Genomic DNA, 57,671 nt, shown 5'->3' with positions numbered 1-57,671 from the left:
ATTTCGATCGGGCCTGTCGTACCGTCGTCGAAAGTTCCTTCCTTCACTTCGTAACGGTCGTTACCGACCTGTATGCTTCCGGTCATATTCTGACCTAAATAGAGCGCCTGCGGTCCTGTCGTTTCCCATTCGGAGTCTTTCCAGTCGGCTTCGGGGTTATAGTAGACGCTGTCGCCGGTCAACTCGCCCTTATAGTCGATCGTGTTCAAGGTGCGGTCCATATAAAAATCGCATTCATCGGTCGCACGCAGCCCTCTTGCCGTCAGGGCATATTGAAGGTTAAGCGTTCTCATCTCGACCGTTCCGGTTTTGGGTTCGAGCACGATTTCCTGGTTTCCGCCAGCCACACCGTTCCCGCGTACTGTCACATCGATATCGCCGAAAAAGATGCTGTCGGGAGATTGTGCGATCTCGCCTTCGCTCTTCAGAGAAACGGCAAAGTCTTCGGCCTTGGTGGCCTCGTTCACGTCCTGATGTCCTTTGAGGTTTCCCCATGCGATCAGGTGCAGTTTCGAACTTTCAGGATAGTTCAACTCAATGGTTTCTTTGCCTCTGATAAAGGCATCGTTGAGATCGCGCGTATCAAGCAGCTTCGAGTTGTTATCGTAGATAAAGAGCTTGGCTTCCGAAACAACGCTCAAAGCCGTGATATCATCACCTTTGTGGTTCACGACCTTTAGTGTCAGCTTATAGCACTCGTCCAAGTCTTCCTTGATACAGCCGGTGGCAAAGACCGTAACTGCGACAAGTGCCAGAAATAAAACCTTTTTTGTCAATATTGATTTCATAACGTTTTGTTTTTTTATTCCCATTCATTTTACCCTATTAATCCAAATCTTCATTTTGCTCGATCACATCCCAGTCAGCCACCATAACAGCCACATCCATACAAGCCTCGCTTGCCGGATCATAGGGCCGGTCGGAACCACTGCTATTAATGGTGAGGGAGATGTTGTAACGGTAGTTGCGTTTGACGTAAGAGTGGTCAGGTGTACCACCTTCAGCATTTGTCATCGTCCCCATTGCATTGACAGGGATCGTATAAAAACGGTTCTCTTCTACTCTGCCGTTATCATCTGTATAAGTGCCCTTCAACACTAACAAAGTACGTTGTCCGGGCTTGACGGCATCAACCATATTTTCATATACGATAAATGATTTGCCACAAGCGAGTTGGCCTGTTTCTGGTTTCCAAGGAGAGGAAGAGGTCACTTTCCGTTTATTAGCGTTAAAGCCTAACAAATCAGCTTTCAATAAACCATCCTCAATCGTCTTGTATTCACCATTCCAATATTCATTTTCATATTGGCCGTACCACCATAAGAAATTACCTTCCGGTGCTCCTTTGCTCTCCACCATCCCCCATTCTTCAGTGGAATTGGCCGCCATCAAAGAATAGCCTTTCACATTTGCCATAAAGACAGAGTCAATGACGAAAGAAGCTTTTCCATTATCAGATTTCACAGAAACTGATTTCAAGTTGATTTGGGCAATGTGGCGTGTCAGTTTAATATTATTTCCGTCCTTTGATACATTCGGCATATGACCGGAGAAATCTTTTATTTCACCAAAAATATTATGCTTTCCCTCATCTAACGTAGCCTCGATTAACCGACTGCTCATAGAGTATCCGTTATTTTCATTCTCATTATCTAATGCCATCTGATATACTAATGCTTCCTTTAATGTGCCAAATTGTTTTTCCCGCGTTCCAACATTTGCTAATACAAGAATTTTGACAGCACCGCTTTGTACATCCAAATCCTCCACTCTATTGGTTGCAACCACTTTATCAATTTGCAAGTTTCCATCAGCATAAAAAACCATCACATGCAAACTATTAATAGCATCTTCCTGATCAATATTTTCCCCCTCTCCTTCACCGGCTTTAGTCAAGCTTTTCCCATCTGCAACAGCAGCCAAAGACAAAGTTGCATCCGGAGTAAAAACCTCCACCTCCGGGACGTTCTCGTCTGATGAACACGCAAATGTCATCCCTACCACTATACTCAAAAGAAAATAACTCTTCAATTTCATAAATATGTATATTTTATTAATTTCTATTTATCCCTTATTTTGATTTATACAATACAAAAGTATTTAGCTTTGCGTGTTTTAAGAATAGGTGTCACTCTCTTTATTAATAGATAAACCTATCACACAGGCGTTTTGATAGGTTTGCATAGGTTTGTGCAACAGATGCCATAAATACCTCCTTTCTATAAACTAAAAATCCCCAGCCTTTAAGGACCGGGGATTTTCTATATTTATAAATGATGATTAGATTTCAACATCTTGACTAACATACCCGAAAGGAACAACCACGCACTGTACATCCAGCGTTGTAGGATCGCCACCACCACCAGGAGTCTGATAGCCCGGTCCTGTAACTGTCAAAGTCAAATCATACTGCAAGTTACGATACAAACCATTGTATTTGCCATCATTTCCTGTTACTCCACGCAGAGTCAAAAGCTCAGAAGCGACATTGCTTTCACCAGCTGACACTTGGAAATTTTCACCTAAAGCGATTGTGTAATAACGATCGCTCTCTGTTTTACGATCAGTATCATTGATTTTATAAGAGAAGTCACCTTTCACAACCAACAGTGTTCTATTGGTTAAATTTGTATTTTCATACACATAAAAACTGTTTACTGTCTCATAAGCATTTGAAGTTGTAACTGTACCAGTGATAGTTGTTTTAATCCAAGACGGAGTCCCATCTGGGACAGTAGGATTATCAACAAGCGTATACTTGTCATCCTTGTTAAGCCAATCAGTCGTATGCTCATAAGCACTATACCATTCATTTTCTACATTTGTAGATCCATATTCTTTCCAGTCCTCACCCATCAAATTAGTTTTCTTATGTCCCTGAAGAATAAAGATTTCTTTAAGATCCAACTGAGGATCTGAATATTTAGGCTTATTTTCATCAGTTGTCACTTTCGCAGAAATTTTATTCAACACAACTTTAGCCACGTTACGATACAATTTCACCGGTTTTTTCAAATCATTGTCAGACAAGCCTTCTACATTTACATAACCAGTAGGCACAGTTGTGAAACCAAATACATTCTTCTTTTCAGCAGCAACAACCACACCAGTATAGATTTTACTGTTCATTGTAAGAGCTTCACCAACTTCCAATTCAGAATCAAACGTTTTATTTAAAGCAGTAAAAACCTCCTCTTTTGTTTCTCCTATCAAATTTGTTGGTACTGTATAATTGGCAATCAAAGCCACCTCTTTAACACCAGCAGTCAATTCAGCATGAGCAACGGCATCACTTCCCCCTTCCACAGCAGGTGTATTTACTTTAGTTCCGACAACTTCCAGTTTGCTATCTGCATTAAAAACCAACATGGATAAAGACGTAATATCACCAGATGCTTTTGTATCAGCTGCTTTGTCAAACTTCACGGTCAAACTTGTCCCACCCTGCGCATCAGGATTACCGTTATCCGGAGTCGGCACATCATCATTCGAACACGAAGCGAACGCACATGCAATCATTGTTGCATACATTAAATTTCTTAGTTTCATATTTTTCAAAATTAAAAAGTTAATAAATTCGTTTATATAATGATCTTTATTTTTCTTACCCTATAGCTTGCTGAGTTGTTCGGAACGATTGTTGTGTTTTATGTTGTCCTATACTTCCCATCGGCTAACTATCTTTACTATATTTATTGATACCATCTATAATATTATCTTTATCTGTCTCATCGTTTCGGGTTATCGTCTTTCGACATTGCAAAGGTGGGAGAAAAAGTAAAGACGCATTAGGGGCGTGACTCTCAAATATAATCGGTAAAACTCTAAGTGACTATTTTGATTTATTTGCACCTATTTTTGAGATATTTTCAGTTTTTATGGTGCTTACATCTTATTATAGAACAAGAATAAGAGAGGAATATAGTACGACTAATTGTCCGGAAGGACGGAATGTCCAGCCTTAAGCTGGAATTCCGTATTGTGAAGGTGTAACTCCGTATTGCTCGGTAAAACGTTTACGGAATGTAGCCGTATCGTTAAATCCCACCATTTCGGCGACTTCCTGTACGGAGTATTGCTGGCTGGCAAGCAGTTCGGCGGCTTTTTTCAGCCTTATGTTGCGTGTCAGTTCAAGGATACTCAGATCTGAGTATTGTTTAATTTTCCTATACAAGGTTGGCAGACTCATATTCAATGAGTCTGCCAGCACTTTTGCCTCAAAAGTAGAGTCATCGAGGTGTTTCTCTATGTTTTTGACAACGGCATCCATGAACGGGTTGGTCGACAGCGTGTTTTCTTCATTGTGCGAAGCAGCAGAAGAATTAGAGAAGTAACGTTTCATATCGTCGCGCTTCTTCATCAGGCTGTTGATCTTGCTCCGCAGGATTTCCACGTCGAAAGGTTTCGTGATGTAATCGTCAGCACCCGCTTCGATACCGGTAATCACATCTTCGCTCTCGACTTTGGCTGTCAACATCACGACAGGCGTCTGCGCCATCTTGGGATCGTTCTTGATCTCACGGCAGGTCTCGTAGCCGTCTTTCACCGGCATCATGACATCACAAAGGATCAGGTCCGGCTCTTCTTTCAAAGCGACGTTTATCCCATCCTGGCCATTGCGGGCTTCCAATATCTGGTATTCCTTATTAAAGACATGCTTCAGGAACCAACGTATCTGGTCGCTGTCGTCGATCACAAGGAGTTTCTTTCCGGTTTCCTTCTTTTGCGGAATCACATGGATCAGTTCGGCGATCTCTTCTTTCTGGCGGGCATTCAGTTTGACCAGGTCGGATTCGGGTTCCACAAACTCGACACGACGGTCCAACAGATGCTGCTTGCCAAGCGGGATCATGATTATGTAGGAAGTGCCGTTCTTGTCCGACTCGCTTCGGTACATACCGCCTATCGCATCAGCCATCTCCATGATCTGCTTCAAGCCGCGGCGTGTACTTTCGTCTTCATCTAACCCCTCGTCTGTCACAACCAGTGTGCTGTAGGCTTTTCCGTTTTCATTTACAACAGATATATCGAGTGTCACTTTCCCATAAACAAACGTATTTTTGAAGGCATTCGACAGTAACATACGCAGAGCGAACTCCATCTTGCGGCGGTCCATCCAGACCCAAAGGGCGGGCGTCTGCGTGTTGATACGGAAATCGATGTTGTTCATGGCTACCCAATCAACAAAGATATCGCAGATCTGGCGGGCAATCTCGACCATATCGTAACGGGCGATGCGCAAATAATTGGCGACATCGTTCGAACGGTGCGTACCGATCAACTGGTCCGCCAAGTCCTGCATGGCAAGTGTATTACGATAAGCGGAAAGCAACTGGGTAGACATATCTTTCTCCGGATCGTCGTTCTGCACCACCAAGGCAAGAGAACCCAACACTAAGGAAAGCGGGGTGCGCATTTCGTGGATCGTCTCGATAAAGAAGTTGTCGTTGATGCTTTCAGCGTCTTTCAGGCGTTTTTCCGCTTCGGCAAGCTTGTCGGCAGCCTCACGCTGGATCATGTCGTTTTCCTTAATCTTGGTTACGATGAGCTGCTCCAACTCTTTCTTGTTATTGTTTAATGTAGAGATCACCAACTCCAGTTCGTTATTCTTCCGGACCAAATCACTATTGGCTTTCGCCAAATCGTCATTCTGCTCCCGTAAAACCCGGTATCTTTCTTCCTGTTGCTCGATTTGCCCTTCCAACGACTTATTCCGAGAATCAAGTTCTTCATTGCGGGTATTCACTTCTTCGTTTCGGGAGCTGATTTCTTTATTCAAACTTTCAAGTGCGGCGTTTTCCTTGATGATCCGATCCGAGCGATCATTCATATTGGAATGTAATTTTCTCACATAAAGAAACAGGGGGACAAATAAAAGCAGTAGAGCAACCACCACAATCAATGTCTCACTTCCGAATAGTTGTCCGTTTTCATTGGCAGCCAAGATTAATGAAGTACTGAAAAAAACACCTGTCAATACTCCACTCACCCTCTTGAACAGAGATTTTTTCTTCATATTTATATGCATTTATTATATATCCTTCTATAAATCAAAACTCATCGTCAGCATTGCACGACAAAGATGGCAAAAATATTTTTCTTACGAGATATTTAACACCAACTATTTTTCAAAAAATATCATGATAATCATATATTTTTAAACATACAAAATCGTTACAAAAACATGACAGCATCCAAATTTCATCCGATAGACGCAATTAAAAATAGGGCATCAAAAAACTCTTCCCCATCAGAACATGACACGAATACCTACACATTGACACGTTTAACATCTTTTACGCACGTATTATTGTAGAACAGAAAAAGACATTTTATTTTTGTACAAAAATAATGGACAGAGATTCAGACGAGGCTTATCGGTTCCAAATTAAGGTATTATAGAATGCAGCTTGTTTCATAGCAAACAATCATTACAATACTCATAGTATCGGAAACTTTTCAAAACAAGCTTCTCTAAATGAGTTGTCCATCAATAAAATATTTCATTTGATTTATTTTACCCTCAATTTTTTATATGCATAGGCGTACATCCGGATTGTTCCGCGTGTGCGCCACTTTTTTTGCCTGTTTTATGCACGTACATATTTTATACACGACATAGAAGGGGCATTATATTATGAATATTCAGAAAACCTATCAACATAGGCAATCACCAACTTCAAGGGAGAACCAATAGTTTCACCTATCTCAGCTGATACATTTACCAGCGAAATGGTAAATCTAAAAACAAAATCCGAGTCATGACAGAATCAACCACATTCATGACACTTTTACCTGCCTCTAGAAAAGTGGTAGACCTTTCAATAACGAATGATAATTAATACCTTTACCATGCAAAAATGAGACAAACAACCCTCATAAAGAGATATTCTCCAACCATTTTGATTCGTTTAACATATTTTACATACAGAATTATTGTATTATTCGAAAACCAATGATACATTTGCACTATCGAAAAAAAAGAACCGAAGGTTTTGATGAGGGTCTTAACCTTACAAATGTTCTTTCGGAGTATAGGGTTTTAATTAGCATATAAAAAAATTAGGGTCATGAAAAAGGGTAAAATTTTCACAAATTGTTTGTTTTCTATTTGGACATTGTCCGTTATTCTATCTTTCGCAAGTTGCTCTTCCGATGGTGATTCCATTTCAATCATAGATGAAAGAGTTCCACTGGAAACAGAAGCACCTTTTTCCGTAATCTTGAAAGCATACTCCGAGAATTCGGACATCACTGCCAAAGGGGACGTAAAAAGCACTACACTGTATGTTTTCGATGAAAATAACGATTTCTACAAACAAATCACAGTGGACAATGATTATCTTTTATAGGTTAAGCCGGTCGAAATAAACTGTCCGGGATCCGACAAGATCACCGTCATCGCTTGGGCAGGCCTTTCAAGCAATAGCGAAGAAATCAGCAATATGAACCAGGCAAACGTCATCTCAGACCTGCAAGTGAGCCTAAAACACAATAATGGCGTTGCAAACAATCTGCCGGGAGACTTGTTTTATGGACAAATCGTTCTACATCGTTCTTCTACAAAAGCAACTTCGCAGGAATTAAAGATCGAACGCAAGGTGTCTTCCATGTCGATCTTGACAAAAGGTGCTTTAAAGGTATTTGACTCCAAAGAAAGCAATTATTATTACAAAATCAAAAGAACTAAAAGCTCATTCAACTGCAATGGTGAATTGACAGGCAATGATATCGGATATATTATTCCAGCTACTTTAAATGATAATGGCAACCTAACCACAGGTACATTCTCCATTTTACCGGCTGATAATATGACTATAGAGCTTTACAGAGATGACGTTTTAGTTCTTTCTTCCGAAAATGTCAAAAATTCAGAAAACGTGGCTGCAAACGAAGGAGAACAAACAAGTATCATTTTTGACCTTTCCCGCAACAATATCAATATTAGCATTTCAGAATGGGGTACTGTTATTCAGTATGTTACAGTCGGATAATTCGACCCTCAATTTTTTATATGCAATAGGTGCACATTCGGATTATTCCGAGTGTGCACCACTTTTTATAAATATGCGATCCTCCGTGATAGGAATACCAGCCAATATGATACAAATACAATCGTTAATAAATATTTCATCTGATTACAAGCATTTTACATTATCACGAATGATATGGGTACAATGCCCGTATGATATTTTTGCCACGCATATAAACACTATTGATAGCGTAACTTTGTAGCAAGAAATAACACAATACAATTTGTGAAATTTTACCCTATACTCTGTTTGCACGAATCCCTTAATTCTGCAAGCAAACCTAATTAATATAACCGTGAGGTTACATAATTATCATAAAAGTCCAGGCTCTCTGCTTCTTTTTGACAAGAACAGAAAACCTGGACTTTTTTCTCGTTTTTGATTACTAAATAAAACGGAAAAAGACTTCGTAAATGTTTAGTTTACGAAGTCTTTTTCCGTGTAGCGAGACCCGGGATTGAACCGGGGACCTCATGATTATGAATCATGCGCTCTAACCAGCTGAGCTATCTCGCCATCAAATGTCACCATTTCCTTGATTGACGCTGCAAAAGTAGAGCTTATTTTTATATTGTGCAACACTTTCATGAAAAAAAATTCAATTATTTTGAAAGCTTCCTGTTAAGATCTTAATTCAGAGTTGTTTTTTTGGCGAACAGATTTGGCAAATATCAATTCTTTTATTATCTTGCTGCGCAATAAACACGATGAAAGATGAAAAAAGAGAAATTTCATATCGAATACATTTTCGATAAAGTTTCACGACGAAGCTTATGGAATCACCTCACAACTCCTCCAGGACTATCCGCCTGGTTCGCCGATGATGTTATTATCAATGGTAACATATATGTTTTTAAATGGAACAAAGCCGAACAGGAAGCGGAAGTGCTGTCTATAAAACCGGAAATGAGCATCCGTTACCGTTGGATGGATGAAGAGGATGAAAATGCCTATTTCGAATTCCAGATCCACAGCCATGAATTAACAGGATCGACTTCTTTACAAATAACGGATTTTGCCGAACAAGATGAAAAAAAGGATTCTATCGATTTATGGGACACGCAAGTAGAAGAACTGAAACGTACACTCGGTATTTAGCTTGTTTTAGTGATTTCTGTTAGCGATCATATCGTTTTTTCACTACTTTTGCGCCGTCAACCGGATAAGCAATGTTGAAAATAAAACGATTATATACATTTATGCTGCAGACTTTCCTGCCGTTGTTCTTGATGACCTTCGGCATCTGTCTGTTTATTGTGCTTATGCAGTTCCTGTGGAGGTACATTGACGACATGGTCGGGAAAGGTTTGGGGATTCCTGTTTTGGCGGAAATGTTTATGTATGCCGCCCTATTTCTCGTACCGATGGCACTACCACTGGCTATTTTGCTTGCCTCGCTTATGACTTTCGGGAATCTTGGCGAACGATTGGAATTACTGGCTATGAAATCAGCGGGTGTCTCCCTTGTCCATATCATGCGCCCGCTAATCATCACCATCAGTATTATAAGTATCGGGGCTTTCTTCTTCCAGAACTATGCCATGCCTGTGGTACAAGTCAAACTTTACACGCTACTTTGGTCTATGCGGCAGAAATCGCCGGAGCTAGATATTCCTGAAGGGGTTTTTTACAGCGAAATCACTGGATTTAATGTATATGTGAAGCATAAGGATACTGAAACGGGGCTCCTTCGCGATATGATGATCTATGATTATTCTGAAGGATTCAACAAAGTAAGCGTGATGGTCGCAGATTCGGGACGCCTGAAGACATCGGCAGACAAAATGTTCTTAGTCCTTTCCCTATTTAATGGAGAATCCTTTAGAAGCCTGGACAAGCAACCGAGTACCGCAGGTACAAAAAGCTCCGTTCCTTACCAAAGGGAGACATTCAAAAGCCGGGATATCCTAATCGAATTTGATGCCAACTTTTCACGGACGGACGAATCATTCATGCAAAACCAGTTTATGGGTAAAAACATGCATGATTTACAAATCTTCATCGATTCTGTTTCCGTACGCTTAGACAGCATACAAAACGTCAACGCCAAAAATGTTTACGAAACCTCATACAAAAAGACACTAAAGAAGCCGCAAGACATAAAGCAGAATAACGTAAAGGATGATTCGAATAGTGAAAAATCAGATACAAAAACGACACTAGAGACGCCCAAAACGGACGAGCCGGTAATTGTCATGAACTTTGACAGTCTCTATCAGGCAGAAAATCCCGGAAAGAAGGCAACTATCCTGACACGTGCGAAATCGAGCATAGAAAATATGAAGGCTGATTACTTCTTCAAAGCAGCCACTATCGGAGACGAAGCTTACAGGGTACGCCGCCACTTGACGGAATGGCACAAGAAGTTCACTTTGTCTTTCGCCTGCATGGTCTTTTTCTTTATCGGCGCACCGTTGGGAGCCATCATTCGTAAAGGCGGATTGGGGATGCCGGTCGTCATTTCGGTCATACTGTTTATTTTCTATTACATCATTGACAATATCGGTTTCAAAATGGCGCGCGACGGCGTATGGGAAGCATGGCAAGGGATGTGGCTAAGTTCCGCAATTTTGGCTCCGTTAGGTATCTTCCTGACTTATAAAGCGGTCAACGACTCCGTCATCCTGAATGCCGACACATACCTGAATGCCTTAAAAAACCTGTTCGGAAAACGTTCGGGCAGAAAAGTTGAAATGAAAGAGGTGATCATGTTCAATCCGGATTACGGGCAAATCATTCTCCGCCTGAAACAGTTGGCAGAAGAAAGCAATGCCTACTTAGCCGCCCATAAACGATGGACAAACTATTTTCTCTTCTGGAAACAGGGAGGTCGTGACCATACGGCCGAACAATTAGCAGTAAAAATGGACGGGATCATCGAAGAATTGTCTAATTCGGACCAAAACTTGGTTCTGAACAAACTGATGGACTATCCGGTCATCAACGGTTACAACCAGACAAATGCAAAAATAAATGGAAAAGCCGGGCTGGCAATCAGCCTCTTTTTCCCGATCGGATTCCCGGTTTATCTGCTTGCCACGTATCAGCGTAAACTTTTACGGCACGATATCAAGATGGTACAAAAGACAAGCTATGAACTGATTGATATAATTGAAAAATTACCTGTATCTTTGTAAAATAAGAAATATAAGTAAAATAATATATGAGCGAAATCAAATTAAACACCATTGAAGAAGCTATTGAAGACTTCCGAGAAGGAAAATTCTTAATCGTAGTCGATGATGAAGATCGCGAAAATGAAGGTGATTTTATTATTGCCGCCGAAAAGATAACTCCTGAAAAAGTAAACTTCATGTTGAAAAACGGTCGTGGCGTATTGTGCGCACCGATCACGGAAGAACGTTGTCAGGAATTAGAACTGGACATGCAGGTTGCAAATAATACCTCTTTACTAGGAACTCCTTTCACGATAACAGTTGATAAATTAGGAGGTGGCTGTACAACCGGCGTTTCGATGTTTGATCGTGCAGAAACTATTCTGGCGCTTGCCGATCCGAAAACCAAACCGTCCGACCTGGGCCGTCCGGGACATATCAACCCGCTTCGTGCCCGTTCACGTGGTGTGTTGCGCCGTGCCGGACATACCGAAGCAGCTGTTGATCTGGCACGCCTTGCCGGTTTATACCCGGCTGGCGCACTGATCGAAATCATCAATGAAGACGGGACCATGGCTCGCCTGCCCCAACTGATCGAGGTCGCCAAGAAGTTCGATATCAAAATCATCTGTATCAAAGATCTGATTTCATATCGTTTGAAAACAGAATCGATCGTAGAAAATGGCGTCGAAGTTGATCTGCCCACCCAGTATGGCCACTTCCGCTTGATCCCTTTCCGCCAAAAAAGCAACGGACTGGAACATATTGCCCTGATAAAAGGTAGGTTCGAACCAGACGAACCGATCTTGGTCCGTGTACATTCTTCTTGTGCAACCGGTGATATCTTCGGCTCCATGCGCTGCGAATGTGGCGAGCAGTTGCACAAAGCAATGCAACGTATCGAGCAAGAAGGCAAAGGAGTAATCATTTACCTGAACCAAGAAGGACGCGGCATCGGACTGATGGAAAAGATGAAAGCCTATAAACTTCAAGAAGACGGTTTGGACACTGTCGATGCAAATTTGCATCTCGGACATCAGGCAGACGAACGCGATTACGGCGTCGGTGCCCAGATCCTGCGCCATTTGGGAGTCACCAAGATGCGCCTGATGACCAACAACCCCGTCAAGCGTGTCGGACTGGAAGCATACGGGCTGACAGTCGTAGAAAACGTTCCTATCGAAGTCGCTCCGAATCCTTACAACGAATTCTACATGAAAACGAAAAAGGAACGTATGGGACACGTCTTGCACAATATCAAATAATTCATAATTGCATAATAACACTATCATGACACAAGTATCAGCACGTTTAGCAAGTTTGTCGCCATCCGCAACATTGGCGATGTCCCAGAAGAGCAGTGAATTAAAGGCTCAGGGAGTTGATGTTATCAACTTAAGTGTCGGAGAACCCGACTTCAATACTCCCGAACCTATTAAGGATGCTGCCAAAAAAGCTATCGACGAAAACTATTCTCGTTATTCTCCCGTCGCTGGTTATCCGGCCTTGCGTAACGCCATCGTTGCCAAGCTGAAAAACGAAAACGGATTGGAATACACAGCCAACCAGATTTCTTGCGCAAATGGTGCCAAACAATCCGTTTGTAATACAATCATGGTATTGGTAAATCCGGGTGACGAAGTGATTATCCCGGCTCCGTTCTGGGTCAGCTATCCGGAAATGGTAAAATTGGCCGAAGGTACACCAGTAATCGTTGCGGCCGGTATCGAACAGGATTTCAAAATCACTCCGGCACAGTTGGAAACGGCTATCACACCGAAGACAAAGGCGTTGATCCTCTGCTCCCCGTCTAACCCTACAGGCTCGGTCTATAGTGCAGAAGAATTGGCAGGCTTGGCCGAAGTCCTGAAAAAACATCCGGAAATCATCGTGATTGCAGACGAGATCTACGAACATATCAACTATATCGGCAAACATAACAGCATCGCACAGATGGACGGAATGAAAGACCGTACTGTCATTGTCAACGGTGTTTCCAAAGCCTATGCCATGACCGGATGGCGTATCGGTTTCATTGCCGGACCGGAATGGATCGTAAAGGCAGTAAACAAATTGCAGGGACAATATACTTCCGGACCATGCTCCGTATCCCAGAAAGCGGCAGAAGCTGCTTACACAGGTTCACAAGCACCGGTCGAAGAAATGCGCCAGGCATTCGAACGCCGCCGCAACTTGATTGTCGGCTTAGCGAAAGAGATTCCGGGATTCGAAGTAAATCAGCCGGAAGGAGCTTTCTACCTGTTCCCCAAATGTAGCTATTACTTTGGCAAAACCAACGGTACACGCACGATCGAGAATGCAGATGATCTAGCCATGTACTTGTTAGAAGTCGCCCATGTAGCTTGCGTTGGCGGAACATCTTTCGGTGCCCCCGAATGCATCCGCATGAGTTACGCTACCAGCGATGAAAACATCGTGGAAGCTATCAAACGTATCAAAGAGGCTTTGGCTGCTTTAAAATAAACCTACGGATATAAACGGATTTCACAATTGTGAAATCCGTTTATAAAAACAGAAAAGGAGATGTTTTCAAAAAACATCTCCTTTTTTATTTCAAACTGCCGTAGCAAAATTATTCGGAACGCAAAGTAAAGCGTTTGAATGCCAAGATCTGCAATTCAGGATCAGCTTCCTTCATTGTTTCTTTTACAGTCTTCTTGCCATCCATGATATCTTCCTGGTTCAGCAAGCAAACTTCCTTCAAGAATTTGCCAAGACGCCCCTTAGCGATGTTCTCGATCATCTGCTGAGGCAAGTTTGCTGCTTTTTCAGCAGAAACAGTAGCAATGATTTCTTTTGCTTTGGCAACATCTTCAGCCGTGATCCAGCCCTTAGCCATGTTGCTTTCCATATGGTCTTCGCTGTCAACGTGTGTCGGGTTGATTCCAGCTTTCTTCAGGGCAGCTTCAACAGCTTTCTGTACCTGTTCAGCTTTAGTCTTCTCGATAGCCACTTGGATTTCCTGTTCTTTTACAGATTCAGGAACACCGGCTTCATCGATAGCGATCGGGTTCATGGCTGCGATCTGCATAGCGATGTTGTGAGCAGCTTCTTCAGATTCCTTATTAAACGCAGCGATCGTACACAACTGATTCTTACCCATGTGGTTATAAACAGTGGTATAAGCGCCTTCCACTACGTTATAGCCGTCCAATTCCATCTTTTCGCCCGTGATACCGCTACGGTCGGTAACAGCATCCTGTACAGTGCCTTTACCCATCGGCAAAGCCTTCACTTCGTCCAGAGTCTTGCACTTGTTAGCCACAGCAGCATCCAAGATAGCCTGAGTCAGTGCGATGAAATCTTCATTCTTAGCCACAAAGTCTGTTTCGCACTTCAAAGCGATGATAGCAGCGAATTCGCCATCTTTCTTTGCCAATACGCAACCTTCAGCAGCTTCACGGTCAGAACGCTTAGCAGCAATAGCCTGTCCTTTTTTACGGATAATTTCCATTGCCTTTTCGATATCACCATCAGATTCGGTCAAAGCCTTCTTGCAGTCCATCATACCAGCTCCACTCATTTTGCGCAGCTTGGTAATATCAGCCATAGTTACAGCCATAATCTTATTTTCTTATTTATTAAATATTTACTTTATTAATTGACAATTGACAATTGACAATTGACAATTGACAATTCAAGTCAAAAGCCAATTGCCCATCGTTTCATTTTATGTTTCTCTTAATTTTCAATTGTCAATTGAATTACTCTTCGTCCTTAGCGAATTTATCAGCAACGTTAGCATTCAGAGCTTCGTCGTCTTCCTTCTTAGTACGTTCTTTCTTTACAGCAGCTTTAGCTTTGCGTTCTCTTTTAGGAGCTTCGCCTTCACCGGCAGCTTCTGTATCGATCTTTTCAGCTTTACGTTCCTGCAAGCCTTCGTTCATTGCTTCACAGATAGCTCCCAAGATAACTTCTACAGATTTTGTAGCGTCATCGTTAGCCGGAATCACGTAGTCGATATTGTTCGGGTCGGAGTTTGTATCAACCATACCGAATACAGGAATACCCAAGCGGTTAGCTTCACGAACTGCGATATGCTCTTTCATTACGTCAACGACGAACAAAGCTGACGGAAGACGAGTCAGGTCCACGATAGAACCTAAGGTCTTTTCCAACTTAGCACGCTGGCGAGTGATCTGAAGTTTTTCTCTCTTAGAAAGATTATCAAATGTACCATCTTTTGTCATCTTATCGATAGTAGCCATCTTCTTGATAGCTTTACGGATAGTCGGGAAGTTGGTCAACATACCACCCGGCCAGCGTTCGATAACGTAAGGCATACCTACAGAAGAAGCCTTATCAGCGACAACCTGTTTAGCTTGTTTTTTAGTAGCAACGAAAAGTACTTTCTTACCTTGTTTTGCAAGGTTCTTCATTACTTCTGCTGCTTCGTCTACTTTAGCAACTGTTTTATATAAGTCAATGATATGAATACCATTACGCTCCATGAAGATATAAGGAGCCATTGCAGGGTTCCACTTTCTTTTTAAGTGTCCGAAGTGTACGCCAGCTTCTAATAACTGATCAAAATTAACTCTTGACATTGTTTTTTTCTTAAAATCGTTTACTTTCTTTTGTTTAACTCAATCATCAGGTAGTCCTCCTGTATGTCAGCATATAAAAAGAATCCTGATAATTTAGATACTAAACGCTTTGCTATACTTGTAAGGGACTCACAAATAAGATTAACGTTTACTGAACTGGAATCTCTTACGAGCTTTAGGACGTCCCGGTTTCTTACGTTCAACAGCACGCGGGTCACGAGTAACGAAACCTTCTGCACGAAGAGCGGATTTGTCTTCCGGATTGATCTTAACCAGTGCGCGAGCGATAGCCAAGCGAGCTGCCTCAGACTGTCCTTTGAAGCCACCTCCATCGAGGTTGATCTTGATATCATATTGTTCTGCAACGTTCAGCTTTGCGAGCGGCTGCTTAACAATGAACTGAAGGATTGTAGAAGGAAAGTAATTAGCCAGATCACGTTTGTTGATAGTAATCTTTCCTGTACCTTCGCTTACGAATACGCGAGCAACTGCTGCCTTACGTCTTCCTATTGCATTTACTACTTCCATTGTGATTATTTATATGAGTTTATATCGATTAATTTAGGCTGCTGAGCTTCGTGTTTGTGCTCTGTTCCTGCATATACATACAGATTGTTCAACAGTTTAGCACCCAGACGATTCTTCGGAAGCATACCTTTTACTACTTTACGGAACAGACGGTCGTCACCTTTAGCCTGTAAGTCAGCCGGCGTATAAGCGATCTGTCCACCGGGATATCCGGTATATCTCAAATAAATACGATCGTTCCACTTATTACCTGTCAGAACGATTTTGTCTGCATTGATGATAATTACGTTATCACCACAATCAACGTGCGGAGTAAAATTGGGTTTGTACTTACCACGCAAAAGCTTCGCTACCTTTGCGCAAAGGCGTCCCAAAGTCTGTCCTTCGGCGTCAACAATGACCCACTCTTTGTTTACAGTTGCTTTGTTTGCAGAAATGGTCTTAAAACTTAAAGTATCCACTTGCTTAAAAAATTAATAAATTAATAACTCTAAAAAACAAGAATCCAATCCTCGCATGCGCTGTCACCACGGACACTTGACATAACAACGTGCTAAAAATTAAACTCTTAGTACAATTTTGATAATATTCGGCTTGCAAAGGTACGGTTTTTCTGCAAAACACAAAACTTTTCGTAGAAAGAATTTACACAAGTAGGTCAAATTCAGGAAAAAGATGCTATAGACCGGACATAAAAAGCATCTAATATTTTACATCAAGAAATATATCCTTTCTCCGTCTAAATGACAAAGAAGGATCATCTCGTTTTCGGTATGCCGAAGTAATAAATATTTACCGGAACATATACCCCAACGACAACGTCACGTTGTTCTGATAGAGGGAAGATTCGCCTTCGCGTTCTATAGCGCGACGATCCAGTGTGCCGCAAAGGGCGCTGACGGAAAAGAAGTAGCGACTGTAATCCACACGCAAGCCGACATTGACACCCAGATCAAATGTTTTGAGATCAGCCTCCTTGGTCTGGCCGAAATGGATATCGACGTTCTGGTTTTCAGTTTTCATCTTTCCAAAAAGAGAGAAGTCGAGAGCCGGACCGGCATAAACGCCCAACTGCACATCATTTATAATAAAGGTATAAGCCAAGTTCACCGGAACCTGGATAGAATAGTAACTGCATTTATTGAAAGAATTCTTTGCCCCTTCCACCTGCGGATTAGAGTAGAAAGAACCACCTTGGTTCACAAACGCCAGTTCGGGACGCAAAGACAAGCCCTTATATAAATGTATATCGGCAAGTCCGGCCAAGCTGAAACCGAAACGGGCACCTGCATTGTATGTCCCTTCAACTTTTTGCACCAGAGAAGAATAAGCACCACCCGCACGCACGCCGAAAGTAACTTGACCGACAGCCGGCATAATCATCAACATTGCCCAAAAGGCGATAAATATAATTTTTCTCATATTGCTAATCTCTGAGTTATTAAAAGCAAAGATAGAGTTTTTCAACCGGATTATTGCAGCCGATAGAATAAAATTATAAAATAACCCGTATCTTTATAGGCCGAAATAAAAAAGATTAAGAACCCATATGGAACCGTTTATACATCTGCACGTACATACCCAGTATTCACTGCTGGACGGACAAGCATCGATCGACGCTTTGATTGACAAAGCGCAAAAGGATGGTATGCCGGCGATTGCCGTCACTGACCATGGTGTGATGTTCGGAATAAAAGAGTTCTTCAACAAGGTATCCAAAAAAAACGGCAAGCCGTTAGGAGCCATCAAGGACTATGAAAAAGAGCTGAAAGAGCTGAAAAGTAAAACGGAACTGACCGCCGAAGAGCAAGCCCGCCTTGAAGAAATACCTGCAAAGATCGAAGAAGAGAAGAAAAAAATATTCAAACCGATCTTCGGTTGCGAGTGCTATTGTGCCCGTAACGGACGGCATAGCAAGCTTGCTTCACAGAACGACCGAAGCGGATGGCACTTGATCGTGCTGGCTAAAAACCTGAACGGTTACAAAAATTTGATCAAGATGGTTTCCTTATCCTGGACGGAAGGATTTTACGGACGTCCGCGCATCGACAAGGAGTTGTTGGAAAAATATCATGAAGACCTGATCATTTGCTCTGCCTGTATCGGTGGGGAAATTCCGCAGCATATCCTGAACGGACGGATGGACAAGGCCGAAGAATCGGTTCTTTGGTTCAAGAACCTGTTCGGAGAAGATTACTATCTGGAAATACAGCGGCACGAGACACATGACCCGAACGCCGCACAAGATGTATACCCCCACCAAGTTACGGCAAACAAGGCGATTCTGGAACTGGCACGTAAACACAATATCAAGGTTATCGCGACCAACGACGTTCATTTCGTCAATGCGGAAGATGCGGAAGCTCACGACCGCCTAATCTGCCTTAGTACGGGTAAAGATTTGGATGACCCGAACCGTATGCGCTACACCAAACAGGAATGGATGAAGACGACAGCAGAGATGAATACCATCTTTTCTGATATTCCTGAAGCCCTCAGCAACACACTGGAAATAGCCGACAAGGTGGAATTCTACTCCATCGACCACGGTCCTATCATGCCGACCTTCGCCATCCCGGAAGATTTCGGGACGGAAGAAGAATATCGCCAGAAATTCACCGAACAGGACTTATTCGACGAATTCACCCGCGATGAAAACGGAAACGTTGTCCTGAGTGAAGAGGCCGCACACGACAAAATAAAAAAATTAGGCGGTTACGAAAAACTATACCGCATCAAACTGGAAGCCGACTACCTGAAAAAGATCACATACGACGGGGCAAAGATTTGCTACGGAGATGATCTGAACGACGAAGTCAAGGAGCGGCTGAACTTCGAGTTGCACATCATGAAGACGATGGGGTTCCCCGGTTACTTCTTGATCGTGCAAGACTTCATCCGGGCCGCCCGCGAAGAACTGGGCGTTTCGGTCGGTCCCGGCCGTGGATCGGCAGCTGGTTCGGCTGTTGCCTACTGTCTGGGGATCACCCGCATCGACCCGATCAAATATGACTTGCTGTTCGAACGTTTCCTGAATCCGGACCGTATTTCCCTCCCCGATATCGATACCGACTTCGACGATGACGGCCGCGGGGAAGTACTCCGTTGGGTAACGGAAAAATACGGGGCCGAACGTGTGGCGCATATCATCACGTATGGTACGATGGCGACCAAATCGGCCATCAAGGATGTCGCACGTGTACAGAAGCTTCCGCTTGCCGAATCGAACCGCCTCGCCAAACTCGTTCCGGACAAGATTCCGGATATGAAGAAGTTCAAGCTGAAGGATGCGATCAATTATGTGCCGGAGCTGAAAGAAGCGGCTACCGGAAACGACCCGCTGGCACGCGACACCTTGAAATATGCCCAAATGCTGGAAGGTAACGTGCGCAACACAGGTGTACATGCCTGCGGCGTCATTATCGGACGTTACGATATATCGGATGTCGTACCTGTCAGTACGGCCAAGGACAAAGATACCGGTGAAGAGATGCTCGTCACCCAATATGAAGGTTCGGTGATCGAAGAGACCGGTTTGATCAAGATGGACTTCTTAGGACTGAAAACACTGTCCATCATCAAGGAAGCAATTGAAAACATCCGGCTGACGACCGGCCATGACCTGGATATCGACCATATCAGTCTGGAAGATCCGGCAACTTACAAACTGTATTGCGACGGGAAAACCACAGGTACCTTCCAGTTTGAATCCGCTGGTATGCAGAAGTACCTGAAAGAACTGCAACCGTCTAAATTCGAAGACTTGATCGCGATGAACGCCCTGTATCGTCCGGGACCTATGGATTATATTCCTTCCTTTATCGCCCGTAAACAGGGAAAAGAAGAAATCAAGTACGATATTCCCGTCATGGAGCGGTATCTGAAAGACACATATGGCATCACCGTCTACCAAGAGCAGGTCATGCTTCTGTCACGTCTGTTAGCGAACTTCACCCGTGGCGAGAGTGACGCCCTCCGTAAGGCAATGGGTAAGAAGCTGATCGAAAAGATGAACCACCTGAAATCCAAATTCATGGCGGGTGGAAAGACGAATGGTTACAAGGAAGAAACTTTGCAGAAGATATGGTCCGACTGGGAAAAATTCGCCTCATACGCCTTCAACAAGAGCCATGCCACCTGCTACTCATGGGTAGCCTATCAGACAGCTTTTTTGAAAGCGAACTACCCGTCCGAGTATATGGCTGCCGTCTTGAGCCGAAGTTTATCGAATATTGTGGATATCACGAAATTCATGGACGAATGTAAGGCGATGGGCATTCAGGTGCTCGGACCGGACGTGAACGAGTCGATCCTGAAGTTCAGTGTGGACAAGAATAAGAACATCCGCTTCGGTCTGGGTGCTGTGAAGGGTGTCGGCGAAGCCGCCGTGCAGAATATCATTGAAGAACGGAGGAAAAACGGTCCGTACAAAGATATCTTTGATTTTGTGGAACGTGTCAACCTGACTGCCTGCAACAAGAAAAACATCGAATCGCTGGCATTAGCCGGTGCTTTTGACAATTTCGGCATCCAGCGGGAACAGTTCTTTGCCGAAACCGGAAAAGGAGAAATATTCCTTGAAACACTGGTTCGCTATGGCAATAAGTTCCAGACAGACAAGAGCACGGCTACCAATTCCCTGTTCGGAGGAGATGCTTTTATCGCCATCGCCAAACCAGAGATTCCCAAATGTGAACGTTGGAGCGACCTCGAACGCCTAAATAAAGAAAAAGAACTGGTCGGTATCTATCTTTCCGCCCATCCGTTGGATGAATACCGTATTATACTGACATATGTATGTAATACCGGCATGGCGGAAATAAACGACAAGGAAAACCTGGTAGGCAAAGACTTGCTGTTCGGCGGTATCGTTACGGACTTTCGCGAAGGGATGACCAAAAAAGGGAATCCTTACGGCATTATCAAGATAGAAGATTTTACCGGTAGCGGCGAAATAGCATTGTTCGGTAAAGATTACGTCGATTACAGCAAATTCGGCAAGCGCGGCATGTACCTGCTGATCAAGGCGCGTGTGGAAGACCGCTACAATTCAGGTCGCCTTAGCTTATCTATCGGAGCCATCCAATTGCTGCAGGAAGAGAAAGACCGCCTGATCGAAAAGATCAGTATCACGGTCCCGATCCACGATTTGGACGAACCGACCATAAACGAACTGTCGACCTTGATTAAAAACAATCCGGGTCAGAGCCTGTTATATTTCAAGGTGGTTGACGGCGAACATAATGTCATACAGAATTTTTTCTCACAAAACATACGGCTTAATGTCACACGCAACCTAGTCGAATTCTTGCAAACGAACGAGAATATGGATTTTAAAATTAACGGGTAGTATTTGTATGGTATAAAAGAATTTGTACTTTTGCACAAAATTCGAATATATAATTCATAATTAAAGATATGGCACTACAAATTACAGATGCAAATTTTGAAGAGTTGGTAAACTCTGGTAAGCCTATGGTCCTTGACTTCTGGGCTGAATGGTGTGGTCCTTGCCGCATGGTTGGTCCGATCATCGATGAACTGGCTACCGAATATGAAGGCCGTGTTACTATCGGCAAAATGGATGTAGACAACAACAACGACGTGGTTGCACAATTTGGCATCCGTAATATTCCGACCGTTCTTTTCTTCAAAGACGGCAAGGTAGTAGATAAACAGGTAGGTGCTGCTCCTAAAACTACATTCGTATCTAAAATAGAAGCTCTTTTATAATTTAATAGCGCGAAGCATTTCGCGTTTTCCTGGGGGGCCGGGTATTCTTTCGACAGAATATCCGGCTTCTTTCATCATACGTCTGACGACACCTTTCGCACAATAGGTTGTCAAAACACCGCCTCCGGTCATGCGGGCATACAGTCGGTTGAAGATTTCCTGATTCCACATCTCCGGCTGCTTATCGGGAGCGAACGCATCAAAATAGACCAGGTCGATCCGATCCGGCAAAGCACACGTATTACTGTCTCCTTGTATTTTATGCAGTCCAAAGAAATCCGTAACCTGGACCGCAACATTCCATTCCGCCTGATGCAAGGCTTGGAAAACATCTTTCCGTCCGGCACAGATCATTTCGCCGTAATTCAGGCTCTCGATCACGTCCATATCAAGCGGATAAAGTTCAACCGAATAGTAATGTATTTTCCGTTGATGTACCTCGGCATCCAACAAAGTCAAGAAGGCATTGAGCCCAGTACCGAAACCTATTTCCAGAACGACGATTTCTTTCCGTTCCAGATGGTGTAACCCAGCTTCAATAAAGACATGGCGCGACTCCTGCACGGCGCCGTTCACAGAATGGTAGTGTTCGTCCATTTCGGGGATAAAAAGCGTATGGCTCCCATCCGCCGTCAGTTGCAATTCCCGTTTGATATGATTCGTTGCGTTCTGCATGTATTTCTATAATATGCCTGCAAAGGTAAGTTTTTAATCCCGGTTTTTATATACCTTTGTAACCATAACAAGAATCAAAGATGACCAAAAAATTTATCTTTCTTTTACTCTTGATGTTTACGGGTTTACAAATAATGCAGGCCCAACAAACATATTCAATAAAAGGGATTGTAAAAGATGCCGCCAACGGCGAACCGGTTAGCTTCGCCAATGTGGTCATCTGGAACACGATAGAAGGGACTGTCACTGATTCGATCGGCCAATTCGAGATCACCGGAGTCTCTCCCGGAAGCTATCGCCTGCAAGCCTCCTTTATCGGTTATAAACCAACAGTTACGGCTGAATTCAGAATTTCCAACAAGGACATGTTTTTTCCGATCGAACTGGAAGAAAGTAGTGAAAGCCTGCAAGAAGTGAGCATTGTCGCCTCTCCTTTCCGCAAGACGGCAGAAAGTCCGCTCGGACTGCGCGTGATCGGATTCAAAGAGATCGAGAAAAGTGCCGGAGGAAACCGGGACATATCCAGGGTCGTGCAATCTTTTCCTGGTGTGGCATCTACGGCTGCTTTCCGAAACGACCTGATGGTCAGAGGAGGAGGCCCGTCTGAGAACCGTTTCTTTCTCGATGGCGTAGAAATACCGAACATCAACCACTTCTCCACACAGGGAGCATCCGGAGGTCCTGTCGGGATCATTAACCCAGATTTCATACGCGAAGTCGATTTCTACTCTGCAGCCTATCCTGCCGCGCGTGGAAACGCTCTTAGCTCGGTTCTTGATTTCAAGTTGCAAGACGGAAACAAAGAAAAATTCTCCCTACGGGGAGTGATAGGAGCTTCGGATATCGGATTCTCTGCCAACGGACCGGCTGGGAAGAAGACGACCTACCAAGTGTCTATTCGCCGTTCATACCTTCAGTTCCTGTTCGACATGATCGGACTGCCTTTCCTGCCGACCTTCACAGACGCACAATTCAAAGTGAAACATACATTCGACCGGAAAAACGAACTGGCTATTCTGGGGTTGGGAGCCATAGACGACATGAAACTCAACACCGGTATGGAAGACATGAGTGAAAAGAACCAGTATATCTTAGCCTACCTGCCGGTGGTCAAGCAAAAGACATACACATTAGGAGCTGTTTACAAACATTACTCTGGCAAAAACATCTATTCGCTAATTGTCAGCCGGAGCCAGTTAAACAATAAGAATATCAAATACAGGGATAATGACGAAAGTTCGGAAGAGAACCTGACTCTCAATTACCGTTCGGACGAAATCGAAAATAAACTGCACAGTGAAAATATATTCCGTTTTCCTTTCTTCCGGCTGAATGTCGGCGGAAACCTCGAATATGCGACCTACACCAATCGTACATACCAGAAACAGTTCACCACGATCCCCAGAGTGATCAACTATCACACAGATCTAGGACTTTTGAAATGGGGGCTTTATGCCACAGCCATATACGAAAGCGACAACGAGCGTTTCACCGCTTCTTTAGGAGTACGGGCGGATGCCAACGACTATTCGCCGGAGATGAACAACCTCCTGGATCAACTCTCGCCCCGTCTCTCCCTTTCCTACCGTTTGTTTGGAGCGGTCTATCTGAACGGAAGCATCGGCAGATATTACGAATTGCCACCTTACACGGTTCTAGGATTCAAAGACAATCAAGGTAATTACCTGAATAAAGCCAACCACCTGACTTATATCCGAAGCGACCAGGCAGGACTCGGACTGGAATATCGCCCTTCCTCGTATCTGAAATTCTCGGCAGAAGGTTTTTACAAGAAATACGACCAATACCCGATGTCATTAGTCGATAGCATTCCACTCGCCTCCAAAGGTACGGACTACGGGGTTTTAGGAAACGAAGCAGTCAACTCGACTGCCACCGGAAGAGCATACGGCCTCGAACTTACCGGCCGGTGGTATAATTATAAAGGGCTGACTTTTATCGCTTCCTACACCTATGTCCGGAGCGAATTCAAGGATGGACGCGGGAGCGGAAAATACATTCCGTCAGCTTGGGACAACCGCCATCTCTTTACATTCAGCGGGACCTACGCACTGCCTAAAAACTGGGATATCGGAGCCAAACTAAGAGTTGTGGGCGGTGCGCCCTATACCCCTTACGATGTTGAAAAAAGTAGCCTGGTCGAAGCTTGGGACGCCAGCGGCAGTCTCTATTACGATTACAGCCGCTTCAACAGCGAACGGTTAAAACCTTTCACCCAACTGGATATCCGGATAGACAAGACCTTCTATCTGAAAAAGTTCATGTTGGGGGCCTATATTGACATTCAGAATATTCTGAATTCCAAATATAAAGAACAGGATGTGTATATCAAAACAGGTAAAATCCTAAATCCGGACGCACCTCTCGACCAACAACGATATGAACTAAAACCTGTAGAACGACGTACCGGGACCCTATTACCCAGCATAGGACTCATGATCGAATTTTAGAAAAGTGTTGATTTATGCAAGCTTATACCAAATAATTTCTATTTTTGCATGCGGGATTCAAAAGGAATCTATTTGGGAGTTTAGAATAAAATTTACTTAATGGGCAAATCATCAGACTACAAAGTAATGTACAGATGGCTATTTTTTTTCACTGTCATATGCCTACTCTTCACATGCCGGGTCCATGCTGATGAAAATAACCCTATCCTGATCATCAGTTCTTACAATCCCGACACACGCAATACGACGCAAAATATTTCCGAATTCATGGAAGAGTATAAGAAACAGGGGGGAAACTCGCCTGTCGTAATCGAGAACATGAACTGCAAAAGCCTGCCCGAAGCTCCCCTCTGGAAGGAAAGAATGCGTAAACTGCTGAACAAATATCAGGGAGAAAACAGCCCTAACCTGATCGTTATACTCGGACAAGAAGGATGGGCCTCCTACCTTTCTCAAGATGACAGCATAATCCGAGATATTCCGATACTTTGCGGCATGGTCAGCCAAAATGCCGTCTTATTACCTGACAGTAATATAAACGTAGCGGAATGGACTCCCGAAAGTGTAAATGTAGAAGACCTGAAAAACAAGAGAAGAAACCTGGCTGGATTCGTCTACAACTATGATATCAAAGCCAATATAGAACTGGTCCGGAAATTGTATCCGAGCACCAAACATTTTGCCCTTATCACAGACAACAGCTATGGCGGTATTTCTCTCCAAGCCCTGGTAAAAAAGGAAATCGGCAAAATAAAGGGGATAGACTTCATCCCTCTGGACGGGCGTAAGAACGACATCTATAACATCATCGAGGAGATCAAGCAGTTACCCCCGCAAAGCATCATTCTTCTGGGGACCTGGCGTGTAGACGTCAATGACGGATACTATGTCGGCAACGCAACTTACACCATGATGTTGGCAAATCCCAAAGTACCGGCATTTTCACTGACTTCCATCGGACTGGGGCATTGGGCAATCGGAGGCTGTATACCCCAATACCGCTCCATAGGAAAAGATCTGGCCCGTCAGGCTCTCTACCTTTTAAAGGAACATCCTGAAAAATTGGACACGGAAACAATTCCGAACCTATATACATTCGATGCCAAGAAACTGAAAGAACGGCACATCTCGACAAAAGAACTGCCTCCTCATTCCGTATTTATTAATACCGAGGTAGGATTATTCGTCCAATATAAATTTGAAATCCTATTGTTGGTCGCAATCGTGTTGTTACTGTTCCTGATCATGGTGCTTTACTTTTACCTGCGCACCAGCAAGCTGAAAAATAAATTACTGATCCTGATCGACAAACAGAAAGAAGACGAAATAGAACTGAGAAAAGCCAAAGACAAGGCAGAAGAATCCGACCGTTTGAAATCGGCTTTCCTGGCCAATATGAGCCACGAGATCCGTACGCCGCTGAATGCAATTGTCGGTTTCTCCAACCTGCTGACCATGGCGGAGGACGAAGAGGAACGGAATGAATATATCAATATCATCAGCAGCAACAATGAATTGCTCCTGCAACTAATCAACGATATCCTGGACGTAGCCAAAATCGAGGCCGGCACATTGGAATTTATCGACTCTGAGATAGACATCAACGCCCTATTATCCGATATCGAGCAATCGTCCCGCCTAAAAGCACCCGAAGGGGTACAGATTTCTTTTGTCGAAAAAATGCCTTATTGCATCATCATGTCGGACAAGAACCGATTGGCACAAGTCATAACGAACTTCATCAACAACGCGATCAAGTTTACGAAAGAAGGAAGCATCCGGTTCGGCTACCGGCATAAAGACGATAAACTGTTATTCTACGTCAGAGATACGGGATGTGGCATAGAACCGGAGAAGAAAGATCTTGTGTTCAACCGTTTCGTAAAGCTGAACAGCTTTGCACAAGGGACAGGCCTGGGACTTGCCATCTGCCAGATGATCGTCAAAAAAATGGGCGGTGAGATCGGTGTGGAATCCCAATTGGGAAAAGGTTCGACTTTCTGGTTCACTTTGCCGGATACCGTCATTCATGGCATTAACGTTCAGTCGATAAAAACGGCGGTAAACGAAGATGCTATAATCGACAACACGAATCCGAAAAAAGCGACGCTGCTGATCGCAGAAGACAACGAAAGCAACTACATACTGATCCGTGCGGTCCTGAAAGAATACGACCTATTGCATGCCCACGATGGTAACGAAGCCGTCCGGCTTTATCGCGAACACCGTCCCGACCTTATCCTGATGGATCTCAAGATGCCGGACATGGACGGATATGAGGCAACTGTCGAAATCAGAAAAGAAGACTCCGACATTCCTATTATTGCCGTAACCGCTTTTGCTTTTTCAGAGGATGAGCAACGAGTAAAGCAAAACGGCTTCAACGGATACGCGGCCAAGCCGATCAAACCGGCGGAATTGAAAAAAATCATTGTCCAATATCTCTCCCTTACAACACACGCGTCTGGGGAAATTGCAAAGTGAAAGTAGTTCCTTTCTCTTCTTCTGAAATAACGGAAATACTACCGCCATGCCGGTTCATGATCTGCCGGCAAACACTCAGACCGATTCCCGAACCGCCCTGTTTAGTTGTAAAAAACGGAACAAATACCTTATCCATCGCTTCCGGCACAATGCCGTATCCGTTGTCGGAGACCGTAATCACCGGAACACCTTCACGCCTGAACGCATTCACCCGGACTTCGGGATAAGGACGTTCCTGGCATGCCTCGACTGCATTTTTCAACAGGTTTATCAACACCTGTTCAATCATGGCACGATCCGCATAAATACGCAAGTCTATCGGCCGGACAGAGAAAGAGAACGAAATAGCACCGGCAGGATACAGCCCCCTTAAATCGTCAAAAAGAGAGGAAACCGGAAACAACTGCTGCATCGGAATCGGAATACGAGTCAGTTTCCGATAATTTTCAACAAAATCCAATAACCCTTTGCTCCGACGGTGTATCGTTTGCATGGCTTGCAACATAATGCTGTAATCCCGCTCGTTCAACCCGTTGGAACTCGCACGTTCCGTCACCGTTTCCGACAAGGAAATGATAGGGGCGATAGAATTCATGATCTCATGCGTCAAGACACGGATCAGCTTTTGCCAGGCTTCTGTCTCCGCCTCCGCCACCACCACATTGTACAGACGGGTCCGAAAAGCAGATAGCGCTTCATTCATGGCACGCGTCAGGTTGGCTTCGGGCCCGTCTGTCGAAGGGATAGGAAAAGACAGATTCATATCTCCATAGTGGATGTTGGCAATCAGATGCTCCATCTTCTGAAGCATTTTCCGCTGATCCTGATAAAGGGAAAAAGCAGTTCCCAGCAAGATTATAAAACACATGACAGCCGTAAAATACAATTCCTTCAAAAGCAGAAAGGCAATTAAAAGAGATAGCCCGACCAGCAACCCGATCTTCAGAAAAAGGAGATATCGTTTCATAGGCCCAACTTATCCAATTTCCGGTACAAGGCAAAACGGGTGATTCCCAGCAGCTCGGCAGCACGCGTGATATTCCCGTCCGCCCGACGGAGGGCTCGTTCAATCGCTTCTTTTTCGAGAACGCCCAGGTTCAATTCTTCCGGCTCCCCTTTCTTTTGGGCTGGTGCAGGATGCAGCATAAAGTTTTCAGGTCTCAGCATGGGACCATCCGAAAGAATCACGGCACGCTCGATCGCATGTTGCAGTTCGCGGACATTGCCCGGCCATGCATAGCTTTGCAATTTCGTTTTCGCATCTCTGGTAAGCCCTCCTATCTTTTTCTTATACTTGCGGGCATAACAGTCCAGAAAATAATCGGCCAACAGCAAGATATCATTTCCCCGTTCGCGGAGTGGAGGGATATGCAACTCGATCGTATTGATCCGGTACAACAAATCCTGCCGGAAAGTTCCTTCCTGTACCATCGCATGGATGTCCATATTCGTGGCAGAGATCAGCCGGACATCGATCGGCACGGAACGGGTAGCACCCAGACGGAGAATCTGCCTTTTCTCGATAGCTGTCAATAACTTCGCCTGCATCGGCAAGCTCAAATTACCGATTTCATCCAGAAACAGGGTCCCGCCGGAAGCCACTTCCATACGTCCGGGCTTATCGCGCCGTGCATCCGTGAAAGCTCCTTTTTCATATCCGAACAGTTCGCTTTCAAATAATTGTTCCGGGATACTCCCTAGATCGATACTGATAAAAACCTGGTTGCAACGGGGCGAATGATGAAAAAGAGCGCGTGCAATCAGATCCTTTCCAGTCCCGTTTTCGCCTAAAATCAGAATATTGGCATCCGTATCCTTCAGTTTGGCAATCGTGGCAAACAATTCCTGCATGACATCGCTCTCACCGATAATCTCAAAGCCGGTATCATCAGGGCTTCCTAATGCCTCGACCCGCTGTTTCAATGTATTGATTTCCGTACGGCTTTCACGCAGTTTCAAGGCTGCCGAGAGAGTAGCAAGCAGTTTTTCTTTTTCCCAGGGTTTCGGAATAAAGTCGGTAGCCCCCGCCTTTATGGCACGTACGGCCTTTTCCGTATCTGCATAGGCCGTAATAAAAAGAACCACGGCATCGGGGTCGGCGGCCTTTATCTTTTCGAGCCAAAAGAACCCCTCCTGTCCGCTGATCGCATCCCGCCGGAAATTCATATCCAATAAAATAACATCGGGCACGAATGTCGACATAAAATGCTCGATCCGTTCCGGCTGCGTCGTCACTTTTATCTGTTCCACATAAGGTTCAAGCAACAGATTCAACGCAAAGAGGACATCTTCGTTATCATCTATAATCAATATTTTCCCGTTCTTCATATTCCTGGTATTATTCTATCTCGTGTAAAAAATCATCCTTGACGTGACAAAGATATGTATTATATATACGGAATGTATGTGCGATACTGCACATAATTTGTGCGAAATAACACGTTTTTTCATACACTTACAAGCAAGCTAATAGTAACATATTAAGAATGTTTGGAATACATATAGCCTTTTCTTGCATAATAAGCATCTTCATTACAACATGTCAGTATGTAATGATTCTCTACACCCGGATGTTCGAGGCGTCAACATCCGGGTGTAGGGAGCGTCAACATCCGGGTGTAGAATGCCGGAAGATGGGCATGTTTCCGAACATTTCTGCTTGCTTTCCACTCTTTTCCTCCTTGTTTTCTGCAAAAAAGGACCTTATGTCGACGAAATAACTTGCTCACAAATACATATAGATACGCTTCCCGCTACTTTCAGAACAATACCGGTTCCCCGTTTCAATTGATACAAGTGTGACACAGGAGTGATACATGAATCCGGCATGTATCACTCCTTGTACATCATGCTTATCAATACTTACAAAGCAAAGCGTGATAGAGTGATAGAGAATCCCGCAAAACCATAAAGAGATGTCTATCGTTTCTTAATACAATTTCAGCCTGAATATACCGTGCTAATCCGCACGTAAATTGTGCGGATTAGCACCCTATCCATATCACTTCACATCACTATTTACATAAGTACCAACCTTTTACAAAAATGGCATATTATTTGCTTCATTTTTGCCATGAAACAAATAATATACATAGCAATACTATTTCTGCTCCCCTTACAGCTCCAGGCGCAGAAAACACTTACGCTGACATTGAGCGAAGCTATCGAAATGGCACGTCGGAATTCTCCTGAAGCGATTGCCGCCCGTCACGCTTTCAGGGCTTCTTACTGGAACTGGCGTTCGTTCCGGGCTAAACAGTTGCCGAGCCTGACGCTTACTTCCGATCCGAGCTTGAACCGTTCCATCCAGTCTGTCACCTTGGAAGACGGTAGCGACAAGTTTGTGCATCGGAACCAACTCTCAGTCGATGCCAGCCTCGAAATCCAACAAAATATAGCCCTTACAGGGGGAAAGGTTTTATTGAAAACCGGACTTGAAAGACTGGATATGTTTACCGACAATATCTCGTCTTACAAAAGTACTCCGGTCGTCGTAGGATATGAACAAGACTTATTCGGCTTCAATGACCTTAAATGGGAACGCCGCATCGAGCCGATTAAATACGAAGAAGCAAAAAAGACCTATATCGAAACACTCGAACTGGTAGCAGCCTATACGACCAACCGCTTTTTTAACTTGGCTACGGCACAGACCTCGCTGGAAATCGCGAACTATAATTTTGTATACGCCGACACGCTTTACCGGTATGCACAAGGACGTTACAATATCGGAACGATCACCGAAAACGAAATGCTCCAATTGGAACTCAACAAACTGACCGAACAGACAAACTGCCTCAATGCGCAAATCGAGGTCGACGATTATATCCAGTCGCTCCGCAGTTATCTGGGCATTTCCGAAAATATAAACTTGGTAGTGATTCCCGACGACAGCATCCCTCACTTCACAGTCGACGTAAACGAAGCCATGCAGCTTGCTTTCCAAAACAACCCGGATATCAGCGCTTTCGAACGCCGCCGGCTGCAAAGTGAAAGCAACGTTGCCGAGGCAAAAGCCAACCGGGGTTTTAAAGCAGCCTTATATGCACAGTTCGGTCTGACGCAAAGCAACGAAAAGCTGAAAGAATCCTACCGCGACCCGATGGACCAGCAATTGGTGACATTGGGGATACGCATACCGATATTGGACTGGGGCGTAGGTAAAGGCCGGGTGAAAGTGGCCAAAAGCAACCGCGACAAGGTTTACACCGAACTGGAACAGGAGCGGATGGATTTCGAACTGAACGTAGCCAAGATTGTCAAGCAATTCAACATACAGGCAGGAAAAGTTGCCATAGCCTATAAAACAGACCAAACGGCCCAGCGCCGTAACGATGTGGCACGCAGGCTCTACCTGTTAGGCAAATCGACGATTCTCGACCTCAATGCCGCCATAGCCGAAAAAGACAATTCTCGCCGTGCTTACATCGCGGCTTTATATAATTATTGGAATCTCTATTACGGTCTCCGCAGCCTGACCGGTTACGATTTCGAGAAGATGATCCCGATCACAGAAGACTATGAACTCCTTTTAAACAATTGACAATTCATAAATCATAAATTATAAATCATATACATGGACAAGCCCATAGCAAAGAAACCCGTTTATTACCGCTACCGCTGGCATATCGCCGGGGGAATCGCATTTATTGTTCTTCTCGTCTATGTCGGGATCGCCGCCTCTGGTGGCAGGAAACTTCGTACCGATGCAGAAAACCTGATCATCGGAGAAGCGACAAGCGACAAATTTCTGGAATATGTAGACGTCGAAGGTGTCGTGCAACCCATCCTCACCATCCAGATCAACACCCGCGAAGCCGGCAGCGTGGACAGGATCATTGCAGAGGAAGGAACTATGATGAACAAGGGAGACACGATCCTGACACTCAACAATCCCGACCTTATCCGCGCCATCGAGGACCAACAGGATGAATGGGAAAAGCAGCTGATCTCTTATCAGGAGAAAGAGATTGAGATGGAACAGAAAAGTATCGACCTGCAACAAAAGACCTTACAAACGACCTACGAACTGAACCGGCTCAAAAAAAGCTATGCACTCGACGAAGAGGAATTCAATATGGGAGTCAAAAGCAAAGCACAGCTCGAAGTGGCCCGGGACGAATTCGACTATAAAACCCGAAGCACCGCTTTGCAGTTGGAAGGTTTGCGCCATGATAGTGCAGCTACGATCTTGCGCCGGGAGTTGATGAAAAACGATCTTGAACGGGAACGTAAAAAGTTCGAACGTGCCCGGGAACGCATGGAGGACTTGGTTGTTCGTGCTCCTCTCTCCGGACAACTCAGCTTTGTGAAAGTAACTCCCGGACAACAGGTGCAAAGTACCGAAGCGATCGCCGAGATCAAAGTCCTCGATCAGTTCAAGATCCATACTTCCCTCAGCGAATACTACATCGACCGGATCACCACCGGTCTACCCGCCACCATCACCTGGCAAAACAAAAAGTACCCGCTCCGGATCACCAAAGTCGTTCCGGAAGTCAAAGACCGTAACTTCGATGTCGACCTGGTCTTTACGGAGGCAAGCCCGGAGAACGTACGCATCGGAAAAAGTTTCCGTGTCCAGATCGAACTCGGACAACCGGAAGAGGCCCTCGTCATCCCACGTGGCGACTTCTTCCAGGCCACCGGCGGCCAATGGATATACAAACTGAACGAATCCGGCACGAAAGCCCGGAAAACCCCGGTCAGCATCGGTCGCCAAAACCCGCAGCAATACGAAATAACCGGTGGCCTCCAACCGGGCGACAAGGTGATTGTCACAGGATATAGTACCTTTGGGGATGCGGAAGAACTGATTTTAAAATAATATTCGAATCATGATACTACAACATTATATCAAAATTGCATTTCGTAACTTGGCAAAATATAAAGTACAATCTGCCATCAGTATTGTCGGCTTGGCAATCGGGCTGATCTGTTTTACATACGGATGGAACTGGTACAGGTATGAAACGAACTACGACGGGTTCTATCCACAATCCGGACAAATTTACCGAATATACGGAATCGATAAACAAACGGGAAAGAAATCGGAGGAATTACCGCTTATTCTGGCACGCAAACTGAAAAAAGATTTCCCGGAAGTAATAGAGACAACGCAGATTTATTCCAAATACGGCTCGACTTTCAAATATGGAGAAACAAGGTTAGAGGATCCGGACGAGGAATTCATTGACGAACAGTATTTCAAATTCTTTCCACGTCCCGTAATTTGCGGTAAAAGGGATGATATCCTGAAAACGCTGGATGAGATAGCCGTCACCCGCTCTTTTGCCGTGAAATATTTCAAAACACCGGAGGAAGCATTAGGCAAAACCCTTGAAAACGGATATCGTAAAAGCATTACGATCGTGTCCGTCTTGGAAGATTCGCCCAACAACTCCATGATGCAAGCCGATGTTTATGAACTGGACAAATTCGACCGTGACCGGGAAAACCGGATCACGGACGAAAAACAATGGGCCTTGCTAAACACTAAAATCTATCTATTATTAGCACCCAACATTAATATAAAAGCTTTTGAGAAGAAGATCAATTCTTATATAGTCGAACATGAATATAATAAATCAATTTTGTTAAAGTTGGTTCCCCTGACAGATGTCCGTCATACATTCGGAAGTGAATTGACATTTAATCTTTCCTACATCCGGACATTCACGGTAACCGGCCTCTTATTGTTACTCTGCGTTTTCTTTAATTTCACCAATCTGCTGTTGAATCGTATCTACTTACGGAACAAAGAAATGAAATTGAGAAATGCGATCGGCGCTGATAAAAAGAACTTGGTTATCCAGTTGTTGCTGGAATTGACGTTACTTGTCGGGATCAGTTTTCTATTGGCTTCCTGCCTGTTGGAATTAACCGTTGGCGGTTTCTCACACCTCTTCGAAACGACATTACAACGAAAATTATTATTTAGCCATCTTTGTATCATAACAGGTATTAGCTGGTTGATACTCACGATTGTCAGCCTACCGTTATTCTTGCATTTTGTACGCGCTTCTTCTCTATTAATATCCGGAGGAATCTCTCCTACCCGGAAAAGCGGCTACCGCAAAATCAGCATGATACTCCAACTATGTATTTGCATATTCTTCCTGATGAGCACATTTATCATGTTCAGGCAAATATCTTTCATGAAACATAAAAACTTGGGATTCCAGAAAGAGGGTCTGATACAGATGGAAATGACATTCAACGACCGGGAAGGAATCAGTCGCGAGATTTCTTCATTGGCAGTCCTAAAAGGATTCACACAAGCCGGAATATTTACCATCACCCATGAACCTTATACACAAAACGAAGTCGAATGGGAAGGTAAGCCTCTGGATTTCAATCCAAACTTCCAAGTCCTGCAAGTAGGCAGCAACTTCTCGGAAGTTTTTAACATACCGATGCTGAAAGGCCGTTTCATCAATGACGGCGATCTGGCAGACAATGGAGATTGGCGAGCCTCTTGGACAAAAGCCGTCATCAATGAAGAAGCTGCTCGCATCATGGGCATCGATAACCCGATCGGCAAGAAAATCAGTATTTGGAATTATACGATCATGCAAGACGGAAGCAGAGGACGTGCCGAAATGGAGATCGTCGGGATCATCCAAAACTTCCAAGCGGCCAGTTTGCGCAACCCGATCCTGCCACAAGTGATCGTAATCGACCAAAGCAAATGGAACAGTTATTTTTATTATGCCCGTACCGAACCCGGAAAAGAAAAAGCCACGATCAAAGCAATCCGGAATATATTCAAAAAACACTCTAAGTCAGGCGATCCCACTACCTGCAATGTACAGACCATAAGCCAGATACTTGATCGGCTCAGCACTTCCGAAGATGCCAGCCTGCAGCTCTTTACTTTGCTAGCCCTGTTCTGTACGCTAATCTCCATCTTCGGGCTTTATTCCATTTCATCCAGCAATATGGAACAACGAAGGAAAGAAATTGCCATACGGAAAGTGATGGGAGCCTCTGCCGGCACGATTGTCAAAATGTTTTTTATGGAATATCTGACAATTGCATTGATAGCCAACCTTCTGGCATTGCCACTCGCGTGGTTGTTCATGCAAAGTTGGTTGCAGCAATATGCCTATCGGAGCCATATCTCTGCCTGGATGTATATCGTAATCGTATTTGCCACCATCACTCTGATCATCGGAACCGTCCTCTATCAAACGATACAGGCTGCCCGGACCAATCCTGCGGAAGTGATCAAATCGGAATAATAACAAACTAAATCATTGAACCATGCTATACCATTACATCAAAATAGCTTTCCGTAATCTCTTGAAATATAAATTGCAGTCATTCATCTGTATCGTCGGGCTCGCAATCGGATTTACAAGTTTCGCGTTATCGTCGCTCTGGATACGATATGAACTGACCTACGATACGTTTAGGAAAGACGCAGACCGGATCTATTACGTCCGGATGGAATCGGAAACCGATGACCAAGGATTATCAAGCGTTACACCTTACCCGCTGGCCCGATATTTGAAAGAGACATTCCCGGAGATAGAGGAAAGTTGCAACACGAGTGCCTGGAAAACCGATTTCCTCTACAACGAGAAGAAATACGAATCTTTCGACATGGTCATGGATTCAGCTGCCGAACATATGTTCGAAATAGAACTGATCTCCGGTAGCCGGGATTTTATGATCCCGAAAAGTAACAAGATCGCGATCACGGACAAGCTTGCCAAAGAGGTCTTCGGCACAAAGGACCCATTAGGTGAAAAACTGAAAATTTGGTCTGACGATATGGAAATATGTGCCATAGTCAAAAGTCAGGACCAGCACTCGAATTTCCCGTTCGGAATACTGAAGCCGTCCCGACAAACGGAGGAATGGAACGTAGCCTATTGTCAGACTTTTATAAAGGTCCGTCCGGAAACGGATATGAGAGCTTTTAAAAAGAAACTTTACGAACATAAAATAAAGAAAGACAGAGACTCGCTGAGTCATTTCGTTCTGACGTCAATCACCGCCATGCGGTATGACCACCCCGAAGAAGAGCCAACTATCAAGTTCGAACATATCTTGCTATTCGCTCTTGCCGGAGGATTGGTAATCCTGTGCGCACTATTCAACTATCTGACCCTGTTCGTGAACCGTATACGAATACGCAGTAAAGAGATCGGGCTTCGGAAAGTGTGCGGCTCGTCTGACGGCAATCTGTTTGTCCTGTTCGCTTCCGAATACCTGCTTACGCTTTCCATCTCTCTTTTAGCCGGAATAGCCTTGATCGAAATCATACTGCCTGTATTCCAAGAATTATCGAATGTAAAAACGGATTCGTTCAGTCTCTATCTGGAAACATTCGTCTATTTCGGATTCATCACCTTACTGGCTTTCCTGTTCTCTTTATTCCCTATCTACTATTTCAGGAAGCGTTCGCTACAAAAGGCCCTTAAAGGTTCGTCTGACGGAAAAGGAAAGAACCTCTTCCCCAAAGCAAGCCTTACCTTGCAATTAATAATCAGCATCGGATTCATATTCTGTTCGTCGGTACTAATCAAGCAAATCCATCACTTGCACACCACCGATATCGGACTAAACCGGAAAGACCGGGGCGATGTCCGTATATATCCCCAAACAGACGGTTTGAAAGAAGAAATTGCCAAACTCTCCTCCATCGCCGAAGTATATCCGGATGAAAACGATCCACTATTTCCAAGCCATTCACGTTCCTACAGGTCCTTTACCGATTGGGAAGGCAAGCCGGCCTCTGTGGAAGGTCTTACGATCCAAATAATCCCATGCAACAATCGCTACTTTGAATTTTATGGTCTGCAATTGCTAAAAGGCAAGTTGCCGGAAGGAGATACCGAACGGCACATACTCCTAAACGAAGCAGCTGTAAAGGAATTGAAGATCGACAACCCGATTGGCAAAACACTTAGCCGCAAAGATCAGAAAGGATTTATCATCGACGGCATTTTCAAAGACTTTTATATCGCACCTCCTACCGTTCCGGTAAAGCCGGTTATGCTCGAGTTCAGTCCGGGAAAAAAGAATATACAGAATGATTATTCAACGACTGCCATATTCCGGCATCAGCCGGGAAGCCGCGAACTGTGCAAACAACAGGTTGAACAGTTGGCAAAGAAAATGCAGCCGAACGCCGTCGACATACATGTTACTTTTATGGAAGAAGAGTATGAAAAGTTTCTGAAATCGGAAAAGGCGCTACTCAAGATGCTTGACTTCGTGACTATAGTCTGTATTTTGATCTCATTGTTCGGCGTATTCTCTCAAGTAACTCTGGACTGCGAACAGAAGAAGAAAGAAATCGCTGTCCGTAAAGTAAACGGGGCAGAAGCCTCCGATATCATGAGAATGTTTTTTGCCGGTAATCTCCGCCTGCTATGCATCGCTTCGGTTATAGCATTTCCGGCCAGTTACCTGATCATGAAATCATGGATTGAAAACTATGTGTTGCAAGCAGCAATCAGTTGGTGGCTTTATCCGGTCATCTGGGGTGTACTGGTCCTGCTGCTGATTCTTTGTACCGGTTGGCGCATACAGAAGGCAGCGAACCAGAACCCGGCAGAAGTGATCAAGTCGGAATAAGAATGTCTTTGAACAATATTTTATAACAAACAATCAGATTATGTTATCACACTATGTCAAAGTTTCTTTTCGGGAACTACTGAAATACCGAACTCAATCAATTGTCAGCATCATTGGTTTGGCCGTAGGATTTACTGCCTTCATTTTAGGAGGTCACTGGCTATGGTGGGAGACACATTTCGATAATTTCCATCCGGAAGCAGACCGCCTTTACTGCCTGACGACAGAAGGACTTGTCAAGCGTGCCAACGGAACACAATCAGATTTAGACCAGTTACATATTAACGACCGGGAAGAATTATTCAAGCTGCTCCCCGAAATCGAAGCCTCTTGTTCATTCAACCACCTCAGCTTTACATTGAAACAGGACAACGAAGCAATCAACCTGCATGGAATGGAAAGCGAACAGTCCTTCTTCGACCTTTTCCGGACAGATTTTATCGAAGGGACTCACCAAGGGGTCATTCCCGACGGCAGTTCTGTCATTTTAACGGAACGGACAGCCCACAAATTGTTCGGGACAACAAACTGTATCGGCAAGGAAGTCGTATTGGATAATAATCTTCGTCCCTCTGTAGTCGGTATTATCCGTAACTATCCGGATAATACTGATCTGCTGTTCGACTTTCTGTTGATCAGAACCCCTCAACCCAATCATGTCAAACGCATGACGACCTACGTGCGGCTCCAAAAGAATGCGAATGTGGCAAATGTACGGAACAAACTGGCGCACTATAAAAGTCATGCCGAAGACACATGGGATCGCGAACAGGTAAAAAACTGGAAAATAAACCTGCTGACAGCCTCCGAAGTGCATCTTCGGTGCCATCCTGAATTGACAGACCGCATCCGTAACATTCATATCCTGGCTTTGGCCGGGACAATGGCTTTCCTTAGCGCTCTGATCAACCTACTTGTCCTTTTTATCGGTCAACAGCAACGGAAACAACAAAAAAACCGGACTTATCTTTGTATAGGAGCCTCAACCACAAGTATGATTACAAAAAGTTTCATCGAACTGGCACTTCCTTTGATCATCGCTTTCCTGATTTCTTTCTGTCTAATCGAGAGCATCTATCCTTACTATGAAAGCTATACGACCTGGCACCGGTATGGTATCTATGAGAACGTCAGTCGCCACCTTTCACGAACTTCACTTTTAGGCAATACGCTGTCGCTCGCCGGAATCTGTATGTTGGTATTCCTTCTTATCTGTTATTATCCGATACGAAATCTTTTGGAGCATAAAATACAGAAGCCTGCTCTTTTCAAACAGGGCCTGATCATCGTTCAGATATTTATCGGTTCACTGTTCTTTATCACCTCCATCGGATTGTTCCGACAGTTGCATTTTATCCTTTCAAAAGATAAAGGGATCGATTATGAACGGGTCATACAGGTAGATTTAGGATATGACACCTCCTTTCAGACGGATTTAAGTGTTTTGAAACCGGAAATGGCCAACCATCCGTATGTAGAAGAAGTCACATACACCTGCGGGAACGCTCCGGTCTTTACGGAACAAGGGGATTGGTACGGTTCCTTTTACTCGTATTTCTGTTTCGATCCGAATGAAGCCGAACCCAATAGTTACAGCCCGGTAATCGTTGCCGACAAGGACTTCTTTTCGTTCTTCAAACTGCAACTGAAAGCAGGTAGCTGGCCGACGGACGCAACCCCATATAGCTATATGGTAAATGCAACCTGCCTGCAAACATTAGGCTACACGGATCTGCTTGAACGGCCTATATACATAAAAGGGCAAGCAAGCCAAGCCCGAGTTTGCGGTGTCATCAAAGACTATCTCTACGCTCCGATGCAATATCCTATATTACCGCTGTTCTTCACCACATACGAAAATCCGATGGTAAAAGACTTCGAGCGTCCTTACCTTATTTATGTCCGCTATGCAAAAGGACATAAAAAAGAAGTGCTGGAACATCTTCACGAGATAACATCACATATTCAGAATGACAATGTCAACCGGAGTAAAATGTTTACGGAGCTGTCCGATCTAATAGATCGGTTCAACCGGCCGGAAAAAGTGATCTTTACCATCTTCAGCATCCTTTCGCTGGTTTGCATCCTTATCTCCACATTCGGCATTTACTCTCTGGTGAGCCTCGCCACCGAACAGCGGCGGAAAGAGATTGCCATCCGCAAAGTAAACGGAGCTACCTTTTATCACATTCTTCAACTGTTCTTCCGGGAGTATTTCATGTTAGCAGCATTAGGCAACGCTTTTGCTCTTCCGGTCGGCTACTTAGTAATGAGCCGTTGGCTCGAAACGTACGCCAACCATACCACATTGCCGGCAGGATTGTTCCTGTTGGTTTTCCTTATCACCTGTGGGATCGTGCTGCTCTCTATATTCCGTCAGGTCAAAAGGGCAGCCGCCACCAATCCGGCAGAGGTAATCAAAACGGAATAATAAAAACAAAAACATAATAACGACAAAAACATCACATCATGTTCAAACACTACTTGAAAATGGCTATCCGCCAAATTCTTAAAAACAAGATCCAGTATTTGCTTTCCATCATCGGAATCGCAGTCGGACTTCTTTGTTTCAGTATGACCTCTTATTATATCAGAAGATTCAACAACCAGTTTATTGCTTGGGCAAACAGCGATCGGATGGCGAATATATATGCCAAATCGGCCCAATACGGTTATGAGGACCCTTATATTCCAGGCGAGGTAGTGCAAGAACTGATGGGGAATCCGATCACCGGAATTGGGCAAATCGCTTATTCATACGGATACGGCCAAGCCAATATTTCCATATCCAAAGAGAACCAGAAAGAAATCCCGTACCAATGCAGCATCCAGAATGTCACAAAAGATTTTCCGACCATATTCGGCATTCAAACGTTGGAAGGCCAGACACCGACACTCAAACCGGGAGAAGTATTCATCAGCGAATCATCCGCGAAAAAAATATTCGGAGCAGAAAACCCTATCGGAAAAACACTCTATTTCAGTCGTGCAGACAGCGACACGTCTGCCATCCACTATTCCACAATCAGCGCCGTTATCAGGGATTTTCCGGATGGGACACGGGAAAAGAGTGACTTTTATTTCCTGGAAACAGCCGGCATCCAACCAAAACGTAAATACCGAGATCTGGTGGTCCTGCTGGATAAAGGTGTTTCAAGCAAAGAAATAAACCAAAGGTTACGCCAACAAATACCGGCTTTTGGAAAAAACAACGATCACTATCTGACAGCACGCACTTTCAAGGAAGAGATGTACAAACCGGATAATCTCAGTGCGACATTCTTCATCCCGTTGATCGGCCTCCTGATATTGATTGCCGCGATGATAAACTTCCTGAAGTTCTGCATTCAGTCGTTCTATAACCGGACACGAGAACTCAGTTTACGGAAATGCTTAGGTTCAGACGCAAAAGGATTGTTCAGATTACTCTTCAGCGAGATTGCGGTTCTTTTCATCCTGTCGGCATTGGCAAGTCTCGTCCTGACCGAATGGATAGTGCCTGTTTATTATCAGTATATGGCCTCGAAAGAAACGATCAACGAGAATCTGTTTATCCATACGCCTACCTTGATCCAGCAGGAAATGGAGTATCTCTGTTTCTTGTTTGTTCTCTGCGCCTTGATTGTGTCATTGGTCATCTTCCGCATCAAACATATCACATTGACAGAAGGAATAAAAGGCGTGAAACGGCAGAAACATAGTATAAGGAACTTCATGTTAGGAGTCCAACTGTTCATCTGTTTCCTCTTTATTGCCGGAGCTATCGGACTAAGAAATATTTACCACCTCGCAGAAGAAAAAAGGAACAACACGCTGACGGAAGAAGAATGTACCCGTATCTGGAAGATAGAACTTTGGGAACCGCAAGTACAAGGACACGAAGAAGAGATCGTCTCCCGTATCCGTACGCTTGCCGGGGTTGAAGACGTGCTTTTAGAGACTCCCGGCAAATATCTGGATTATAAGAACAAACAGGGAAAGACACTGCACGGGATACATTTCCTCACCAGTAAAAACTACCCGTCTTTCATGAAACTGCCGATAGAGGGAAGAATGCCACAGGCGGCTAACGAAATAGTGGTTTCACGGTCGCTTATCTGGGAATTGGAGAAAGACGGGGAAAAGAATCCGACATCCGTACAATTGGGAGACCAGACTTTCCAGATTACCGGCATATATGAGCAACTACCGTTCGAACCAGTATATACCCAAGATCAAATGGCTAAAGCCAATCAATCTCAATATCACCGTTTCTCCTTCATCTCCGTTCCTAAAGAACCGAACTATAGGGTCGCTTACATCAAATGCATAGCCGGACAGGAACAGAACGTACGGAAAGAAATACTCAAAATCGTACATAACTGGTTGCCGGCATCCATTCCTTTCCTGCTGACCACCAAACAAGAGGAGCGATTCCGGCTCAATGGAGGGGAGATGCTGATAAGCGACCTGTTCAGCCTATTGTCCGTTATCAGCATAGTCATTACAGTCCTGGGTATCTATTCCGCCATTACACTCGACACGGTCAGCCGGCAAAAAGAAGTCGCCATACGGAAGATCAACGGAGCCGGCCCTAAGGTCATTGCACTATTGTTCGGTAAACTATATATCCGTTTACTTGCCATTTCAGCCATCCCTGCGCTAGCAATCGTCTATATGCTCCTGCGAATATTGACGCAAGAAAAGATAACGATTGATCCCGGCTGGTTAAACAATCCATTGATGTGGCTGGCAATCCTCCTTCTGACCACCACTATCGTATTCGTAACCGTCGCCTATCGTATCTGGCTGATTTCACGGTTGAACCCGGCAGAGGTAATCAAAACGGAATAAAGGAGGGTATGTTTCCACATTAAGCGCGGGAACACAGCACTAAAAACAATTAATATTTTGGATGATAAGACAAATTACATGAATTAGGGCTTATCATATTCCAACATGTTTTACTTTTGTCCTCAAAACATTAATATTTATTTTATGAATACAAAAACATTAATCGCATTGCTCATGGCAGGAGCAGGCCTTGCCTCCTGTTCACAGCCGATTCCCTCCTACACGGTAATGGGAAATATCCCCGATTCTACCTTTAATGGGAAAACAGTCTATATCTTCGACCGGGATAAGGGGCAAAACATTGACAGCGCAGTGATTGAAAACGGAGCGTTTACGTTCACCGGTCAGATTGACACCGCTGTTTTATGCCTAACCCAAGTCGGAAGGAAATACTATACCACCTTCATGCTCGAAAACGGTACCATCCAACTGAACATGGAAACTCCGAACAGCGCGTCCGGCACTCCCTTGAATGAGACCTTCAGCAGCTATATCCAAGAAGAAAAAAGAATCAGTGAACTCTTCCAGAACAAAATGAAAGAGATCCGGGAGCAGGAACAAGATAAAAGCAAAGTCCAAGAATTGACAAAGACCTATTACGACAATGAGTATAAGCCGGCCTATATGGCTATGCTGAAGGACTTCATCGATAAAAACCAAGATAATTACATCGGTGCTTTTGCCCTTCAAAACCTATCGAACTTTATGAACCCGGAAGAAATGGAATCTATCATTGCCCAATCCAGCGCCTTTATCCAAAGTAGGAACATCATCCGGAAACTGAGCCAACGGATTACCAACCTGAAAAAGACGGCCGTCGGACAACCTTTCACCGACTTTACAGTGGAAACCGAAGATGGCAAAAAGGTTTCCCTCTCCGACTATGTAGGAAAAGGGAATTATGTATTGGTTGACTTCTGGGCAAGCTGGTGCGGCCCCTGTCGTGCAGAGACCCCGATACTGGCAGAAGTGTATAACCAATACAAAGATAAAGGATTCCAAGTACTTGGTGTAGCCACATGGGACCAGCCGAAAGATACAAAGAAAGCCATCGAAGATTTGAAGATTACTTGGCCACAGATTCTCAATGCCCAGAACACGCCTTCTGAACTGTACGGCTTCAACGGAATTCCGCATATCATCTTGTTTGGCCCTGACGGGACAATCGTAGCCCGCGACCTGAGAGGCGATGCATTGAAAGCAAAAGTAAAAGAGATGATGCAATAATATAACATGCACAAACAACTGCTTATAGTGATGTTGATTTGTCTGAAAGGTGCCGATTATATATCTGCACAGCAGTGGACAAAAAAGGATTCAGTCTGGCTCCAGAACGTCTTGTCCGGTAAAGAAAAGCTGGAACTGAATCCAGAGACGATGAAAGCGATTCAATCAGGTTCTTTTATAAACTTGGATGAACCGGCTTCCGACATGAAAATGTCACCGGTAACCCCGTTACCCATCCTCAAAGATTTCACCGAATACATACAAACAGATTCAACCCATCGTAAAATAGCATTAAAGGACCTGCCTCCTGGTGTTTTCTGGTTATATGCTCCTCCTCCCGGTAAATTTTTACCGGTCTATAAAAATATGCTCGAAGCATGGAAAAACGATCCTATGAATCGTTCTCATAACACAGGCTTCGTCACTTTCGACTTCGCAGAAATGACCAGCAGGAAGAGTTATATACACAAACGTAATGCCAAAAGAGATGGGACATGGAGAAATTACAACAATCTGCCTACTCCCGACATCATCAAGAAAAAGAAGAAACTCGCAACTGGTCATCCGGAATTTGCCAGGCAGGATACGCTTTTGTCACGCAAGGATTCGTTGCAGTTAAAAGACACGACACACGTAACCTCCTTTGCTCCGATGAACTAAACAGCCCATAGAATAAATTTTCAAAAAAAGTCGTATCATTTTGCAACAATCCAGTGTCATATAACGTCTTATAGTTATACAAGAAATATTAATCGGAAACAGGTTATGACAAAAATACAACTATTAGCTACACTGTTGGCACTTTTCATCTTTGCCATGCTGGGAGCATGCAGTAATGAAGATTATCCGGAACCGGATGTTTTCAAGGTAACACCAGACCTCCGCACCCGTATCAATACTGGGATAAAAATGGCTTCCCGCACAGAAAAGAGGCTTTTCAACGAGACATTCAACTCTTTTCTTCACAAATGCGATGAAATGGGATCAGAAAATACTCCCTATCAATATATGGAAACGGAAGAGTATGCAGATCTGAAAAAGCTAATACTGTCATCCTCTCCCGCTACCTGCTATTTGTTAATGGACCGCTACCTAAAACGAAATCCCCCTTTCTTCTCTTTCATTCTGAACGATCTGATCGAAACAGCCTACCCCAATACAGCGGATAAGATTGCTAACCGGATGAAGTCGTTGACTACCGTACAGGAAACAATGGAGCTATTCCCTCAGGTTTGCTTGGAAATCTGGCTGGATGAAATTGAGAGCCGTTAGGTTACTCCCACTCCGGCGGTTCCTGCCCCAGCAAATTCTTGACGAAGAAATCGTGCATTTTGTGCATTTCAAACGGACCGCCGAGGCTGTGCGTCTTGCCTGGTAGATAAAGCTGTTCGAAATTCTTGTTTGCTTTCATCAAGGCACTAACAACCTGCAAGGTGGAAGCCGGATCGACGTTGTCATCCAGTTCACCGTTGATCAGGAGCAACTTGCCTTTCAGACGGTAAGCATTGTCGACATTGGAGGAGGTGCTATAAGAGGCGTCGATCGGATAGCCCATCCACTGTTCGTTCCACCAGATTTTATCCATCCGGTTGTCATGGCAACCGCAAAGGGCGACTGCAACCTTATAAAAATCGTTATGGAACAGCAAAGCAGCCATCGCATTCTGACCTCCGGCCGACCAGCCATAGATGCCGACACGATTCAAATCCATATACTTGTATTTCGCACCTGCCGCTTTCATCCAAGCGATACGATCCGGGAAACCGGCATCTTTTAGGTTCTTCCAACATACATCATGGAAAGCTTTCGAGCGGTTGGACGTCCCCATACCGTCGATCGAAACGACGATAAAGCCGAGTTCTACCAATTTGGAGACCAGATGATGGGCCGGTTTGAAGTCCTTATCCACATGCGAATCATGCGGACCGGCATAAATAAACTCTACGACCGGATAAGATTTGGAAGCATCAAAGTGCATTGGGCGATAAATGTTCCCCCAAATATCCGTCTGCCCGTCCCGGCCTTTCGCGCAGAACACTTCCGGCATTTGCCAGCCTTCCGCCTGCAACGCACTCACATCGCACCTCTGTAATCCGGCCACCACAGACACATCCGAAGTCCGCTTCAACTGACTGACAGGCGGCAGGTCGGGACGAGAATAGACATCGGTAAAATAAGAACGGTCGGCAGAGAAAGTCACACGGTGGTTCCCGTTCTCAGGAGTCATATCGGTAAAGCCTGTTCCATCCAAGTTAATCCGGCAGTAATGCAGGTTATAAGGATCTTCGCCTTTATTAAAGCCCGAAGCGGTGAAATAGACAACCCGGTTCGTCTCATCCACATAATCGACCTGACGGAGCACCCATTCACCCTTTGTCACCTGTCGTTTCACCTGCCCGCTCGTACCATCTATCAGGTAAAGATGACGCCATCCGTCCCGTTCGGAAATCCAAAGCAATTCTTTTCCGTCATCCAGATCATACCGATAGTTGTTATAATAATAGATGAAAGTCTTCGTCTGCTCATCCACCAAATGACGGATAGAACCGTCGGCAGCACTCACTTCGCCAATGACATAACGCTGATGCCCGCGCTGGTTGAACTCGAACGTGAACGCGCGGCTGTCTTCGCGCCAACCGGTCAGGTTCAGATAGAACTGATTTTCATAAGGAGTGACATTCAACGCCATTTGCTTGCGCGCCTCCACATCGAAGAGCACCGGCAGGTAAACAGGCAATACATCCCCCGGCTTCGCATAGTCGCGCCATTGCAGGATCGGCTGCTTCTGGCTAGACGGGCTGGATTCGATCAGCGGAATGCGGCGTTCCTGCACGTCGCGCACTTTCACGGTTGCCAGCTTCCGGGAGTCGGGCGACCAGATGATCGACCAACCGTCATAACGCAGATTCGCCGTGCCATCCATCGTCAAGGCAATCTCTTCCTTTGGTTTATCTTTCTCCTTCTCATCCCAGAGGGGCGAGAGATAGAGATTATTATCTTTCACATACGCTTCCCACTTCTTATCGGGCGAGACAACAGGAACCGGAGCCTCTTCGCGACGACGCCAGCGATCCGGCCTCTTCTCTTCCTCTTTCAGCAGGGATTCGGCCAGTTTCTTTTGCTTTTTGGAGAAGAATGCCGCCAATCCTTTCTTATCCGCAGCACGCTGTTTCTTTCCACTCTCCGCATTGACGAGATAGTAGAAATCTCCTTCCTTCTCATGATTCTTATACCAAAAATAGTGTGAACTGTCTATCCATTCGGGATGGATAGCAGGAGAATAAACCCGGTCGGAGCATTTCAGGATCGTGTCAGCACGCTCGTAATCGGCACGCGTCACCTGCGAAGCGGCACTTTCCGCACCGAATGCCATCGCCAACAAGCAAAAGATAAACAAAGTCGTTTGTTTCATAATAATCAGTGATTTATTTTTCAATTTTCAACTTTCAATTTTCCAACCACCAGTCGATCATCTTCCGTGCCAAGCTCAGCTTGTGCGGTATTTCCGGCAGGTTATCTTTCGAGAAGAAGGAACCGGAACTCAACTCTTCGTCCTGCAATTTGATCTCCCCGCTGACATAATCGGCTATAAAACCGATCATCAGGTTGCTCGGATACGGCCACGGCTGGTTGCCAAAATAAGTGATATTCCTGATCGTCAATCCTGTTTCCTCCCACACTTCACGTTCCACGCATTGTTCCAACGTCTCCCCCGTTTCCAGGAAGCCGGCCACAAGCCCATGAAACGTTCCCCGGAAGTTACGCGCATGCACCAACAGGATTTCCTCACCTTTCCGGATCAAGACCAGTACGGCAGGCGATACCGACGGGAACATCTCATTGCCGCAATGAGGGCATTTCTTCATGATCGGCCCTTTCAGTTCCGTCGGCGTCCCGCAGACAGGACAAAACCGGCTGTGTTGATCCCAATAGACAATCTCATACGCTTTCCCCGCCTGATCATAGGAGTAACGGTCGATATGATCATAGGAAGCGCGGAGTCCCATAGGCATGAAAACATCCGTCTCTTCCAGGGGCGCATCGGTAAAAGCCGCCATCGCCATTGTCCCGTCCTGCATCTCGACCGGAAGCGAGCGGGCAACCGTCACAGGCGCTTCGTCCGTACAAGGGATTACATAGCCGTCAGCTTTCTTTTGCAGTAGAAGTTGGTCATTGTAGAAGACGTACCAATACAAAGACGCGTTATTTGTCTTTTCCATATATCTGATTCTTTAGAACACCACAAACATACGGAAAAAATGGAATTATCCTCGCACTTGCAATATATATAGTGACGCATAAAACATGAAGAGGTATGGTTATAATAACCAATTAAGAACTTATACTATATGAATTAAGAAGAAGTACCGTATTATTTAGCCCTTTTCCTTCTACTTATAAGTTGTCCGCTTGGCGGCGAACGATCGTTCTCTTGCAAGCGGACAACCGTTCGCCGCCAAGCGAACGATTTATGGGTTAAGATAAGCGTGCTAATATATACAGAAGAACGGGGTAAAAGATACAGATGCTTATGATAAACCGTGCGCATCCGAACTCCTTTTGTGCGTATATGCACGATCATCAAACCCGGCACAACAGATAACATCTTATCTACAAGTTTTTTACGATTATGGCACGACTTTTGTCACATTTCTCGTAAACAAATCAGTTAAAGACCATGATTAAAACAGTTGCATTAGAAAAGATCTTCCGCACGGAAGAGGTAGAGACGTTGGCTCTTAATAAAGTAAGCATAGAGGTGAAGGAAGGGGAATTCGTAGCCATTATGGGCCCTTCCGGTTGTGGAAAATCAACGTTGTTGAATATCTTAGGATTGCTCGACAACCCGACCAGCGGAGAATATTACCTGAACGGGATCGAAGTATCCCGATATACGGAAGCCCAGCGGACGAAACTGCGCAAAGGGATTATCGGGTTCGTCTTCCAAAGTTTCAATCTGATCGACGAGTTGAATGTATACGAGAATATAGAACTTCCTTTGCTCTACATGGGTGTATCGGCTGCCGAGCGAAAGAAAAAGGTACAGGAAGCAATGGAACGGATGGCGATCGTGCACCGCGAAAAGCATTTCCCGCAGCAGTTGTCCGGCGGCCAGCAACAGCGTGTCGCCATTGCCCGCGCCGTAGTGGCCAACCCGAAGCTGATCCTCGCCGACGAACCGACCGGTAACCTGGACAGTAAAAACGGACAGGAAGTGATGAACCTGCTCAGCGAACTGAACAAGGAAGGGACGACGATCGTCATGGTGACGCACAGCCAGCACGATGCCGGGTTTGCCTCCCGCACCATCAACCTGTTCGACGGACAGGTGGTAACGGAGACGTTGATCTAAGTCTTAAATGTTATAAAAGGGAAAGAATGGGCCGTAACGTATCAAGATATGTTACGGCTTACGAAATTATCGTACCCCGCATGATTCCAAATCAAATAAACTTGTATATTGCCGGCACTAATCATAAATCGAATTGCTTATGAAGACACTTGCATGGTTGTTTGGAATCTTTGTCTGCGCTTCTTCCGCTTACGGGCAAAAGACCGTTACGATCGAAGGAGACATACGGAATATGCCGGATACCGTCAGATTTTTTTGCGCGGAGATGAAAGGAAACGGGATGGATGTACGACCGGAAGATCAGGAAAAAATGGTGAACGGTAAATTCAAATTCACCAGGGAAGCCGACAGGACGACCAAGATGTACATATCCCTCAACAACACCGGCTACACCGTATGGGTGAAGCCCGGAGCGAACATCAAAATCACCGGAGAAGCCCCTTATGTGCAGAACTGGCTGGCGGAAAGCGACATTCCAATCCCCGAACAAGTCGAACTGAACCGCTTCCGGGAGGCTACACGGGAGGAAAACATACGCATCCACGACTTAACGGCAGAGTGTATGAAACTGCTCCCCAAGATCAGAGCGAAAGATTCGGTCGCCAAACAGGAATTTGCTTCGATCAGGCAGACGGTGAACAGCATACATGACGAGATTATCCTGCAAAAAGAGTTGCTGCTCATGCTGGACTATCCGATTACCGATGCCGGTCTGGAAGAACTGAGAGACGCTGCCAAGAGTTGCCAAGCGGGAAAGTTGAAGGATAAAGCGTTAGTCGTATCTGTCTACAGCAAGCTGACGGACGAACAAAGACAATCCCGGTTGGGGGAAGAGATAACTTCCTTGTTGTCTATCTCCTCGACAGTTCAGGAAGGAGACAAGATCGCGGATGTCGAACTGAAAGACATCAAAGGGAACATCCACCATCTTTCCGACTATAAAGGGAAATACATCATCCTTGATTTCTGGAGCCGATACTGTGGCCCTTGCCTCGATGCGTTTCCTTTACTAAAGGAAATTGCGGAAAAATATAAAGAGAAAATTGTCGTTATCAGCCTGTCTGTAGATCCAGAAGCGGTTTGGAAAGAGACAGAAGTCAAAGAATCGGCAGACAACTGGCTGCAACTGTCCGACGGACTGGGCATGAGTGGCATAGCGGCTCATTACGGGGTACATGCGCTTCCTTCGTTTATCTATATTTCACCGGAAAGCACCGTCCTGAAAGCCGGACAAGGGTATAAATTCTTGTCGGAAGATATCCGTACATTTATAAAAGACAAATAACCTAATTCAAATGAATATGAAACACGGACTTTACTTATTTATCCCGGAGTTGATAAGCAACGATCCGTAGCTGCTGTATGACGGCTCTTTCACTTATCTGATCTCCTACCTGAAATATACGAACTTTACCGGAGAAGACAGGCCCGCATACGGGATGTGAAAGACGGAACCGTATTCTTCCTGAAACAATTCAGCACGCAGCGGATTATAAATCAAAGATCCAACTGGTTAATGAGCATGGCAGGAAATACGACTTAAAAAACTCTATTTACCAAAGACCATATATAATTGTAAGTTTTCAGCACATAGACATTAACGCACAGTATGAATAAAAAGCCGGAAACAATATACACCATTTGCAAATACAGATGGTCGGCAATAATTGGGTCCAACCCCAAAAGCCGCTTTATACCGCCTAACAGAATGATGGTAAAGGGATGGACCAAATATATTTCATATCCTTCATTAGAATATATATCAATATAACGACGAACCATTGCAGATCTGTCATATAAGAAAACTAATCCCTTTTTCATATAAATTCCACCTATTCCTAAAACAGCCATTCCGTATGAGGCAAACAATAAGTTTGGCGGAAATTTATTAGCTTGCAGATCAAAAGGAACTCTTTCAACTCCGAAAGCATAAATCAAATATCCTACGGCAGCTATTACACAAACAACAATTTGCCAGCCTAACTTCTTCTTATAATACAATCCCCATATCGTAAAAAACAGATAGACTATTACAGTTTGAAGCAACTCTGGATAATAAGCTTTGAACAATAGCAACAATACCAAAACGACACTGAAAAGGATAAAAGGTATATTACACCGGCGAATCATCCGGCATAAAAAGGGAAGACAAAGAGATATGATCAAGTAAGGCGGAATAAACCAAATATGATCAAATAATCGATATTCTACCGTAGGGGTAAAGAACACATAAGATATAAAGTCATTCAACGGTATTATCTCTCCCGACTTCCAATAATGATACACAACAGCCGGAAAACAAACCAATGCATACTTCCAGTAAGGGATCGCGACTCTTTTTATCCGGCCCTTCAAATAAGTCCGAAACGGTTTTTCCAATGACAGGGAAAATGAGGCTCCTACTATATAAAACACGGTTGCCATTGCAAAGAATATCCCGGTAATCCAGCTTCCTTCAAATATGCCGACCTTGACACCTTCCCACCATATCAAATGACAAAAACAGGTGATATAGATCATTATAGCCCCTCTGTATATATCCAGATTCCGATCTCTCATGTTCTATTTGTTTCCTATAAGCATTGAAAGTTACAAAGATACTTTTTCCTTTTAATAAAAAAGAGTAATATTGCATACTAAAACAAATCAATCAAATTAATGAGCAATTCCATACATTTAATCAGTCTCTTATTACTGGCTTCCGGCCTATCCATACAAGCCCAGGAAAAGAGAGCCATGACATTCGATGAAATGGTCGGATGGGAACGCATATCCGAACAACGTATTTCCGATAACGGGAAATGGGTATTCTGCAAGATGGAACCCTGGCGGGGAGATGCGACCATCCTGCTATATAATGATAAAGGAGAAGAGAAAGGTTCTTTTAAACCTGCTGCAAAAGCACAATTCAGTTCCTCCTCCGAATATCTCTTGGTGACAAAAACGCCTCCCCTAAAAGAAGTGGAGGCTGAGAAGCTAAAGAAAACGGACAAGGATAAAATGCCGATGAACAGCCTCATCATTTCCCGCCTGTCCGGAGGGATAGAAACAATCGATTCGCTCAAATCTTATAAACTATCGGAAACAGCCGACTGGCTGGCTTACCAACGCGGAAGCAAAAAAGACTCCATGCTTTATATCCGGTCGCTCGACGGAATGCAACAAGACTCGTTCCCGGCAGTCAGCGATTTCGGATTTGCCCAAAAAGGGAATGTGTTATACGTCGTATCCGACTCTGTCCTCTATACCTACATTCCTCAGAAAGGAAATAACCGGATCTCCGATAAAAAAGGGGTATTCAAGAAGATTGCATTCAACGAAAACGGTAGCAAGCTCGCTTACCTGTTTTGTCCCCATAAAGATTCGGCTGCAACCCGGAGCAGCCTGTATCTGGCAGAAAATAATACCCCCGGCAAACTGATTGCAGAACGAGGGGATAAAGCATTCCCCGCTTCATGGATTATCAGTGAAAATGCGCCCTTATATTTTTCCGAAAACGCAAGCCGTCTTTTCTTCGGAACTGCTCCGGAGCCCAAACAGAAAGACACGACCCTTTTGGCTGAGAATCGCCCGGATGTACAGGTATGGAGCTGGGATGAAAAGGTACAATACACGCAACAGTCCTTTAACAAAGCGACCGATTTGAAACGATCTTATACAGCCATCTACAACCTCGGTTCCGGACGCCTTCTCCAATTGGCAACAGAAGAACTTCCGACTCTGCAGACAGCCGATGAGGGGAATGCCATATGGGCGCTTCTCTCCACCACAAGACCTTACGGCACACAAAGCATGTGGACCGCACGCCAGTTTCATGATATCTACATAATCAACCTGGAAACCGGGGAACGCCGGCAGATCAAGGAGAAAAGCCCTTCCTACATGCGTTTCTCCCCAAAAGGAAAATACACATACTGGTATCAGGATCAAGATAGTTCCTGGTATACTCGTTCGACGGCCGACGGCAAAGAATACCGCCTGACAACTCCGCAGACATTTGCCGCCTGGGACGAAGATAACGATGTCCCCGACTATCCTTCACCCTACGGAATAGCAGGTTGGACGGATGACGATCAATCTATCCTGATCAAGGACCGTTACGATATCTGGAAGTTTGATCCGATTGCTGCTTCTTCTCCGGTCAACCTGACCGTCAACGGGCGAAAAGAACAAATCACTTACTCGCTGATCCAACTGGATCGGGAGAAAAGAGCCTACAATACAAGCGAAGCACAATATCTCACCGGATTTAACGAAAGAACCAAAGGTTCCGGATATTATACTACCCGCCTCAACAAGCCGGTTGCCCCGAAAGCATTGCTTGCCGGTAATTTCAAACTGGCGGCCCTGGCCAAAGCAAAGGATGCCAATGCCGTAATCTACACGCAGGAAACATACGAGCAATATCCGGATATCCAATTATCCAATCTCAGTTTCAAAAAATCCATCCGTTTGACAGACGGCATCCGCCAGCAGGATTCCATCATTTGGGGGACAGCCGAACTGACTTCCTGGATCTCCCTGGATGGCCGGCCTCTGGAAGGTGTCATCTACAAACCGGCCGATTTCGACCCGAACAAGAAATATCCGGTAATCGTAAATTTCTACGAACGTAATGCCAATACATTATACAACTACCATATGCCCAGTCCCGGACGTTCAACGATCGACTATCCGTTCTACCTCAGCCACGGCTTTATCATTTTCAATCCTGATGTCCGCTTCACAGACGGCTATCCGGGTGAAAGTTGTTACAATTGCGTGATGCCGGGTATCACCTCACTGATCGCCAAAGGCTATGTAAATGAAAAGGCGATCGGTGCACAAGGGCATAGCTGGGGAGGCTATCAGGTTGCCTACTTAGCTACCCGCACCCGGCTCTTTGCCGCAATCGAATCGGGTGCTCCGGTTGTTAATATGCTGAGTGCGTATGGCGGAATCCGTTGGGGCTCCGGCTTAAACCGTTCCATGCAATATGAACACGGGCAGAGTCGCATAGGGGGCAATATCTGGGAAATGCCGTTGCAATACATTGAAAACTCTCCCTTGTTCAATATGGATAAGGTGACCACTCCGATCCTGATCATGCACAACGATGCAGACGGGCATGTACCCTGGTATCAGGGAATCGAATACTTCATTGCCCTTAAACGCTTGCAAAAACCGGCGTGGTTGCTCAACTATACCGGCGAACCGCACTGGCCGATGCGCCTGGCAAACCGGATCGATTTCCAGAAACGCATGTTCCAGTTCTTCAACCACTACCTGCAAAATGCCCCCATGCCCAAATGGATGAATGAAGGTGTTCCGGCGGTAGATCAGGATTTCGAATTGGGATATTAAAACTCCATCCGAAACTCTGTCCGGACATTCGGTATGGATGAGACGGAAAGTTGGCCGCCATGCAATTGCATGATACGTTGGGAAATCGGCAGGCCGATACCGCTTCCGCCGGATTTGGTGGAAAAGAAAGGAGTAAAGATTGCAGATAACCGTTCGGGAGGAATCCCCGGACCGTTGTCTGTTATTGTTATAAGGAGATGCCCGGTTGCCCCAGCACATGTATCGACCCTGACAATTCCATCCTCTTGTCCTTCTACTGCCTGCAATGCGTTCCGGATCAGATTAATCAATGCAAGAGTAAGCAGATTGGCATCGCCATATACTTGAAGTTCCTTGCCTGTCGACCTATCAGCTTTACCGTCGCAGTAAACGACCCGTTCACTTCTCGGTTCGGCTTGTAGCAACCGTTCCAGCTTAGTAAATAACGCCGGTACGGAAACTGTTTTATATTCCGGCTCCGGCAAATGTGTCAAACGATGGTACGAATCGAGAAAAGCAGTCAGATTCTTCACCTGGCTGTTGATAACTTCAAGTCCTTCGCGTTGCCGGGATATGGAAGTACGGTCCAGATGTTTTAACAGGTCTGCCGAAAGAGAAGCGATCGGAGTGACAGAGTTACGAATTTCATGTGTCATCACTCGGAGAATACTCTCATAATAAAGGCTTTTCTCTTCAATCTCAATATGTTTATCACCCAACTGCCGGAGGATATGATTCATATCGGCATATAAAGCATTCGTAAAGGGATCATCCGGATTAGCAGGGAAATGTTGCGTCGTATCCTCGTTTCGCATCGCCTCGAAGAAGACGGACAATTTATAGTTCAAGCGGGTTGCCAACCGGATTATAAACAGAGTTATCAACAGGATAAACAGCAGACACACAAATGATAAGAAAAATGACAACCGTGTTATTAACAACCAGGAGCCAATCAGGGATAAAAGCACGATCAATACTGCACCCCCTACAATCTTAGCATATAACCTACGACTGTACATAAAACAAAGGTACATCAATTACAGTAAACCAGCAAAAAGGCAGAAAGAATACGAATTGCACGTTATTTTACGAATAAACAGTAATATGTTTGTTTTTAACAAATTAAATCGATTTATTTGTATCCGACTATCTAATGCAAATAGAATACAAACAATTAATCCGGAGATTATGAACAAGACAACGAGACTTTTAGGAAGTTTGCTTATTATCACAATAGCAACATCCTGCGGAACGGGAGACAAAAATCAATCCGCACAAACAGACGATCCTTTGGCCAACAGCCCGATAGTCGGTCAATATGTACAGGCAGGAACAGACAATGTAATGTCGTGCGACCAGAAACTACTGGCCGATACTGTACGCATACCTCTCAGTTTCTTCACAGAAAAATTGGAAATAGTAAAACTGGATAGTCGGGACGAGGCATTGGTCGGACAAACCGGAGTGACAATTTCAGATAATTACATCTTGGTACATGGCCGCCAGCCAAACCCATTCAAACTATTCGACCGCAAGGGGAATTTCCTGACCAACATCGGTGCGATCGGACAAGGCCCCGGCGAATACCAAATGGTGTATGATGCCAAATTGGACGAGGCAAACAACCGCATCTATATCCTGCCTTGGAATGCATCGCAACTTTTAGTGTACGACTTGCAAGGAAACGTCTTAGACCCGATTCCTCTTTGCTTGCGTTGTCCGAAAGCAAAATTCAATGTCGATCTTACCGGAGGCAAGGTTTCGATAGTTCTGTTGCCTTTCAAAGGCTCTGCGGCCGTTGCCTGGACACAGGATTTGAAAGGAAACAGGCTCGGCTACATGGAACCGGGACATTTGGAAGCACCTCAGGACTTCAGTAATGAAGTAATATCAGGATTCAATATCCCCGGCACGTTCGATGTCAATATTTTATGTATAATGCCGACCCGCGTCGATTCGCTCTACCGATATGACGGAGACAACAGTCGTTTGATCCCGACATTCACACTCAACTTTGCCAATACAGATAAAATTCCCTGGCACGGATACGGAGAATGGCCACACCATTTCATTGGAGATTTCTCAGAACCGCCGGTTGAAGTCGCTCCCGGATCATGGACCAACGGAAAGACTTTTCATTACATCGTGGACAAAAAAACAGGAAAAGGTTCTTTCTTTAAACTCTATAACGACTATTTCGGCAATTTGGAAATCGACTATCCCAGTTATGCATTCTCAAATGGCTATTATATCCGGAATATCGAACCCGGTAACCTCATGACCGACATCGAGAACGCGTTGAAAAACCAGGATATCACCTCCGAAATGCGTAAAAAGCTGACCGATCTTCAAAACACGATCGACGATAACGACAATAATTATGTCATGATCGCCAAGCTCAAAAAATAGCCTCCCACGAACAAACAACTACTCCTCATCCTGTTGCCGGCACTCCAGCTGACAACAGGATGTAAACAACAACAGGCATCCGGAACGGAAGGCACGATCATCAAGGTCGAAGCTCATCAACCGCTTCCGCCGAAAAACACGAAAGCCCTCTTTATCCGGACCTATAAAGAAGGCTATTACCTTTTCCCAATATACCGGCCGTCGCCTGGACACACAAGACTTCAATGGAGTGAGGATGTTTTTCTGTAGGAGATACAGTCTTTTTTGTTGAAACACGTGACTTATTTTGCTTCAAACAGGCAGAAAAAGTGCCGAAGATTCCCGTTTAC

At 44.7% G+C, this 57,671-nt stretch carries 37 protein-coding genes, 1 tRNA gene and 1 pseudogene (1 of these 39 running past the window's edge); 22 read left to right on the top strand and 17 right to left on the bottom strand.

Annotation, left to right across the window (positions count from 1 at the left end; genetic code table 11):
• The 4 genes from KTG12_RS08360 to KTG12_RS08345 form a co-directional block, all read right to left on the bottom strand.
• Positions 1-788, bottom strand: partial view of a FimB/Mfa2 family fimbrial subunit gene (locus KTG12_RS08360; RefSeq protein ID WP_039849980.1) — the 5' portion only. 115 nt of this gene lie to the left of the window's left edge; the window shows 788 of its 903 coding nt (coding positions 1-788); its start codon is at positions 786-788; the stop codon falls past the left edge of the window.
• Positions 789-825: 37 nt separating this feature from the next.
• On the bottom strand, positions 826-2,037 hold the full coding sequence (locus KTG12_RS08355; protein ID WP_122299689.1) for a fimbrial protein: 1,212 nt from the start codon (positions 2,035-2,037) through the stop codon (positions 826-828).
• A 243-nt stretch (positions 2,038-2,280) separates the two neighbouring features.
• Entirely contained in the window at positions 2,281-3,549 is a 1,269-nt protein-coding gene (locus KTG12_RS08350; RefSeq protein ID WP_155143569.1) for a fimbrial protein, read from the bottom strand.
• A gap of 412 nt (positions 3,550-3,961) precedes the next feature.
• Positions 3,962-6,016 carry a response regulator gene (locus KTG12_RS08345; RefSeq protein ID WP_155143567.1) on the bottom strand — a complete coding sequence of 685 codons (2,055 nt, stop codon included), beginning with the start codon at positions 6,014-6,016 and terminating at the stop codon, positions 3,962-3,964.
• Between the two features lie 1,054 nt (positions 6,017-7,070).
• On the opposite strand from KTG12_RS08345, the pseudogene KTG12_RS08340 reads away from it, so the two are divergent.
• A pseudogene (locus KTG12_RS08340) lies at positions 7,071-7,994 on the top strand (FimB/Mfa2 family fimbrial subunit).
• Between the two features lie 481 nt (positions 7,995-8,475).
• Here the strand turns inward: KTG12_RS08340 and KTG12_RS08335 are convergent.
• Positions 8,476-8,549, bottom strand: a tRNA-Met gene (locus KTG12_RS08335).
• Positions 8,550-8,747: 198 nt separating this feature from the next.
• Between KTG12_RS08335 and KTG12_RS08330 the strand changes: the two genes are divergently transcribed.
• The 4 genes from KTG12_RS08330 (at position 8,748) to KTG12_RS08315 (ending at position 13,633) form a co-directional block, all read left to right on the top strand.
• Positions 8,748-9,131 carry an START-like domain-containing protein gene (locus tag KTG12_RS08330; RefSeq protein WP_005637627.1) on the top strand — a complete coding sequence of 128 codons (384 nt, stop codon included), beginning with the start codon at positions 8,748-8,750 and terminating at the stop codon, positions 9,129-9,131.
• 101 nt (positions 9,132-9,232) lie between these two features.
• Positions 9,233-11,170 (top strand): LptF/LptG family permease, encoded by a 1,938-nt coding sequence (locus tag KTG12_RS08325; RefSeq protein ID WP_022322361.1) that lies wholly within the window; start codon positions 9,233-9,235, stop codon positions 11,168-11,170.
• A 26-nt stretch (positions 11,171-11,196) separates the two neighbouring features.
• Positions 11,197-12,414, top strand: coding sequence for a bifunctional 3,4-dihydroxy-2-butanone-4-phosphate synthase/GTP cyclohydrolase II (locus tag KTG12_RS08320; RefSeq protein ID WP_122116196.1), 1,218 nt, complete (start codon positions 11,197-11,199; stop codon positions 12,412-12,414).
• A 25-nt stretch (positions 12,415-12,439) separates the two neighbouring features.
• A complete protein-coding gene (locus tag KTG12_RS08315) occupies positions 12,440-13,633 on the top strand; it encodes a pyridoxal phosphate-dependent aminotransferase (protein ID WP_022322360.1) in 1,194 nt (397 codons plus the stop codon).
• A gap of 109 nt (positions 13,634-13,742) precedes the next feature.
• Here the strand turns inward: KTG12_RS08315 and tsf are convergent, their stop codons facing one another.
• The 5 genes from tsf to KTG12_RS08290 form a co-directional block, all read right to left on the bottom strand.
• Positions 13,743-14,732, bottom strand: coding sequence for a translation elongation factor Ts (gene tsf / locus KTG12_RS08310; protein WP_005637638.1), 990 nt, complete (start codon positions 14,730-14,732; stop codon positions 13,743-13,745).
• 142 nt (positions 14,733-14,874) lie between these two features.
• Complete coding sequence (rpsB, locus tag KTG12_RS08305) at positions 14,875-15,717, bottom strand: 30S ribosomal protein S2 (protein ID WP_005637640.1); 843 nt, start codon at positions 15,715-15,717, stop codon at positions 14,875-14,877.
• Between the two features lie 141 nt (positions 15,718-15,858).
• Complete coding sequence (gene rpsI, locus KTG12_RS08300) at positions 15,859-16,245, bottom strand: 30S ribosomal protein S9 (protein ID WP_005637642.1); 387 nt, start codon at positions 16,243-16,245, stop codon at positions 15,859-15,861.
• Positions 16,246-16,250: 5 nt separating this feature from the next.
• Positions 16,251-16,706, bottom strand: a complete 456-nt coding sequence (gene rplM, locus KTG12_RS08295) for a 50S ribosomal protein L13 (protein ID WP_005637644.1) — start codon at positions 16,704-16,706, stop codon at positions 16,251-16,253.
• Between the two features lie 331 nt (positions 16,707-17,037).
• Positions 17,038-17,667, bottom strand: a complete 630-nt coding sequence (locus KTG12_RS08290; RefSeq protein WP_005637646.1) for a porin family protein — start codon at positions 17,665-17,667, stop codon at positions 17,038-17,040.
• Between the two features lie 127 nt (positions 17,668-17,794).
• Between KTG12_RS08290 and dnaE the strand changes: the two genes are divergently transcribed.
• Both dnaE and trxA read left to right on the top strand, forming a co-directional pair.
• Positions 17,795-21,595 (top strand): DNA polymerase III subunit alpha, encoded by a 3,801-nt coding sequence (dnaE, locus tag KTG12_RS08285; RefSeq protein WP_046452207.1) that lies wholly within the window; start codon positions 17,795-17,797, stop codon positions 21,593-21,595.
• 68 nt (positions 21,596-21,663) lie between these two features.
• Positions 21,664-21,978, top strand: coding sequence for a thioredoxin (trxA, locus tag KTG12_RS08280; protein ID WP_005637649.1), 315 nt, complete (start codon positions 21,664-21,666; stop codon positions 21,976-21,978).
• Here trxA and mnmD read toward each other — a convergent pair.
• The gene (gene mnmD / locus KTG12_RS08275; RefSeq protein WP_005637651.1) at positions 21,973-22,653 is read right to left on the bottom strand and encodes a tRNA (5-methylaminomethyl-2-thiouridine)(34)-methyltransferase MnmD; all 681 of its coding nucleotides are present in this window, start codon (positions 22,651-22,653) and stop codon (positions 21,973-21,975) included. The two genes, trxA and mnmD, sit on opposite strands and share 6 nt — an antisense overlap.
• An 80-nt stretch (positions 22,654-22,733) precedes the next feature.
• On the opposite strand from mnmD, the gene KTG12_RS08270 reads away from it, so the two are divergent.
• A complete protein-coding gene (locus KTG12_RS08270) occupies positions 22,734-25,124 on the top strand; it encodes a TonB-dependent receptor (RefSeq protein ID WP_155143563.1) in 2,391 nt (796 codons plus the stop codon).
• Positions 25,125-25,223: 99 nt separating this feature from the next.
• Positions 25,224-27,608, top strand: coding sequence for an ATP-binding protein (locus KTG12_RS08265; RefSeq protein WP_155143561.1), 2,385 nt, complete (start codon positions 25,224-25,226; stop codon positions 27,606-27,608).
• Here the strand turns inward: KTG12_RS08265 and KTG12_RS08260 are convergent.
• Positions 27,574-28,575 carry a PAS domain-containing sensor histidine kinase gene (locus KTG12_RS08260; protein WP_155143559.1) on the bottom strand — a complete coding sequence of 334 codons (1,002 nt, stop codon included), beginning with the start codon at positions 28,573-28,575 and terminating at the stop codon, positions 27,574-27,576. The genes KTG12_RS08265 and KTG12_RS08260 overlap by 35 nt on opposite strands.
• A complete protein-coding gene (locus KTG12_RS08255; protein WP_155143557.1) occupies positions 28,572-29,936 on the bottom strand; it encodes a sigma-54 dependent transcriptional regulator in 1,365 nt (454 codons plus the stop codon). The genes KTG12_RS08260 and KTG12_RS08255 overlap by 4 nt, the downstream gene beginning before the upstream one ends.
• Positions 29,937-30,681: 745 nt before the next feature.
• On the opposite strand from KTG12_RS08255, the gene KTG12_RS08250 reads away from it, so the two are divergent.
• The 9 genes from KTG12_RS08250 (at position 30,682) to KTG12_RS08210 (ending at position 45,530) form a co-directional block, all read left to right on the top strand.
• Complete coding sequence (locus KTG12_RS08250; RefSeq protein ID WP_138272783.1) at positions 30,682-32,151, top strand: TolC family protein; 1,470 nt, start codon at positions 30,682-30,684, stop codon at positions 32,149-32,151.
• A gap of 33 nt (positions 32,152-32,184) precedes the next feature.
• Entirely contained in the window at positions 32,185-33,435 is a 1,251-nt protein-coding gene (locus KTG12_RS08245; RefSeq protein WP_022321911.1) for an efflux RND transporter periplasmic adaptor subunit, read from the top strand.
• 10 nt (positions 33,436-33,445) lie between these two features.
• Positions 33,446-35,851 carry an ABC transporter permease gene (locus KTG12_RS08240; protein WP_022321912.1) on the top strand — a complete coding sequence of 802 codons (2,406 nt, stop codon included), beginning with the start codon at positions 33,446-33,448 and terminating at the stop codon, positions 35,849-35,851.
• Between the two features lie 22 nt (positions 35,852-35,873).
• Entirely contained in the window at positions 35,874-38,198 is a 2,325-nt protein-coding gene (locus tag KTG12_RS08235) for an ABC transporter permease (RefSeq protein WP_155143555.1), read from the top strand.
• A gap of 40 nt (positions 38,199-38,238) precedes the next feature.
• Entirely contained in the window at positions 38,239-40,629 is a 2,391-nt protein-coding gene (locus KTG12_RS08230; RefSeq protein WP_155143553.1) for an FtsX-like permease family protein, read from the top strand.
• 38 nt (positions 40,630-40,667) lie between these two features.
• Positions 40,668-43,031 (top strand): ABC transporter permease, encoded by a 2,364-nt coding sequence (locus tag KTG12_RS08225; RefSeq protein ID WP_155143551.1) that lies wholly within the window; start codon positions 40,668-40,670, stop codon positions 43,029-43,031.
• 144 nt (positions 43,032-43,175) lie between these two features.
• Entirely contained in the window at positions 43,176-44,258 is a 1,083-nt protein-coding gene (locus KTG12_RS08220; RefSeq protein WP_036724363.1) for a redoxin domain-containing protein, read from the top strand.
• 6 nt (positions 44,259-44,264) lie between these two features.
• Positions 44,265-44,918 (top strand): DUF4858 domain-containing protein, encoded by a 654-nt coding sequence (locus tag KTG12_RS08215; RefSeq protein ID WP_005646868.1) that lies wholly within the window; start codon positions 44,265-44,267, stop codon positions 44,916-44,918.
• Between the two features lie 105 nt (positions 44,919-45,023).
• Complete coding sequence (locus tag KTG12_RS08210) at positions 45,024-45,530, top strand: hypothetical protein (RefSeq protein WP_005646866.1); 507 nt, start codon at positions 45,024-45,026, stop codon at positions 45,528-45,530.
• Between the two features lies 1 nt (position 45,531).
• Here KTG12_RS08210 and KTG12_RS08205 read toward each other — a convergent pair whose 3' ends face one another.
• Positions 45,532-47,670, bottom strand: coding sequence for a S9 family peptidase (locus KTG12_RS08205; protein WP_022321916.1), 2,139 nt, complete (start codon positions 47,668-47,670; stop codon positions 45,532-45,534).
• A gap of 34 nt (positions 47,671-47,704) precedes the next feature.
• A complete protein-coding gene (nudC, locus tag KTG12_RS08200; protein ID WP_022321917.1) occupies positions 47,705-48,478 on the bottom strand; it encodes an NAD(+) diphosphatase in 774 nt (257 codons plus the stop codon).
• Positions 48,479-48,936: 458 nt separating this feature from the next.
• Between nudC and KTG12_RS08195 the strand changes: the two genes are divergently transcribed.
• Together KTG12_RS08195 and KTG12_RS08190 are read left to right on the top strand one after the other, a co-directional pair.
• Entirely contained in the window at positions 48,937-49,611 is a 675-nt protein-coding gene (locus tag KTG12_RS08195; protein WP_005637705.1) for an ABC transporter ATP-binding protein, read from the top strand.
• Positions 49,612-49,750: 139 nt separating this feature from the next.
• Positions 49,751-50,896: a TlpA disulfide reductase family protein gene (locus tag KTG12_RS08190; protein ID WP_046452193.1), complete on the top strand. Its 1,146-nt coding sequence runs from the start codon at positions 49,751-49,753 to the stop codon at positions 50,894-50,896.
• Between the two features lie 254 nt (positions 50,897-51,150).
• On the opposite strand, the gene KTG12_RS08185 is transcribed toward KTG12_RS08190, so the two are convergent.
• Positions 51,151-52,170, bottom strand: coding sequence for an acyltransferase family protein (locus tag KTG12_RS08185; protein WP_022321919.1), 1,020 nt, complete (start codon positions 52,168-52,170; stop codon positions 51,151-51,153).
• Positions 52,171-52,269: 99 nt separating this feature from the next.
• Here KTG12_RS08185 and KTG12_RS08180 point away from each other — a divergent pair, with 99 nt between their 5' ends.
• Entirely contained in the window at positions 52,270-54,954 is a 2,685-nt protein-coding gene (locus KTG12_RS08180; RefSeq protein ID WP_138272779.1) for a prolyl oligopeptidase family serine peptidase, read from the top strand.
• On the opposite strand, the gene KTG12_RS08175 is transcribed toward KTG12_RS08180, so the two are convergent.
• Positions 54,951-55,952 carry a PAS domain-containing sensor histidine kinase gene (locus tag KTG12_RS08175; RefSeq protein ID WP_122343334.1) on the bottom strand — a complete coding sequence of 334 codons (1,002 nt, stop codon included), beginning with the start codon at positions 55,950-55,952 and terminating at the stop codon, positions 54,951-54,953. The two genes, KTG12_RS08180 and KTG12_RS08175, sit on opposite strands and share 4 nt — an antisense overlap.
• 169 nt (positions 55,953-56,121) lie before the next feature.
• On the opposite strand from KTG12_RS08175, the gene KTG12_RS08170 reads away from it, so the two are divergent.
• Positions 56,122-57,342 (top strand): 6-bladed beta-propeller, encoded by a 1,221-nt coding sequence (locus KTG12_RS08170; protein WP_173022979.1) that lies wholly within the window; start codon positions 56,122-56,124, stop codon positions 57,340-57,342.
• The last annotated feature ends 329 nt before the right edge of the window (positions 57,343-57,671 follow it).

The organism is Parabacteroides sp. MSK.9.14, assembly GCF_019041495.1.
In the GTDB taxonomy this organism is placed as follows: Bacteria; Bacteroidota; Bacteroidia; order Bacteroidales; family Tannerellaceae; genus Parabacteroides; species Parabacteroides merdae.
Note: the sequence above shows the minus strand (reverse complement) of the source record. Positions and strands in the feature narration are given on the sequence as shown.

What these genes read in the sequence shown, in the direction of transcription:
- KTG12_RS08210 (WP_005646866.1), top strand. Translation starts at nt 45,024, where the DNA reads ATGACAAAAATACAACTATTAGCTACACTGTTGGCACTTTTCATCTTT.
- KTG12_RS08250 (WP_138272783.1), top strand. Translation starts at nt 30,682, where the DNA reads ATGAAACAAATAATATACATAGCAATACTATTTCTGCTCCCCTTACAG.
- KTG12_RS08270 (WP_155143563.1), top strand. Translation starts at nt 22,734, where the DNA reads ATGACCAAAAAATTTATCTTTCTTTTACTCTTGATGTTTACGGGTTTA.
- KTG12_RS08235 (WP_155143555.1), top strand. Translation starts at nt 35,874, where the DNA reads ATGCTATACCATTACATCAAAATAGCTTTCCGTAATCTCTTGAAATAT.
- tsf (WP_005637638.1), bottom strand. Translation starts at nt 14,732, where the DNA reads ATGGCTGTAACTATGGCTGATATTACCAAGCTGCGCAAAATGAGTGGA.
- rpsB (WP_005637640.1), bottom strand. Translation starts at nt 15,717, where the DNA reads ATGTCAAGAGTTAATTTTGATCAGTTATTAGAAGCTGGCGTACACTTC.
- KTG12_RS08255 (WP_155143557.1), bottom strand. Translation starts at nt 29,936, where the DNA reads ATGAAGAACGGGAAAATATTGATTATAGATGATAACGAAGATGTCCTC.
- KTG12_RS08170 (WP_173022979.1), top strand. Translation starts at nt 56,122, where the DNA reads ATGAACAAGACAACGAGACTTTTAGGAAGTTTGCTTATTATCACAATA.
- trxA (WP_005637649.1), top strand. Translation starts at nt 21,664, where the DNA reads ATGGCACTACAAATTACAGATGCAAATTTTGAAGAGTTGGTAAACTCT.
- KTG12_RS08230 (WP_155143553.1), top strand. Translation starts at nt 38,239, where the DNA reads ATGTTATCACACTATGTCAAAGTTTCTTTTCGGGAACTACTGAAATAC.
- KTG12_RS08240 (WP_022321912.1), top strand. Translation starts at nt 33,446, where the DNA reads ATGATACTACAACATTATATCAAAATTGCATTTCGTAACTTGGCAAAA.
- mnmD (WP_005637651.1), bottom strand. Translation starts at nt 22,653, where the DNA reads ATGCAGAACGCAACGAATCATATCAAACGGGAATTGCAACTGACGGCG.
- KTG12_RS08290 (WP_005637646.1), bottom strand. Translation starts at nt 17,667, where the DNA reads ATGAGAAAAATTATATTTATCGCCTTTTGGGCAATGTTGATGATTATG.
- KTG12_RS08315 (WP_022322360.1), top strand. Translation starts at nt 12,440, where the DNA reads ATGACACAAGTATCAGCACGTTTAGCAAGTTTGTCGCCATCCGCAACA.
- KTG12_RS08175 (WP_122343334.1), bottom strand. Translation starts at nt 55,952, where the DNA reads ATGTACAGTCGTAGGTTATATGCTAAGATTGTAGGGGGTGCAGTATTG.
- KTG12_RS08215 (WP_005646868.1), top strand. Translation starts at nt 44,265, where the DNA reads ATGCACAAACAACTGCTTATAGTGATGTTGATTTGTCTGAAAGGTGCC.
- KTG12_RS08330 (WP_005637627.1), top strand. Translation starts at nt 8,748, where the DNA reads ATGAAAAAAGAGAAATTTCATATCGAATACATTTTCGATAAAGTTTCA.
- KTG12_RS08355 (WP_122299689.1), bottom strand. Translation starts at nt 2,037, where the DNA reads ATGAAATTGAAGAGTTATTTTCTTTTGAGTATAGTGGTAGGGATGACA.
- KTG12_RS08320 (WP_122116196.1), top strand. Translation starts at nt 11,197, where the DNA reads ATGAGCGAAATCAAATTAAACACCATTGAAGAAGCTATTGAAGACTTC.
- rpsI (WP_005637642.1), bottom strand. Translation starts at nt 16,245, where the DNA reads ATGGAAGTAGTAAATGCAATAGGAAGACGTAAGGCAGCAGTTGCTCGC.
- KTG12_RS08220 (WP_036724363.1), top strand. Translation starts at nt 43,176, where the DNA reads ATGAATACAAAAACATTAATCGCATTGCTCATGGCAGGAGCAGGCCTT.
- KTG12_RS08245 (WP_022321911.1), top strand. Translation starts at nt 32,185, where the DNA reads ATGGACAAGCCCATAGCAAAGAAACCCGTTTATTACCGCTACCGCTGG.
- KTG12_RS08195 (WP_005637705.1), top strand. Translation starts at nt 48,937, where the DNA reads ATGATTAAAACAGTTGCATTAGAAAAGATCTTCCGCACGGAAGAGGTA.
- KTG12_RS08265 (WP_155143561.1), top strand. Translation starts at nt 25,224, where the DNA reads ATGGGCAAATCATCAGACTACAAAGTAATGTACAGATGGCTATTTTTT.
- KTG12_RS08350 (WP_155143569.1), bottom strand. Translation starts at nt 3,549, where the DNA reads ATGAAACTAAGAAATTTAATGTATGCAACAATGATTGCATGTGCGTTC.
- nudC (WP_022321917.1), bottom strand. Translation starts at nt 48,478, where the DNA reads ATGGAAAAGACAAATAACGCGTCTTTGTATTGGTACGTCTTCTACAAT.
- KTG12_RS08325 (WP_022322361.1), top strand. Translation starts at nt 9,233, where the DNA reads ATGCTGCAGACTTTCCTGCCGTTGTTCTTGATGACCTTCGGCATCTGT.
- KTG12_RS08190 (WP_046452193.1), top strand. Translation starts at nt 49,751, where the DNA reads ATGAAGACACTTGCATGGTTGTTTGGAATCTTTGTCTGCGCTTCTTCC.
- KTG12_RS08205 (WP_022321916.1), bottom strand. Translation starts at nt 47,670, where the DNA reads ATGAAACAAACGACTTTGTTTATCTTTTGCTTGTTGGCGATGGCATTC.
- KTG12_RS08260 (WP_155143559.1), bottom strand. Translation starts at nt 28,575, where the DNA reads ATGAAACGATATCTCCTTTTTCTGAAGATCGGGTTGCTGGTCGGGCTA.
- KTG12_RS08185 (WP_022321919.1), bottom strand. Translation starts at nt 52,170, where the DNA reads ATGAGAGATCGGAATCTGGATATATACAGAGGGGCTATAATGATCTAT.
- dnaE (WP_046452207.1), top strand. Translation starts at nt 17,795, where the DNA reads ATGGAACCGTTTATACATCTGCACGTACATACCCAGTATTCACTGCTG.
- KTG12_RS08180 (WP_138272779.1), top strand. Translation starts at nt 52,270, where the DNA reads ATGAGCAATTCCATACATTTAATCAGTCTCTTATTACTGGCTTCCGGC.
- KTG12_RS08345 (WP_155143567.1), bottom strand. Translation starts at nt 6,016, where the DNA reads ATGAAGAAAAAATCTCTGTTCAAGAGGGTGAGTGGAGTATTGACAGGT.
- KTG12_RS08225 (WP_155143551.1), top strand. Translation starts at nt 40,668, where the DNA reads ATGTTCAAACACTACTTGAAAATGGCTATCCGCCAAATTCTTAAAAAC.